54 protein-coding genes (2 of these 54 only partly in view) are annotated in these 56,924 nt (G+C 73.6%); 32 read left to right on the top strand and 22 right to left on the bottom strand.

What is annotated here, in order from left to right; translation table 11 throughout:
* From QRT05_RS13340 to QRT05_RS13310, 7 genes are all read left to right on the top strand, one after another.
* A protein-coding gene (locus QRT05_RS13340) for a response regulator (protein WP_289447753.1) crosses the window boundary here: on the top strand, positions 1–6 show its 3' portion. 1,071 nt of this gene lie to the left of the window's left edge; only the last 6 of its 1,077 coding nucleotides appear in the window; the start codon falls outside the window, past its left edge; it ends in the stop codon at positions 4–6.
* On the top strand, positions 3–977 hold the full coding sequence (locus QRT05_RS13335; RefSeq protein ID WP_289447751.1) for an ATP-grasp domain-containing protein: 975 nt from the start codon (positions 3–5) through the stop codon (positions 975–977). The genes QRT05_RS13340 and QRT05_RS13335 overlap by 4 nt, the downstream gene beginning before the upstream one ends.
* 7 nt (positions 978–984) lie before the next feature.
* Positions 985–1,704 (top strand): PHP domain-containing protein, encoded by a 720-nt coding sequence (locus QRT05_RS13330; RefSeq protein WP_289447750.1) that lies wholly within the window; start codon positions 985–987, stop codon positions 1,702–1,704.
* The gene (locus tag QRT05_RS13325; protein ID WP_289447747.1) at positions 1,701–3,194 is read left to right on the top strand and encodes a glycosyltransferase; all 1,494 of its coding nucleotides are present in this window, start codon (positions 1,701–1,703) and stop codon (positions 3,192–3,194) included. The genes QRT05_RS13330 and QRT05_RS13325 overlap by 4 nt, the downstream gene beginning before the upstream one ends.
* A complete protein-coding gene (locus tag QRT05_RS13320; RefSeq protein ID WP_289447746.1) occupies positions 3,191–3,469 on the top strand; it encodes a hypothetical protein in 279 nt (92 codons plus the stop codon). The genes QRT05_RS13325 and QRT05_RS13320 overlap by 4 nt, the downstream gene beginning before the upstream one ends.
* Positions 3,466–5,259: a sensor histidine kinase gene (locus QRT05_RS13315; protein ID WP_289447745.1), complete on the top strand. Its 1,794-nt coding sequence runs from the start codon at positions 3,466–3,468 to the stop codon at positions 5,257–5,259. Before QRT05_RS13320 ends, QRT05_RS13315 begins: the two co-directional genes overlap by 4 nt.
* A gap of 117 nt (positions 5,260–5,376) precedes the next feature.
* Positions 5,377–6,777 (top strand): FAD-binding oxidoreductase, encoded by a 1,401-nt coding sequence (locus QRT05_RS13310; RefSeq protein ID WP_289447744.1) that lies wholly within the window; start codon positions 5,377–5,379, stop codon positions 6,775–6,777.
* Between the two features lie 4 nt (positions 6,778–6,781).
* On the opposite strand, the gene QRT05_RS13305 is transcribed toward QRT05_RS13310, so the two are convergent.
* From QRT05_RS13305 to QRT05_RS13290, 4 genes are read right to left on the bottom strand one after another with little or no spacing between them, the layout of a single operon-like run.
* On the bottom strand, positions 6,782–7,036 hold the full coding sequence (locus QRT05_RS13305) for a hypothetical protein (RefSeq protein ID WP_289447743.1): 255 nt from the start codon (positions 7,034–7,036) through the stop codon (positions 6,782–6,784).
* 19 nt (positions 7,037–7,055) lie between these two features.
* Positions 7,056–7,763 (bottom strand): signal peptidase I, encoded by a 708-nt coding sequence (locus QRT05_RS13300; RefSeq protein WP_289447742.1) that lies wholly within the window; start codon positions 7,761–7,763, stop codon positions 7,056–7,058.
* 3 nt (positions 7,764–7,766) lie between these two features.
* Positions 7,767–8,477, bottom strand: coding sequence for a TasA family protein (locus QRT05_RS13295; RefSeq protein WP_289447868.1), 711 nt, complete (start codon positions 8,475–8,477; stop codon positions 7,767–7,769).
* Positions 8,477–10,645 (bottom strand): putative bifunctional diguanylate cyclase/phosphodiesterase, encoded by a 2,169-nt coding sequence (locus QRT05_RS13290; RefSeq protein WP_289447741.1) that lies wholly within the window; start codon positions 10,643–10,645, stop codon positions 8,477–8,479. Before QRT05_RS13290 ends, QRT05_RS13295 begins: the two co-directional genes overlap by 1 nt.
* 179 nt (positions 10,646–10,824) lie before the next feature.
* Here QRT05_RS13290 and msrB point away from each other — a divergent pair, with 179 nt between their 5' ends.
* The 3 genes from msrB (at position 10,825) to QRT05_RS13275 (ending at position 12,685) form a co-directional block, all read left to right on the top strand.
* Positions 10,825–11,226 (top strand): peptide-methionine (R)-S-oxide reductase MsrB, encoded by a 402-nt coding sequence (gene msrB, locus QRT05_RS13285; protein WP_289447740.1) that lies wholly within the window; start codon positions 10,825–10,827, stop codon positions 11,224–11,226.
* A 110-nt stretch (positions 11,227–11,336) separates the two neighbouring features.
* Positions 11,337–12,116: an NERD domain-containing protein gene (locus QRT05_RS13280; protein ID WP_289447739.1), complete on the top strand. Its 780-nt coding sequence runs from the start codon at positions 11,337–11,339 to the stop codon at positions 12,114–12,116.
* A gap of 86 nt (positions 12,117–12,202) precedes the next feature.
* Positions 12,203–12,685: a MarR family winged helix-turn-helix transcriptional regulator gene (locus tag QRT05_RS13275; protein WP_289447738.1), complete on the top strand. Its 483-nt coding sequence runs from the start codon at positions 12,203–12,205 to the stop codon at positions 12,683–12,685.
* A 275-nt stretch (positions 12,686–12,960) separates the two neighbouring features.
* On the opposite strand, the gene QRT05_RS13270 is transcribed toward QRT05_RS13275, so the two are convergent.
* The 3 genes from QRT05_RS13270 to QRT05_RS13260 all read right to left on the bottom strand — a co-directional run bounded on the left by QRT05_RS13270 (position 12,961) and on the right by QRT05_RS13260 (position 16,880).
* Positions 12,961–14,631, bottom strand: coding sequence for an MDR family MFS transporter (locus QRT05_RS13270; protein ID WP_289447867.1), 1,671 nt, complete (start codon positions 14,629–14,631; stop codon positions 12,961–12,963).
* 103 nt (positions 14,632–14,734) lie between these two features.
* Positions 14,735–15,232, bottom strand: a complete 498-nt coding sequence (locus QRT05_RS13265; protein WP_289447737.1) for a MarR family winged helix-turn-helix transcriptional regulator — start codon at positions 15,230–15,232, stop codon at positions 14,735–14,737.
* A gap of 112 nt (positions 15,233–15,344) precedes the next feature.
* Complete coding sequence (locus tag QRT05_RS13260) at positions 15,345–16,880, bottom strand: sugar porter family MFS transporter (protein ID WP_289447736.1); 1,536 nt, start codon at positions 16,878–16,880, stop codon at positions 15,345–15,347.
* A gap of 159 nt (positions 16,881–17,039) precedes the next feature.
* On the opposite strand from QRT05_RS13260, the gene QRT05_RS13255 reads away from it, so the two are divergent.
* The 3 genes from QRT05_RS13255 (at position 17,040) to QRT05_RS13245 (ending at position 19,642) form a co-directional block, all read left to right on the top strand.
* Positions 17,040–17,639 carry a hypothetical protein gene (locus QRT05_RS13255; protein ID WP_289447866.1) on the top strand — a complete coding sequence of 200 codons (600 nt, stop codon included), beginning with the start codon at positions 17,040–17,042 and terminating at the stop codon, positions 17,637–17,639.
* Between the two features lie 371 nt (positions 17,640–18,010).
* On the top strand, positions 18,011–18,631 hold the full coding sequence (locus QRT05_RS13250) for a DUF47 domain-containing protein (protein ID WP_289447735.1): 621 nt from the start codon (positions 18,011–18,013) through the stop codon (positions 18,629–18,631).
* Positions 18,632–18,637: 6 nt separating this feature from the next.
* Positions 18,638–19,642 (top strand): inorganic phosphate transporter, encoded by a 1,005-nt coding sequence (locus QRT05_RS13245; protein ID WP_289447734.1) that lies wholly within the window; start codon positions 18,638–18,640, stop codon positions 19,640–19,642.
* 38 nt (positions 19,643–19,680) lie between these two features.
* Here the strand turns inward: QRT05_RS13245 and QRT05_RS13240 are convergent, their stop codons facing one another.
* Genes QRT05_RS13240 through mshD form a run of 3 tightly spaced genes read right to left on the bottom strand, consistent with a single transcriptional unit; the run spans position 19,681 to position 23,860 of the window.
* Positions 19,681–20,658, bottom strand: coding sequence for an NUDIX hydrolase (locus tag QRT05_RS13240; RefSeq protein WP_289447733.1), 978 nt, complete (start codon positions 20,656–20,658; stop codon positions 19,681–19,683).
* Entirely contained in the window at positions 20,655–22,892 is a 2,238-nt protein-coding gene (locus tag QRT05_RS13235) for an RNA degradosome polyphosphate kinase (RefSeq protein ID WP_289447732.1), read from the bottom strand. The genes QRT05_RS13240 and QRT05_RS13235 overlap by 4 nt, the downstream gene beginning before the upstream one ends.
* Positions 22,889–23,860: a mycothiol synthase gene (gene mshD / locus QRT05_RS13230; RefSeq protein ID WP_289447731.1), complete on the bottom strand. Its 972-nt coding sequence runs from the start codon at positions 23,858–23,860 to the stop codon at positions 22,889–22,891. The genes QRT05_RS13235 and mshD overlap by 4 nt, the downstream gene beginning before the upstream one ends.
* Before the next feature lie 83 nt (positions 23,861–23,943).
* On the opposite strand from mshD, the gene QRT05_RS13225 reads away from it, so the two are divergent.
* A complete protein-coding gene (locus QRT05_RS13225) occupies positions 23,944–25,266 on the top strand; it encodes an NAD(P)-binding domain-containing protein (RefSeq protein WP_289447730.1) in 1,323 nt (440 codons plus the stop codon).
* Positions 25,267–25,272: 6 nt separating this feature from the next.
* Here QRT05_RS13225 and serC read toward each other — a convergent pair whose 3' ends face one another.
* The 4 genes from serC to QRT05_RS13205 form a co-directional block, all read right to left on the bottom strand.
* Positions 25,273–26,388 carry a phosphoserine transaminase gene (gene serC / locus QRT05_RS13220; RefSeq protein ID WP_289447729.1) on the bottom strand — a complete coding sequence of 372 codons (1,116 nt, stop codon included), beginning with the start codon at positions 26,386–26,388 and terminating at the stop codon, positions 25,273–25,275.
* A gap of 296 nt (positions 26,389–26,684) precedes the next feature.
* A complete protein-coding gene (gene acs / locus QRT05_RS13215) occupies positions 26,685–28,673 on the bottom strand; it encodes an acetate--CoA ligase (protein ID WP_289447728.1) in 1,989 nt (662 codons plus the stop codon).
* 114 nt (positions 28,674–28,787) lie between these two features.
* On the bottom strand, positions 28,788–29,717 hold the full coding sequence (locus tag QRT05_RS13210) for a hypothetical protein (protein WP_289447727.1): 930 nt from the start codon (positions 29,715–29,717) through the stop codon (positions 28,788–28,790).
* A 50-nt stretch (positions 29,718–29,767) separates the two neighbouring features.
* Complete coding sequence (locus tag QRT05_RS13205; RefSeq protein WP_289447726.1) at positions 29,768–30,592, bottom strand: formate/nitrite transporter family protein; 825 nt, start codon at positions 30,590–30,592, stop codon at positions 29,768–29,770.
* Between the two features lie 90 nt (positions 30,593–30,682).
* Here QRT05_RS13205 and QRT05_RS13200 point away from each other — a divergent pair, with 90 nt between their 5' ends.
* Complete coding sequence (locus QRT05_RS13200; RefSeq protein WP_289447725.1) at positions 30,683–31,801, top strand: NADH:flavin oxidoreductase/NADH oxidase; 1,119 nt, start codon at positions 30,683–30,685, stop codon at positions 31,799–31,801.
* A gap of 52 nt (positions 31,802–31,853) precedes the next feature.
* Here the strand turns inward: QRT05_RS13200 and QRT05_RS13195 are convergent, their stop codons facing one another.
* Positions 31,854–33,248 (bottom strand): NAD-dependent malic enzyme, encoded by a 1,395-nt coding sequence (locus QRT05_RS13195; protein WP_289447724.1) that lies wholly within the window; start codon positions 33,246–33,248, stop codon positions 31,854–31,856.
* Between the two features lie 36 nt (positions 33,249–33,284).
* Here QRT05_RS13195 and QRT05_RS13190 point away from each other — a divergent pair, with 36 nt between their 5' ends.
* Complete coding sequence (locus tag QRT05_RS13190; RefSeq protein WP_289447723.1) at positions 33,285–34,130, top strand: Fic family protein; 846 nt, start codon at positions 33,285–33,287, stop codon at positions 34,128–34,130.
* A 291-nt stretch (positions 34,131–34,421) separates the two neighbouring features.
* Here QRT05_RS13190 and QRT05_RS13185 read toward each other — a convergent pair whose 3' ends face one another.
* The gene (locus tag QRT05_RS13185) at positions 34,422–35,228 is read right to left on the bottom strand and encodes an HAD family hydrolase (RefSeq protein WP_289447722.1); all 807 of its coding nucleotides are present in this window, start codon (positions 35,226–35,228) and stop codon (positions 34,422–34,424) included.
* A gap of 223 nt (positions 35,229–35,451) precedes the next feature.
* Between QRT05_RS13185 and QRT05_RS13180 the strand changes: the two genes are divergently transcribed.
* The 9 genes from QRT05_RS13180 (at position 35,452) to QRT05_RS13140 (ending at position 41,973) form a co-directional block, all read left to right on the top strand.
* Positions 35,452–36,165 (top strand): pilus assembly protein FlpE, encoded by a 714-nt coding sequence (locus QRT05_RS13180; RefSeq protein WP_289447721.1) that lies wholly within the window; start codon positions 35,452–35,454, stop codon positions 36,163–36,165.
* Complete coding sequence (locus QRT05_RS13175) at positions 36,162–37,340, top strand: TadA family conjugal transfer-associated ATPase (protein WP_289447720.1); 1,179 nt, start codon at positions 36,162–36,164, stop codon at positions 37,338–37,340. The genes QRT05_RS13180 and QRT05_RS13175 overlap by 4 nt, the downstream gene beginning before the upstream one ends.
* Positions 37,337–38,053, top strand: coding sequence for a type II secretion system F family protein (locus QRT05_RS13170; RefSeq protein WP_289447719.1), 717 nt, complete (start codon positions 37,337–37,339; stop codon positions 38,051–38,053). Before QRT05_RS13175 ends, QRT05_RS13170 begins: the two co-directional genes overlap by 4 nt.
* Positions 38,050–38,592 carry a type II secretion system F family protein gene (locus QRT05_RS13165; RefSeq protein ID WP_289447718.1) on the top strand — a complete coding sequence of 181 codons (543 nt, stop codon included), beginning with the start codon at positions 38,050–38,052 and terminating at the stop codon, positions 38,590–38,592. Before QRT05_RS13170 ends, QRT05_RS13165 begins: the two co-directional genes overlap by 4 nt.
* A gap of 201 nt (positions 38,593–38,793) precedes the next feature.
* Complete coding sequence (locus tag QRT05_RS13160) at positions 38,794–39,195, top strand: DUF4244 domain-containing protein (RefSeq protein ID WP_289447717.1); 402 nt, start codon at positions 38,794–38,796, stop codon at positions 39,193–39,195.
* The gene (locus QRT05_RS13155) at positions 39,192–39,593 is read left to right on the top strand and encodes a TadE family type IV pilus minor pilin (RefSeq protein ID WP_289447716.1); all 402 of its coding nucleotides are present in this window, start codon (positions 39,192–39,194) and stop codon (positions 39,591–39,593) included. Before QRT05_RS13160 ends, QRT05_RS13155 begins: the two co-directional genes overlap by 4 nt.
* Positions 39,590–40,048 carry an Rv3654c family TadE-like protein gene (locus tag QRT05_RS13150; RefSeq protein ID WP_289447715.1) on the top strand — a complete coding sequence of 153 codons (459 nt, stop codon included), beginning with the start codon at positions 39,590–39,592 and terminating at the stop codon, positions 40,046–40,048. The genes QRT05_RS13155 and QRT05_RS13150 overlap by 4 nt, the downstream gene beginning before the upstream one ends.
* Positions 40,049–40,241: 193 nt before the next feature.
* Positions 40,242–41,510 carry a D-arabinono-1,4-lactone oxidase gene (locus QRT05_RS13145; RefSeq protein ID WP_289447714.1) on the top strand — a complete coding sequence of 423 codons (1,269 nt, stop codon included), beginning with the start codon at positions 40,242–40,244 and terminating at the stop codon, positions 41,508–41,510.
* 79 nt (positions 41,511–41,589) lie between these two features.
* The gene (locus QRT05_RS13140; RefSeq protein WP_289447713.1) at positions 41,590–41,973 is read left to right on the top strand and encodes a YchJ family protein; all 384 of its coding nucleotides are present in this window, start codon (positions 41,590–41,592) and stop codon (positions 41,971–41,973) included.
* A 3-nt stretch (positions 41,974–41,976) separates the two neighbouring features.
* Here QRT05_RS13140 and QRT05_RS13135 read toward each other — a convergent pair whose 3' ends face one another.
* Together QRT05_RS13135 and QRT05_RS13130 are read right to left on the bottom strand one after the other, a co-directional pair.
* Positions 41,977–44,493: a DEAD/DEAH box helicase gene (locus tag QRT05_RS13135; RefSeq protein WP_289447712.1), complete on the bottom strand. Its 2,517-nt coding sequence runs from the start codon at positions 44,491–44,493 to the stop codon at positions 41,977–41,979.
* 57 nt (positions 44,494–44,550) lie between these two features.
* Positions 44,551–44,943: an arsenate reductase ArsC gene (locus QRT05_RS13130; RefSeq protein ID WP_289447711.1), complete on the bottom strand. Its 393-nt coding sequence runs from the start codon at positions 44,941–44,943 to the stop codon at positions 44,551–44,553.
* Between the two features lie 46 nt (positions 44,944–44,989).
* Here QRT05_RS13130 and QRT05_RS13125 point away from each other — a divergent pair, with 46 nt between their 5' ends.
* From QRT05_RS13125 to QRT05_RS13105, 5 genes are all read left to right on the top strand, one after another.
* Entirely contained in the window at positions 44,990–45,748 is a 759-nt protein-coding gene (locus QRT05_RS13125; protein WP_289447710.1) for a LamB/YcsF family protein, read from the top strand.
* Entirely contained in the window at positions 45,745–46,368 is a 624-nt protein-coding gene (locus QRT05_RS13120) for a 5-oxoprolinase subunit B family protein (RefSeq protein ID WP_326522653.1), read from the top strand. The genes QRT05_RS13125 and QRT05_RS13120 overlap by 4 nt, the downstream gene beginning before the upstream one ends.
* Positions 46,369–46,390: 22 nt before the next feature.
* Entirely contained in the window at positions 46,391–47,257 is an 867-nt protein-coding gene (locus QRT05_RS13115) for a 5-oxoprolinase subunit C family protein (protein WP_289447709.1), read from the top strand.
* A gap of 158 nt (positions 47,258–47,415) precedes the next feature.
* Positions 47,416–49,245 (top strand): ribonucleoside triphosphate reductase, encoded by a 1,830-nt coding sequence (locus QRT05_RS13110; RefSeq protein ID WP_289447708.1) that lies wholly within the window; start codon positions 47,416–47,418, stop codon positions 49,243–49,245.
* Complete coding sequence (locus QRT05_RS13105) at positions 49,242–49,940, top strand: anaerobic ribonucleoside-triphosphate reductase activating protein (RefSeq protein WP_289447707.1); 699 nt, start codon at positions 49,242–49,244, stop codon at positions 49,938–49,940. The genes QRT05_RS13110 and QRT05_RS13105 overlap by 4 nt, the downstream gene beginning before the upstream one ends.
* Here QRT05_RS13105 and QRT05_RS13100 read toward each other — a convergent pair.
* Both QRT05_RS13100 and QRT05_RS13095 read right to left on the bottom strand, forming a co-directional pair.
* Positions 49,924–51,186 (bottom strand): hypothetical protein, encoded by a 1,263-nt coding sequence (locus QRT05_RS13100; protein WP_289447706.1) that lies wholly within the window; start codon positions 51,184–51,186, stop codon positions 49,924–49,926. The genes QRT05_RS13105 and QRT05_RS13100 overlap by 17 nt on opposite strands.
* Entirely contained in the window at positions 51,183–51,710 is a 528-nt protein-coding gene (locus tag QRT05_RS13095) for an RNA polymerase sigma factor (protein WP_289447705.1), read from the bottom strand. Before QRT05_RS13095 ends, QRT05_RS13100 begins: the two co-directional genes overlap by 4 nt.
* Before the next feature lie 253 nt (positions 51,711–51,963).
* Here QRT05_RS13095 and QRT05_RS13090 point away from each other — a divergent pair, with 253 nt between their 5' ends.
* Positions 51,964–54,261: a sodium-translocating pyrophosphatase gene (locus tag QRT05_RS13090; RefSeq protein WP_289447704.1), complete on the top strand. Its 2,298-nt coding sequence runs from the start codon at positions 51,964–51,966 to the stop codon at positions 54,259–54,261.
* Between the two features lie 157 nt (positions 54,262–54,418).
* On the opposite strand, the gene QRT05_RS13085 is transcribed toward QRT05_RS13090, so the two are convergent.
* Complete coding sequence (locus QRT05_RS13085; protein WP_289447703.1) at positions 54,419–55,441, bottom strand: LLM class flavin-dependent oxidoreductase; 1,023 nt, start codon at positions 55,439–55,441, stop codon at positions 54,419–54,421.
* A 147-nt stretch (positions 55,442–55,588) separates the two neighbouring features.
* Positions 55,589–55,756, bottom strand: a complete 168-nt coding sequence (locus QRT05_RS13080; protein WP_289447702.1) for a hypothetical protein — start codon at positions 55,754–55,756, stop codon at positions 55,589–55,591.
* Positions 55,757–55,857: 101 nt separating this feature from the next.
* Between QRT05_RS13080 and QRT05_RS13075 the strand changes: the two genes are divergently transcribed.
* Positions 55,858–56,924: the 5' portion of a DUF7059 domain-containing protein gene (locus QRT05_RS13075; RefSeq protein WP_289447701.1), read on the top strand. It continues 451 nt past the right edge of the window; the window shows 1,067 of its 1,518 coding nt (coding positions 1–1,067); it begins with the start codon at positions 55,858–55,860; the stop codon falls past the right edge of the window.

Here is a 56,924-nt window from a genome sequence, read left to right as displayed (position 1 = left end):
CGATGAGAGTGCTCGTGACCGGTGCCGGCGGCCCGGCCGGCGTGGCGGTCATCCGCTCGCTGCTGCGCCGGGGTGACGTCGAGGTCGTCGCGGCGGACATGGACCGCTGGGCGAGCGGGCTGTACCTGGTGGACGCGGCGCACCGGCGGCTGGTCCCGGCCGGGCTGGCCGACGACTTTGTCGACGTCGTCATGGCGATGTGCCGGGACGACCGCATCGACGTGCTGTTCCCCACGGTCGACGTGGAGCTCCCCCGGCTCGCGGCGGAGCGGGACCGGATGCACGCGGCGGGCACGCTGCTCGCGTCGCCCTCGTTGCGCACGCTCGAGACGTGCCTGGACAAGCTCGCCCTGGCCCGCGCGTGCGAGCGGACATGCCGGGTGCCGCGCACCGAGCTGGTGGGCACGCCGCAGGCCGTCTCGGGGTGGCAGTTCCCGGTCATCGTCAAGCCGCGCCGGGGCGCGGGCTCGCGCGGAGTCCGGGTGGTGAGCTCGCAGGTCGAGCTCGACGCCGTGCACGCGGAGGAGGACCTGCTGGTGCAGGAGCTGCTGCCCGGCGACGAGTACTCGGTGGACGTGCTGGCCGGGCTGGACGGGCGGATCATCGCCGCGGTGCCTCGTGCGCGACTGCGGGTGGACTCCGGCGTCGCCGTGGCGGGGGTGACCGTGCACGACGCGGGGCTCATCGAGACCGCGACGGCCGTCGCGAAGGCGATCGGCCTGACGACGGTGGCGAACGTGCAGCTCAAGCGCGACAAGGACGGCGTCCCCGCGCTGCTCGAGGTGAACCCGCGGTTCCCGGGGGCGATGCCGTTGACCATCGCGGCCGGCGTGGACATGCCGTCGATCACGCTGGACGCGGTGCTCTCCCGCAAGGTGCCCACCACCATGGACTTCGTCGAGATCGCGAACGTGCGCTACCTGGAGGACGTGTTCCTCCCGGTCGACCAGGTCCTGCCCGCCCCCGACCCCCGGTAGGCGCGCCATGGGCATCCCCTCGCTCGACGGCGACCACCACGTGCACTCGACGTTCTCCGACGACGCGGTGAGCCCGCCCGTCGACAACCTCGCTGCGGCCGTCCGCGCGGGCCTGACCACCGTGCGCATGGTCGACCACGTGCGCACGACCACCACGTACGTGCCCGACTTCCTGTCCGTGGTGCGGGGCCTGGGCAGGCGCGAGGGGCTCGCCGTCCTGACGGGGGTCGAGGCCAAGATCCTCGACGCGTCGGGGGCGGTCGACGCGCCACCCGAGGTGCTTGCCGCGGTCGGCGGACCGCACGGCGTGGACCGCGTGCTCCTGGCAGACCACCAGTTCCCGGGCACCGACGGGCCCTGGTCTCCGCGCGCGACGAGCGAGCGGATCGCCGCCGGGCTCGCCCCCGCCGACGCGCTCGAGATGCTCGTGACGGCGACCGTGCGCGCCATGCGTGCGGTGGGCCGCGCGCAGCTCGCGCACCCCTTCTCGCTCCTGCCGAAGATCGGCCTCACGGAGGACGACATCAGCGACGACCTGCTCGACGAGCTCGCCGCGGTCGCTGTCGAGACGGGGACGCTGGTCGAGGTCAACGAGAAGTGGCAGTGCCCCGGCCCGCGCGTGCGGGACCGGTGGGCCGCGGCCGGGGTCGCGCTCGTCGCGGCATCGGACGCCCATGTCGCCTCCGACGTGGGCCGCTACCCCTGGCTCGCCACGGTGAAGCGATGACCTGGCACGACGTCCTGGTCGTCGTGCTCATCATGGCCGTGGCGGCGGGCATCATCCCCGTGCTTGCCGGCCTGGTGCAGTACGTCCTGGTCCCGGTGCACGCGGTCCGCAACCACCTCGGCAAGGCCGGCCCCTACCTCCCTCGCGTGGTCGTGGTGGTGCCGGCGTGGAACGAGGGCGCGGTGCTGGGTGCGTCGCTCGAGCGACTCATGCGGCTGCAGTACCCGCCGGACCGGTTGCGGGTGTACGTGGTGGACGACGCGAGCACCGACGACACCCCCGAGGTGGTGCTCGGGAAGGCCGAGCAGTACCCGGGTCGGATCGTCCACCTGCGCCGGGCGCAGGGCGGGCAGGGCAAGGCGCACACCCTCAACCACGGGATCGAGCAGGCGCTGGCCGACGACTGGATGCAGGCGCTGCTCATCATGGACGCCGACGTCATCTACCGTCCCGACTCGCTGCGCCGGATGACCCGCCACCTCGCCGACCCCGAGGTGGGTGCCGTGACCGCCTTCATCCGCGAGGGCTCGGGCAAGCCCGGGACCGTCTCCCGCTTCATCGGGTACGAGTACGTCACGGCCCAGGCCGCCGCGCGACGGGCGCAGAACGTCCTGGGCGCCATGGCCTGCCTGGCCGGGGGAGCGCAGCTGCACTCGAGGGCGAACCTCGAGGCGGTGGGCGGGCGCATCGACACGTCCACGCTGGCCGAGGACACCTTCACGACGTTCCTCACCCAGCTCGACGAGCGTCGGGTGGTGTTCGAGCCCGCCGCTGTGGTGCTCGCCGAGGAGCCGGACTCCGTGGACGCGCTGTGGAAGCAGCGCCTGCGCTGGGCACGCGGGAACGTGCAGATCACCCGCCGGTTCTCCGACGTGTGGTTCCGCCGCCCGTTCTCGGCACGAGGTGCCGGCCACCGGCTGTCGGGCCTGACGTTCGGGGCGATCTGGTTCTCCATCTACCTGCTGCCGGTGGCGATGACCGCGGCCGCCCTCGGCCTGGTGCTTCTGTACTTCGTCGACCGCGAGGTGGCGAGGCACACCTTCGAGGCGTTCTGGTGGGTCGCCGTCATCACCTACGTGTTCATCACCGTGTGCACGCTGCTGCTCGACCGCGAGACCGCGCGACGGTCCTGGCTCCAGGGCCTGCTGTTCCCCGGCATCGGCTCGCTCGTGGTGATGCTCGCGGCGTGGGTCCCGGGCCTCTGGGAGGAGCGCGTCCCGGACCTGCTGGGGATCGAGGTCTCGAGCCTGAGCATCGAGGTGATGACCCTCATCTTCTACTCGTGGTCGCTGATCGCGATGCTCGGCGCCTGGGTGATCCGTGCCGTCGAGCGGCTCCCGGCGGGACGCTGGCCCTCCCGCGTGCTGCTCTACGTGCTCGGCTTCGGTCCGATGCTGTGCGCGATCACGATCGACGCGTACGTGAAGCAGTGGCGGGGCGCGAGCGCGCAGTGGGACAAGACGGTGAAGACAGGGCGGGTGGTGGGATGAGCACCATGGGTGGTGGGATGAACGCCGCGGGTGGCGGGATGAACGCCGCGGGTGGTGGGATGAACGCCGCGGGTAGCGGGACGAACGTCGCAGGCGGCTCGGGCCGCAGGGCGGATCGGCGGCGGGGCGTCGACGACCGCGACCCCTGCTCGCCGGAGGCGATGCGCGACGAGATCCGCGCGAACGCCCGGACGGAGCGCGCCCTCATCGGCATCGGCCTCATCTCCTTGGCAGCGAGCGCCGCGGTGCTCGTCCTGCGCGGGACGGTGGCGTGACCCAGGCGCCCGCTCCCGTCCTCGTCGAGAGCGACGAGGACCTGCGCTCGCGCGGTTCGCGGTGGCTCCGCGCGCTCGGCCGGTACATAGGCCCGGACGCGGGCGTCTTCGAACGCCAGCTGCCGTTCTTCCTGGTCTTCGGCGTCGCGATGGTCGTGATCCTGTTCGTCCCCGGTGTCGTCACCGATCGTGGCCGGGTGGTGCTGGCCGCGGGGGTGGCGGTCGCGGTGCTGGTCAGCGCGTGGGCGGTCCCGTGGCACCGCGCCCACGAGTCTGCGCAGATGATCCTCCCGCTCATGCAGCTGCTCGCGATCGCGCTCCTGCGGATGGGCACCGGCGGCAACCTGTCGATGTTCGGCTCGATGGTGTTCATCCCGATCGTGCTGCTCGCGGGTCGCCCGAGTCGCCTGGGCGCCCTGCTCGGCGTGCTCAGCGTGGGCGTCATCGTCGTCGTGCCCGTCCTGCTGGACCCGCAGGCGCCGGTGACGGGAGCCGCGATGGGCAGGTCGCTCTTCGTCATGGTCGTCGCCGGGACCATCACGATCATCGTGCACGAGGCGACGGCGCGGCTGCGTGCCCGCAACGCGGCCCTGGCCGAGCTGCAGAGCACCCAGCTGCGGCTCAACGCCCAGCTCACGCTCGACGCCGAGGCGCTGGCGCGGCTGGCGCACGCCAACGACGAGGCGCGCGAGCAGATCCTCTCCGTGATGGACGCCGTGACCGAGCAGGCCATCGTCGCGACCGACGCCGAGGGCGTGATCGAGCTGTTCAACCGTGGCGCCGAACGGCTCTTCCAGTACCCGGGCACGGACGTCGTGGGCCGGATGAACCTGGTCAAGCTGCAGGTGCGCGAGGAGCTGGAGGAGCGCTACCGCGAAGCCTTCGACGCCGACGGCCCGTCGGCGGCCGGCGCCGAGGACGAGGACCTCTTCGCGGCGGTCGCGGCACCGGCCATCGGTGGGGTGCAGGTGCGGGACTGGACGTTCCGGCGGCGGGACGGGTCGACCGGGACCATGCAGCTGTCAGCGGCTCGCCGCACGGACGTGCACGGCTCGACCGTCGGCTACGTGATCGTGGCCACCGACGTCACGGCCGAGCGCGAGGCGTCCCGGCTCAAGGACGAGTTCGTCGCCCTGGTCAGCCACGAGCTGCGGACCCCGCTGTCCTCCGTCCTCGGCTACCTGGAGCTCATCCTGGACGGCCCCGACCCGTTGACCGAGGAGCAGCGCGAGTTCCTGCTCGTCGTCGAGCGCAACGCCCGACGTCAGCTGCGCCTGGTCAGCGACCTGCTGCTCTCGGCGCAGCTCGACGCCGGGACCTTCTCCATCGACCACCGCGACGTGGACCTCGGAGACGTCGCACGGGCGACGCTCGCAGAGGCCGGTCCCGCGGCCGAGGCGGCGGGCGTGGTGCTCGGCCTGCACGTCCCCGACCCGGTGCACGTGCCGGGCGACGCCACGCGGCTCGAGCAAGTACTCGCGAACCTCGTGTCGAACGCCGTGAAGTTCACGCCGCGGGGCGGGTGGGTCGACGTGCGCGTCGAGCGTGCACCCGAGGGCGGTGCGCGCGTGGCCGTGAGCGACACGGGCATCGGGATCGCGCCCGACGAGCTGGACGGTCTGGCGACGCGCTTCTTCCGGGCGAGCTCCGCCACGCAGCGGGCGATCCCCGGGGTTGGCCTGGGGCTGTCGATCGCCAAGGCGGTGGTGGAGGCGCACGGCGGCGAGCTGACGGTGACCAGCCGCGTGGGCGAGGGCACGACGTTCACGTTCACGCTCCCCGGCGCGTAGTTCGAACCGGACGTATCAGGCGTCGGCCACCGGGCCCCTTTGTGCTCGGTGCGTCGAACACGACGCCGTGAGACGTCCGGCCGGGCACCCCCGCGCCGTGGACACGAAGGACGAACGATGAGCACAGACCTCTCGGCCGCGACCGCCGCCGACCTCCGCCCCGCCCCCGATGCCGCCGTGCGCGCGCTGACCCAAGCCGTCGCGCGCGTGCACCTGCCGGACACGCCTCGCTACCGCGAGCTGACGGTGACGAGCAACGTCGTCAAGGCCGTCCGCCCGCTGGTGGTCGTCGAGGTCGTCGACGCCGACGACGTCAGCCGCGTGCTGCGCATCGCCGCCGCGTGCGGTGTGCCGGTCGCCGTGGCCGGCACCGGGCACGGCGCCACGGAGTCGATGGCGGGCGCGATCCTGATCCACACGGCCGCGCTAGACGAGCTGACCGTGCACCCCGAAGGGCGCTGGGCGCGCGTCGGCGCCGGCGTGCGGTGGGCGGCGGTGCTGGCCGCGTGCGCACCGCACGGCCTCGCCGGCCTGTGCGGCTCGTCGACGGACGTGGGCGTCGTCGGGTTCCTCACCGGCGGCGGCGTGGGGCCCATGGTCCGCTCGCACGGGCTCTCCTCCGACAGCGTGCGCGCGTTCGACGTCGTGACGGGCGACGGCGTGCTGCGCCGCGCCACGGCCACCGAGAACCCGGACCTGTTCTGGGGCCTGCGGGGCGGGAAGGGTTCGCTCGGCGTCGTCACCGCGGTGGAGATCGACCTCGCGGACCAGGCCGAGGTCTACGCCGGGTCCATCTGGTTCGACGGTGCGGACGCCACCGCGGTGGTGCGTACCTGGAGCGTCTGGTCCGACCTGCTGCCGACCGAGGGCACCACGTCGCTCGCCGTGATGCGGCTGCCCGACATGGACGAGTTCCCCGAGCCCCTGAGAGGGCGCACGACCATCGCGCTGCGGTTCACGTGGACCGGTGACCCCGCGGTCGGCGAGGAGATGATCCGCGCCATGCGCGCCGTCGCGACCCCGCTGATCGACTCGGTGGCGGTCATGCCGTACGCGGCGCTGGGCGCGGTCCACGCCGACCCCGAGGACCCCATGCCGCTGCACGAGACGTCCCTGCTGCTCGACGACTTCGGCCCGGACACGGCCGACGTGCTCGTCGAGCTGGTGGGGCCCGCCGCGCAGACCGCGCAGGCCATGGTCGAGGTCCGTCAGCTGGGCGGCCGGCTGCGCACGGGGCCGGACTGCGCGTTCGCGCACCGCGAGGCCGCCTACCAGGTCTTCGTCCTCGGCCTGATGATCCCGGAGATCGCCCAGGTGGTGGCGGCCGACGCCCGGCGGATCACCGACGCGCTCGCCCCCTGGGCGCGCACCGGCGGCCTGCCGAACTTCACCGACACCGCGGGTGTCGCGTGGGCCCAGCGGGTCTACCCGCCGCAGGTCGCGGCCCGCCTGCGGGAGCTGTCACGCGCGTACGACCCGGCGGGCGTGCTGCTGGCCGCGCGGGGTGTGCGGGGCTGACGGGTCAGTCGTCCGCGCTCGAGAGAGCCGGGTTCGAGCGTGCCCTGATCGAGGGAGCCTCGAGCGACGGCACCTCGGGCGCGGACGGCGTGGCGCCGGCCGGCGCGAAGTCCGGCGCGGTGCGCACCACGGCACCGGTCTGGGTCGAGCGCGTGAACTCGGCCGAGGTCCAGCCCACGTGCGGCGCGGCGGCCGCGCAACCGGCGACCGCGAGGGCGACCGCCAGCCGCACCCAGGTGGCCCGGTCGGCGCCGATCATGCGGCGGCCTTCCTGGGTCTCACCCGTGCAGAACGGCATCCACGTGCCTCCCCTGGGAGTCGTCGTGCGCCCGGGCGGTCGACCCGGTGCGTCGGCGCCCCTCGGCCACCGCGACGAGCTCGAGCGTAGCCAGTGCCAGCAGCGGCGGGACCAGCATCGTGGCGCGACCCGCCGGGGAGCCGGCCCACTGCAGCACCCATCCCCACCCGGGATGGACGGTCAGCACGATGCCGCGCACCCGCGTGATGGGGGTGGCGTCCGGGTCGTTCTCCTCGTTGGCGTCGCCCTTCGTGATGATGTGCGGCGACTTGGGCGGCGGAGGGCGGCCCGGTACCTGCTGCGAGCCGGCGATGCTCTCGAGGGACACGATCCGGTGCGTCACCAGCACGTCCGAGGACAGCGGCCAGAACGAGACGACGAGGCCCGGCTTGAGCTGCGCCGGGTTGCTGACGTTCTGCATCACGACCGCGTCACCGGCGTCGAAGTACGGCGCCATGGAGCCCGACGTGACGATGAGCAGCCGCTGGTCGTGGACCTGGTACCAGAGCGGGACGGCCAGCGAGGTCGCGTACGCCCCCGCGCCGACCACCACGATCGCCCAGAGCGCGGCCGAGAGCAGCCGCCGCCGCAGCGGTCGACGCCGTCGGGGCGCCGGGGTGGGGGGAGCGAGCCGCGACTGCCGCCGTTCGACCGTCGCGGCGACCGGGTGGAGGTCCGGTCGGGGCATCCGCTACTGCTTGCTGGTGTCGAGCTGGCCGGGGTTGAACGGGAGCTGCATCGCGTCGAACGTCAGCGTGACCTTCGCGGCGGTGTTCTGGTACTCGTTCGTCGCAGCCTCGTCGAAGGAGACCCGCGCGCAGAGCACGTCGTCCGTCGCGGCGTCGAGCTCGAGGTTGCCCGGCGCGCCCGCCACGCTGCCGCCGCGGATGCGCTTGCTGGTGATGCCCCACCCGGTGCCGGAGCTGCCGAGCGGCGTGGCGGTGCTCACGGCCGCGAGCGTGCACGCGCCGGGGTTGGCGACCTTGTACAGGTCCAGCCGCAGCTGCGTGCGGAGGTCGCCGCCGGTGGTCTCGCCCGTCCCGAGGTCGGGGTCGTCGGCGGGGTCGGTGGCGACCTGCGTGGCGTCGACCGACACGGAGTACTCGAACGCGAGGCTGCCGACGTTGTCGAGCGTGATGGGAGCGACGATCTGGGCGCCCGGCACCATGTTGTCGACGGGCATCGTGAAGTCGAGCGAGCTCGCGGCGTCCAGGTCCAGGGAGCCGGTCGTGATGGTGGCACCCGACTTCTCCTGGTCGGAGAAGAGCGCGGACGTGGTGAGCGTGCTGATGCCGACCGCGGCCAGGCCGACCACGACGACCGTCGTCCACAGGCGACGCCGGCGAGGCCGGTCGTGCTGTGCGGGAGCGGGGTTGATCATCTCCTGCAGCAGGTCGTCCATCACGAGCGGTCGCTCCTTCGGTCAGTGTGAGGGCGGTCGGCCCCTCCTTCGTGCATCGGCAGTGTGGCGCGCATCTTGAGCGATGTGACGGAAGTGCCGTCGACTTCACCCCTCGTGCCGCGTCGCGGCGCGCGCGTGGACGAGCGGTCGGGGTCGGGCAGCATCGCCAGTGCGACGACGTCCGCGGCGGGGACCGCCCGCGAGTAGAGGTAGCCCTGCGCCTGGTCCACGCCGAGCCGGCGCAGGGTCGCCGCGGTGATCTCGTCCTCGACTCCCTCGGCCACCACCCGCAGCCCGAACGAGTGGGCGAGGTCCACCATGGCCTGCACCACCACGTGCGCGCTCTCGCGGCCGCCGTCGTCCAGATCCGTGACGAACAGACGGTCGATCTTGAGCTCGTGGACCGGAAGGTCGCGCAGCTGGGCGATCGACGTGTTGCCGATGCCGAAGTCGTCGATCGCGACGCGCACCCCCACCGCGGCGAGGCGCTCCAGCACGGGCGTCACCCGCGACGGGTCGGCGACCAGCGCCGTCTCGGTGATCTCGACGTCGAGCAGGTCGGCCGGCACGTCCAGGTCGCTCAGGAGCTCCTCGATGACGTCCACCACCAGGCCGGACGTCACGTCGTGCGCCGACAGGTTCACGGCCACCGGCGTGCTGCGACCCTCGTCGAGCCAGTCCGCGAGCTGCTCGACCGCGGCCGTGAGCGCGTACCGGGTGAGGCGGTGGATGATGCCGGACTGCTCGGCCAGCGGGATGAACACGCTGGGCAGCAGCATCCCGCGCGTGGGGTGCTGCCAGCGCATGAGCGCCTCGAGCCCCAGGATGCGGCCCGTGTCGAGGTCGACCTTGGGCTGGTAGTGCAGCTCGAGCTCTCGCGGTGCTCCCGGCTCGGGGTCGAGGGCGCGGTGCAGGTCGCCGAGCAGCACCAGCCGCGCGGGCGAGGAGTGGTCCTCGTCGGGGGAGTACGTGGCGACGCCGGTGCGCCGGTGCTTCGCCGAGTACATCGCGACGTCCGCCGTACGCATGAGGGAGGAGGCGTCGTCGGCGTGGTCCGGCAGGCAGGACACCCCCACCGACGTCTCCACGTGCAGGGACATCTCGCCGAGCTGGAACGGCGGGGTGAACAGGCCCCGCACGCGCCGGGCGAGCCGCTCCGCGTCCTCGACGGACCGGACGTCGGTGAGCAGGATCGCGAACTCGTCGCCGCCCAGGCGCGCCACGACGTCCTCGTCGCGCAGCGCCTTGCGCAGGCGGTCGGCGACCTGCTCGAGCAGCTCGTCGCCGTGGTCGTGGCCGAGGGAGTCGTTGATGTCCTTGAACCGGTCGATGTCCAGCAGCACCATGCCCAGCCGCGCCCCGTCGCGCTGGGCCTCCGCGACGGTCTTGGTCATGCGTTCGGTGAGCAGCCGGCGGTTGGGCAGGCCGGTCAGGGAGTCCAGGAGCGCGAGCCGGGCGTTCTCGAGCGCGGTGGTCTGCAGCCGCTTCGACGTGGTGAACACCGTGCGGAACAGCAGGAGCCACAGGGCGACCAGACCGCCGGTGACCACGAGGGTCACGGTGCCGACCGCCGAGCGCAGGGCCGCGGAGGCGGGAGCGTGGTCGAGCATCACCTCGGCGGTGCCGATCACGGTCTGCGCGTCCACGCCGCTGTCGGCGTCGCTCGGCTCGGCGCGCGCGTCGGCGGGGAACACCGGCACGTACACGTCGAGCACCTGCCGCTGCTCGCTCGGGGCGTCGGGCGTCGAGCCGCTGCGGACGTCGACGATCACCGCGGCGTCGGGCTCGCCATCAGCAAGCACGCGACCGTTGCGCGACGGGTCGGGGAACCCCGTCTCGGCGTCGGCCTGGCTGTACATGAGCACGCCGACCGTGCTCCACAGGCGCAGGTCCACCAGGCGCTCGCCGAATCCCGACGTCGCCCGCTTGACCGCCGCGGTCTGCTCGGGGGTGAGCTGGCTGCCCGAGAAGGTCTCGACCGACAGGGGAGCGGCCGCGTAGGCCACCACCGACTCCGCGGTCGCCACGCCGTCGTTGACCGACTGCTGCCGCATCACGGTCGAGGTGACCCACACGAGCGCGAAGCCGAGGATGGCCATCGCCAGGATGCTGACGAACGCGAAGTAGCGCGTCAGAGACCAGCGGCGTCGCGACCGGCTCGATCTCACGCTGAACCTCTTGACCTCGGGCGTGCCGGTCGGCACGCGTGAGGGCGAGATTACCCACCGATCGAGCGGGAACGTCCGCGCGGGCCGCGGTGTTGGGCTGGTCGGGGGATGCCGGCCGGCGACGGCGGCATCCTGCGGAAGCAACCGCGGGCCCCGCCCGCAGGACGAAGGAGGCCGACGTGGCGTACGACGTGACCAAGACCGAGCAGGAGTGGGCGCTCGAGCTGAACCCGCAGGAGTTCAGCGTGCTGCGCATGGCCGGGACCGAGCGCGCCTGGACGGGCGAGCTGCTCGACGAGAAGCGCGACGGCGTCTACCGGTGTCGGGCGTGCAGCGCCGAGCTGTTCCGCTCCGACGCGAAGTTCGACTCGCACTGCGGGTGGCCCAGCTTCTACACGCCGCTCGCCGGTGACGCGGTCGAGCTCGTCGAGGACCGTTCGCACGGCATGGTCCGCACCGAGGTGCGGTGCGCGCGGTGCGGCTCTCACCTGGGGCACGTGTTCGACGACGCCCCGCAGACGCCCACGGGCGACCGGTTCTGCATGAACTCCGTGAGCCTGACGTTCGAGCCGACGGCGTGACCCGATCGGGTGTCCGCCATCCGATCGACGTCTAGCCCGTATTTCGACAGGTACCGGACATCTGGCGGACAGCGCTGAAGTCGGTGCCGGGTGCTGCCGATAATGCGGACGTGGAACAGCTCCTGACGGTCCGACGGTGGAGGCGCTACGGCGCCGACCGTCTGTTCGTGACGCAGGAGACCGGTGCGCGGGTCGGTTCGGTGGACCTGCAGTCCGGCGAGGTCGTCGTGGACGACCCGGGCCTCGAGGACCGCCTGGTGCAGGCCGCGCAGGAGTACCTGCGGGCCGACGTCGCCGAGCTGGTGCTGCCCGTCCAGGACACCGCGGGAACGCTGAACCCGTCGGAGCAGGCGGCGCTGGAGGCCTGGCTCGGCAACGACCGGGACGCGATGCACCCCGGCGGGGGTCGGGCTGAGCGCGGCTCGCCGCTGCGCGCCCGCCTCGAGCGGCTCGCCGCCGAGGGGTGGCAGGTGGTGCACGACGTGCCGCTCGGACGCCAGGGCACGCTCGTCGCGCACCTGCTGCTCGGCCCGGGCGGCATCTTCACGGTCGCCGAGCACAAGGTGCCCGGCCGGCACGTCCGCCTGGACGGCCGGCTGATCGAGGTGGACGGGCAGTCGGTGCCCTTCCTGCGCGACGCGCGCCTCGAGGCGCAGCGCACCAATGCGCTCCTGGTGGCGGCGGGCTGCGCGGCCATCACGGTGCGCAGCATCGTCGTGATCCAGGGCGAGCTCGAGGTGACGGGCCGGCAGGATCCGCTCGGGCCCACGCTCGTGGTCCCGCGGCACGTCGTCCCCGCCGTCTTCCGGGCCATGCCCGCGACGCTCGAGCCCGCCCGCGTCGCCGCCCTCGCCAACGTCGCGCGCCAGCGCACCACCTGGGCCCGCTGAATCCACCCGCTCGGCCTGGGTGCTGGGACCCCCCTCGGGCACGGCGATGGTCCTCCGGAGCAATCCGCGTCCGCCAAGATGAGCACGTGGTCGACGAGAACTTCCGGGAGCTCGAGCGTGAGCTCGGCCTCTTCCTGCGCCGCGCGCACTCCGCGTCGGCCGCCGTGGCGCGCCACGTGCATCCGGACCTGGAACCGGCGGCCTACGAGCTGCTGGCCCTGATCCAGTCGACGCCCGTGGTCCGGGCGAGCGACCTCGCCGCACGCATCGGTGTGGGTCGCGGCACGATGTCGCGGCAGCTGAGCAGGCTCGCGGCGCTCGGCTTCGTCGCGCGTCGCCCTGACCCGGAGGACTTCCGCGGCCAGCTGCTCAGCCTCACCGACGAGGGCCGCTCGCGGCTCGAGGGCGCGCAGGCCGCGCGTCGCACGTACCTGCGCAGCGCGCTCGGTGACTGGTCGCCGAGCGAGGTCGACGACCTCACGCGGCAGCTGGGCCGCCTCAACGGCGCCCTCACACGCGCGCGCGAACGCGCCGGGGCTGCACCCGACGAGTTCCCGCCCGCGGGCTGAACCAGCGCACGACGAAGCCCCCGACCGCGATGGTCGGGGGCTTCGTCGTGCCGGGGCCACGACAGCTCGCGTCGGCGTCTCGTTGGGCAGCGTTGTGCCCGCTCACCGCGAACTTCGCTGCCCACCGAGCAGGTCGCGTACGAAGCAGGTCGCGTAGGAAGCAGGTCGCGTACGAAGCGGGTGCGCAGGCGACGCGAGTGCGCGGGTGACGCGGGTAGGCACTCGACGCGAGTTCGCGGGCGCCCGGCGGCCGGGATGCGGATGCCCGGTCGGGACTAGACGCGCGCCCGGGCGTCCTCGTCGATGGTGCTCTCGCCGGCGGTGCTCTCGTCGATGCTGCCCCCGCCGACGGTCACCTCGTCGACGGTCGTCACCACGGGCTCGCCCACGAGCGGCTGGCCGAGGACGGGCTGCTCGTCGAGCGCGTGCCCGTCCACCTCGAGCCGCTGCTGGATGCCCGAGCGGTTGCCCAGCGGCACCTCCTTGAGCAGCAGCACCGCGATCAGCGAGACGAAGGCGATGGGCGTCGCGATGAGGAACAGGTCCGCGATCGAGTCGCCGAACGCCCGCTCGACCACCTCGCGCACCGGGGCGGGCAGCGTGCTCAGGTCGGGCAGCGCGCCGGTCCCGCCCACCTGCGACGGGTCGATCCCCAGCTTGGTCAGGCCGTTCGCGATCAGGTCCGTGGACCGGGAGGCCAGCACCGCACCCAGCGCCGAGACGCCGATGGCGCCGCCGAGCGTGCGGAAGAACGCGACCGACGACGTGCCCGAGCCGATCTCCCGCACGTCCAGCGTGTTCTGCACCGCGAGCACCAGGTTCTGCATGAGCATGCCCACGCCCGCACCGAGCAGCGCCATGTAGAGCGCGACGAGCACGAAGTTCGTGTCGTAGTGGATGGTGCCCATCAGCCCCAGCCCGGCGGTGAGCATGATCGCGCCGGCGATCATGAACCGCTTGTAGCGGCCGGTGCGTGCGATCACGCGGCCGCTCAGGGTCGAGGAGACCATGAGGCCGACGATCATCGGGATGGTCAGCAGACCCGACTGCGTGGGTGTCTTGCCGCGCGCCAGCTGCATGTACTGGCCGATGAACACCGACGTGCCGAACATCGCGATGCCGACGGCGACGCTGCCCACCACGGCGAGCACCAGCGTGCGGTTCTTGAACAGGTGCAGCGGGATGATCGGCTCGGCGGCCTTGGACTCCGCGACGCCGGCCAGGGCCAGCACGACGACGGAGCCACCGACCATCGCGGCGGTCTGCCACGAGCCCCACGCGAACTTGTCGCCCGCGAACGTGATCCACAGCAGCAGACCGGCGATGCCGACCGAGATGAGGACGGCGCCGAGGTAGTCGATCTTGACCACGCGACGCGCCACCGTGGGCAGGTGCAGGGTGCGCTGCAGCACGACGATCGCGGCCACGGCGAACGGCAGGCCCACGAAGAAGTTCCAGCGCCAGCCGAGTGCGGAGTCGGTGAGCACGCCGCCCAGCAGCGGGCCGCCGACCATGGCGATACCCATGACCGCACCCATGTAGCCCATGTACCGGCCGCGCTCACGCGGGCTGATGATGTCGGCGATCAGCACCGTGCCGAGCGCGGTCAGGCCGCCCGCGCCGATGCCCTGCAGGGCGCGCATGCCGATGAGCATCTCGGTGTTGTGCGAGAACCCGGCCAGGGCCGAGGACACCACGGAGATGACCAGCGCGAGCTGGATGAGCAGCTTGCGGTTGACGAGGTCGGCGAGCTTGCCCCAGATGGGCGTCGAGATGGTGGTGGTCAGTAGGGTCGCGGTCACCACCCAGGTGAACGCCGACTGGTCGCCCTCCAGGTCGGTGATGATGCGCGGCAGGGAGGACGAGACGACGCTCGTCGCGAGGATGGAGACGAACATCCCGAGGAGGATGCCGGACAGCGCTTCCAGCACCTGGCGGTGCGTCATGGCTCCGGGGACGGGGGCGGCTTTCACTTCTGTGCTCACAGCGGTTCTCTCTCGTGCGGGTGGGGCGGCCCGGCGACGGCGGCAGGTCGAGGGTGCGTGGGGGCTAGTGGTCTGACGCGGCGTCGATCGTGGCGGTGAGGCGGCCCAGCATCGCGACGGCGTCGGCCATCTGAGGCTCGGTCCAGTCGCCGAAGACGTCGCGCGTCCGGGCGTCGAGCTCGGCCTTGATCTCCCGGGTGCGCGCGCGCCCGGCGTCGGACAGCGCGACGGTCCGGACCCGCCGGTCGTCGTGGTCGACGGCCCGCTCGACGTAGCCCTCGGTGACCATGAGGCTCACCTGGCGGCTCGCCACGGACAGGTCGACGCGCAGCAGGTGGGCGATCTCGCCCAGCGTGAGGGGTCCGCGCTGGTCGATGAGCCGGATGATCGCGAGGGTCGCCCGCGAGCAGTCGAGGCTGCGTGCCAGATGCACGCCCGACTCGCGCAGGGAGCGTGCGAACACCTCCGTGGCGCGCATGAGGGCGAGGTGCGGAGCCTCGGGCGAGGGTGACGGCTCGACGTCCGCGCGCTCGGCCGGTGTGGTGACGACCGCGATGCTCATGACTCTCCTTGATTGCTTGCTGCAACCATATACACACATGCTTGCAGCAGGCAACCGTTAGACGCGAGAAAGGGCGCGCGACGACCCGTCGCGCGCCCTTCGTCGTGTGCGGCTATGCGGTCGACGGCGCGTCGCGGCGGTTCCGGACCACCTTGACGTCCTCCATGTCCTCGAGCTGGACGCCCTTCGTCTCGGGGATCTTCCACAGGACGAAGAAGAAGGAGAGGGCCGCGAAGATCGCGTACATCAGGTACGGACCGGTGGCGCCGAAGGCGTCGAGCATCGGCGGGAACGTCATGGTGATGGCGAAGTTGGCGATCCACTGCGCAGCCGCGGCAACCCCCAGGGCCGCGGCGCGGATGCGGGGCGGGAACATCTCGCCGAGCAGCACCCACACCAGGGGGCCCCACGTGGCGCCGAAGAACACGACGAACAGGTTGGCGGCGATCAGTGCGGTGACGCCCCAGGTGTCGGGCAGCTGGGTCAGCATCTCGCCGGCGTTGTCCGGGTCCGGCACGTCGAACGACTGCGTGAAGGCGACCGCCATGATGCCGAGGCAGACCGTCATGCCGAGCGACCCGATGAGGAGCAGGGGGCGGCGGCCCACCTTGTCGATCAGCGCGATCGCGATGAACGTCACGACGACGTTGGTGACCGAGGTGATGGTGGAGTAGGTGAAGGAGTCGCTCGCATCGAACCCGACCGCCTGCCACAGCGTGTTGGAGTAGTAGAAGATCACGTTGATGCCGACGAACTGCTGGAATACCGACAGCAGGATGCCGACCCAGACGATCCCCTGCAGGCCCAGCACGGGGCCTCGGAGACTCGACTTCTTGGTGGCGTCCGCGTCGGTCTTGATGGCCCGCTCGATCTCGGTGACGCGCTCCTCGGCGTCCTCGTCGGGGCCGAGGACCGAGGCGAGGATGGTCTTCGCCTCCTCGCGGCGGCCGCGGTTGATGAGGTACCGCGGCGACTCGGGGATCCGCAGAGCGAGGTAGCCGTACACGGTCGCCGGGATGACGGCCACGAGGAACATCCAGCGCCACGCCTCGAGGCCCAGCCAGAGCTCGGCGGACGCGGGGTTGTCCTCGACGCCCGTCGCCACAGCCAGCAGCTGGTCCGACAGGAGCGCGGCGAAGATGCCGAGGACGATGGCGAGCTGCTGCAGCGAGCCGAGCCTGCCGCGGACGGCAGCGGGAGCGATCTCCGCGATGTACGCCGGGGCGATCACCGACGCGATGCCGATGCCGATGCCGGCCATGAACCGCCACAGGACCAGGTCCCACACGCCGAAAGCGATCGCCGAGAGGATCGAGGAGACGAAGAACAGCACCGCGCCCAGGAACATCACGCGGGTGCGGCCCCAGCGGTCCGCGAGCCGCCCGCCCAGCCAGGCGCCGAGCGCGCACCCGAGCAGGGCGACGGCCACCACGAACGCCTTGATGAACGAGCCGGCATTCATGTCGAGGATCTTGAAGTCCTCGGTGAAGCCCTCGACCGCGCCGTTGATGACGGAGCTGTCGAAGCCGAAGAGGAACCCGCCGACGGCGGCGGCGACCGCGAGCGCGACGGCGCGCCGGTGGTGCGGGTTCTGGTGGGGCGCGGCCGCTGCGGTCCCACCCCGCGGGGGCGCTGGCGTGTCGGACATGGCCGAGGACTCCTTTGGCTCCATGCCCCTGCTGCGCCGGGGCCCTGCCTCCACTCTGGCCCGCCACCTGCGAGGCTGCACGTCGAGCCGGGTGGGGCAGGATGGTCCTGGGAGGTGGCGATGACCGACTCAGAATCCCGACGCCCCCGGCGCCCCGCCATGCTGGACCCGGTGCAGGCCGAGGAGCTGCCCGGCGGCATCGACCCGGCACTGCGTTCGCAGGTCGCGCACACGACGGCGGCCGCGCTCGTGCACCACGGCCGGGCCAACGAGGACCCGGGTGTGCTCGAACGTCTGGTGGCGCTCGTGGAGACGGAGGGTCTCGACGTCGTCGCGGCGCTGTGGTCCGACTCCCCGGCGCCCACGCTGCCCGGCGCGCTCTGGCGTCTCTACGTGCTGCGCGAGTGGGTGCGGCGCGACCCCGACACCGTGGCCGACCGGTACCGCCTCGGTGTGGGTGCGGCGCCCGTGCACGAGGTGGTGGCGGGGGTGGCGGACGCGGCCGGACCGTCGGACGTGCGGGCGGTCGCCGACGCCGTGCTCTCCGGCGTCTACGCCGGCGATCTGGACGTGGCGCTCGAGCGCGCGGCCTCGTTCTGCCGGGTGCTGGCGGCCGGGGCGGCGTTCGACGCCGACCACCTCGACCTCGTCGACCCGCGCGGTGCCGTCCGGATGACGCACGGCGCGGCGTCGTTGGTGCGGACCGCCGAGGAGCTCGAGCACGCGGCGGCCCTGTGGCGGTCCGGCCGGCTCGAGTGAACCGGCGCTCCCGACGTACAGGCGTACGATGAATCTCGACGCCGGGTCGCGGTAGCCCCGGGCTCCATCTCAAGCCACCTCGAGTGGCCTCGCGCCGAGAGGCGCTCCCGGCCCGGCGTCGCTCCACTCGGCCCCCGCGCGGTCGCCGGCGAGCGTGATGCTGGCCACGGTGGCAACCCCCGCGCGGGCGCCCGTGAGCGTGCGACGAGGCACGCCGCGCGACCGGGGGCGCGCATCCGGGCGAATGCGGTCCCGGGAGGCTCGTCGGGGTGTCACCATGTGTGCACCCCCCGGTCGTCTGCCGTTAGGTAAACGAGGGGTCGTGTCCTAGCCTGATTTCCGTCTGCCGTCCCCCCTCCCCGGAGCCTCCCGTGCGCCTGCGCCTGACACCGCGCGACAACACGTTCTTCGACCTCTTCGCCGCATCTGCCAGCCACCTGGTCACGGGAGCAAACCTCCTGGGCCAGATGCTGGGCGCCGACCCCGCCGCCCGCAAGGAGATCGGCAAGGCGATCGCCGAGGCGGAGCACGCAGCCGACGACGCGACCCACACGATCATGCGTCGCCTGAACCAGACGTTCGTGACGCCGTTCGACCGCGACGACATCTACAACCTGGCGTCGAGCCTCGACGACTGCATGGACTACATGGACGAGGCGGCCGACCTCATCGTCCTGTACAAGGTCGACGCGCTGCCCGCGCGCGTGTCGGACCAGGTCCAGGTGCTGCAGCGCGCGGCCGAGCTGACGGCGGACGCCATGCCGCGGCTGCGGTCCATGGACTCCCTGTCCGAGTACTGGGTCGAGGTCAACCGCCTCGAGAACCAGGCTGACAAGATCCACCGCAAGCTGCTCGCGCAGATGTTCGACGAGATCACCGACCCCATCCAGCTGATGAAGCTCAAGGAGATCGTCGAGAAGCTCGAGGACGCGGCTGACGCCTTCGAGAAGGTGGCGAACACGGTCGAGACCATCGCGCTCAAGGAGTCCTGAGGCACGGTGGAGGCAGCACTCGTCGTCGTCGTCGTCGCGCTCGCGCTCGGCTTCGACTACACCAACGGTTTCCACGACGCGGCGAACGCGATCGCGACCTCGGTCTCGACCCGCGCGCTGACGCCGCGGGTGGCCCTGACCATGGCCGCCATCATGAACTTCGTCGGTGCCATGCTCGGCACCGCGGTCGCGGAGACCATCGCGACCTCGATCGTCGACCTGCAGGACGCGGCCGGGCACGAGGCGCTCGTGGTGATCGTCTGCGCGCTGATCGGCGCGATCACCTGGAACCTCATCACCTGGTGGTTCGGCCTGCCGTCGTCCTCGACGCACTCGCTCATCGGCGGCCTCGTCGGTGCCGGGCTCGCGGCCAGCCTGGGCGTGTACTGGAGCTCGGTGTACGAGAAGGTCGTGCTGCCGATGGTCATCTCGCCCCTCGTCGGCTTCCTGCTCGCGTTCCTCATCATGCTGGGCGTGCTGTGGCTGCTGCGGAACAAGGCGCCGGCCAAGACGCAGCGCCGGTTCCGGCTCGCGCAGACGGTGTCCGCCTCCGCGATGGCCTTGGGCCACGGCCTGCAGGACGCGCAGAAGACGATGGGCATCATCTGGCTCGCCCTGATCACCGTGGGCTGGGCCGACAAGGACGCGGGCATCCCGCTGTGGGTCAAGATCGCCGCCGCGACCGCGATCTCCCTGGGCACCTACGCGGGCGGCTGGCGCATCATGCGCACGCTCGGCCGCAAGATCATCGAGGTGGACCCCGCGCGCGGGTTCGTCGCCGAGTCCGTGTCCGCGACCGTGCTCTACTTCAACGCGTACGTGCTGCACGCCCCGGTCTCCACCACCCACACCGTGACATCGGCGATCATGGGCGTGGGCGCCACCAAGCGGGCCTCCGCGGTGCGCTGGGGCGTCGCCAAGAACATCGGCGTCGCCTGGGTGCTCACCATCCCGGCGGCGGCAGCGGTCGCCGCGATCTTCTACCTGGTGCTCAACCCGATCCTCAACTGAGGCCGGCCAGCGGCTCGACGAAGAGGCCCGCCCCGACCTCAGGCCGCCGCGCCGTGGTGCCGCTCGACGGCGACCACGCGCGGGCCCTTGGCGGTCTGCGCGACGTGCGCGACGAGCGCCTCGCCGGGCTCGAGGAACGGGTCGCCGACGGGCAGGTCGTCGACCACCGAGCGCGGGGCGTGCTGGGCCAGGACGTCGACGACCGTGGGCAGCACCGGTCGGTGCGTGCACAGCACCGAGTCGCCGGGCCAGTCGAGCAGCTCGACCACCTGGCGTGCCACCCGTGCCGGGGACGCGGAGTGCTCGAGCTCGGTCAGCAGCGGCGAGATCTCGACGGGCACCTGCGCGGCCGTGCCGTACGGCTGCACGGTCGCGGCGCAGCGCGCCCACTCGCTCGTGACCACGCGCGTGGCGCCGAAGGCGGACAGGACCGGGACCAGCGCCTCGGCCTGCGCCCGGCCCGCGCGCGTCAGGGGACGATCCAGCTCGGTGCCGCCCCAGGCGGATCGCTTGGTGGCGGCGGAGTGCCGCACGACCACGAGCGCGCGCGTGTCGAGGCGGCCCTTGCGGTGGGCCTCGACGAGGTGCACCAGCGGGGCGTTGTCCTCGGGGCGCGTCAGCCGCGCCGCGGCCGAGTCGACGTCGAACCAGCGCACCTGGTCGATCTCGTCCATCGAGGCGCGCGGCACCGGCGGACGTGCGCGCAGCGAGGCGCCCTCGTGCCGGCCCGCCACCTGTGCCGCCCAGTAGTGCACGCGCTTGGTGCGGCCGTCGGAGATCCGGTACTCCAGGCCCGGCAGGGGGCGACCGAGGACGACGTCGTGCGAGGTCTCCTCGGCGACCTCACGCCACGCCGCCTGCACGATGCTCTCGCCGGGGTCGAGCTTGCCCTTGGGCCAGGACCAGTCCCGGTAGCGCGGCCGGTGCACCAGGGCCACCTGCAGCCTGCCCGTGCGGACGCGCCACACCAGGGCGCCGGCGGCCTCGACGACCGCCGGGTGACGCGCGGGGCTCACCGGCTCGAGCCCAGGCGCCGCCGCTGCCGCTGGATGAGCACGGCCTGCAGGTCGACGAGCGGGCCGTCGGGGCCACGCGAGTGGCGCGTCCACTCGTCGTCCGGACCGAGGTGCCACGAGGAGGTCGTGTCGCTGACCGACTCGTCGACGAGGTCCACCAGCTCGGCCACCTGGTCGTGGTCGGCGATCCGGACCAGGGCCTCGACGCGACGGTCGAGGTTGCGGTGCATGAGGTCGGCGCTGCCGATGAACACCTCGGGGCCCTCGAACGTGTCCTCCTCGGACGGCGTCGCGTGCGCGAAGGCGAAGATGCGCGAGTGCTCGAGGAACCGGCCCAGGATGGAGCGCACCCGGATGTTCTCGCTCAGCCCCGGGACGCCGGGTCGCAGCGCGCAGATGCCGCGCACGACGATGTCGATGGGCACCCCGGCCTGCGACGCCCGGTACAGCGCGTCGATGGTGGCCTCGTCGACCATCGAGTTGACCTTGATCTTGATCCACGCGGGATAGCCGTCGCGGGCCGCCTGCGCCTCGCGCTCGATGCGCTCGATGAGTCCCGCGCGCACGCTGCGGGGCGCGACCAGCAGGCGGTGGAACCGGCTCTTGGGTGCGTACCCCGAGAGCTGGTTGAAGAGCCGCGTGAGGTCCTGGCCCACGTCGGGGTCCGCCGTGAGCAGGCCGACGTCCGTGTAGAGGCGCGCGGTCTTGGGGTGGTAGTTGCCGGTGCCGACGTGGCTGTAGCGACGCAGCCCGTCGGCCTCCTGGCGCACCACGAGGCTGAGCTTGCAGTGCGTCTTGAGGCCCACGATGCCGTAGACGACGTGGACCCCCGCCTGCTCGAGCTTGCGTGCCCAGGAGATGTTGTTCTGCTCGTCGAACCGGGCCTTGATCTCCACCAGCGCCAGGACCTGCTTGCCGGCCTGGGCGGCGTCGATGAGGGCGTCGACGATCGGGGAGTCGCCCGACGTGCGGTACAGGGTCTGCTTGATCGCGAGCACCTGCGGGTCGGCGGCCGCCTGCTCGAGGAACGTCTGCACCGAGGTGGAGAACGAGTCGTAGGGGTGGTGCAGCAGGATGTCGCGCTCGCGGATCTTGGCGAACACGTCGGTGGGCGTCGCGCTCTCGACCTCCGCGAGCTGGCGGTGCGTGGTGGGCACGAACTTGGGGAAGAGCAGCTCGGCCCGGTCCAGGTCCGCGATGAGGTTGAGGCCGGTCTGGTCCAGGGGAGCGGGCAGCTCGTAGACCTCCTCGTCGGCCATGCCCAGCTCGCGGACGAGCAGCTTGCGGATGCGGGGGCTGATGCCCTCGGCGATCTCGAGCCGCACGGGCGGGCCGAACCGGCGGCGCAGCAGCTCCTTCTCCATGGCCTTGAGGAGGTTCTCGGCGTCGTCCTCCTCGACCTCCACGTCCTCGTTGCGCGTCACCCGGAACGTGTGGTGCTCCTGCACCTGCATGCCGGGGAACAGCTGCTCGAGGTGCTCCGAGATGACGTCCTCGAGCGGCACGAAGCTGGTGGGGCCCTTCTCCACGCTGGCGGTCTGCTCGTCGGGGGCGCTGGGCCGGCCGCTCGCGTCCACCGCGATGAAGCGGGGCAGCAGCGGCGGGATCTTCACGCGCGCGAAGTGCTCCTTGCCGGTCGCGGGGTTGACCACCACGACGGCGAGGTTGAGCGAGAGCCCCGAGATGTACGGGAAGGGGTGGGCCGGGTCCACCGCGAGCGGCGTCAGGACAGGGAAGATCTGCCGGCGGAAGAACTTGCGCAGGCGGTCCTGCTCGCTCTCGCCCAGGTCCTGCCAGCGCACCAGCGTGATGCCCTCGCGAGCGAGCGCCGGCTGCACCTGCTCGGCGAACACTCGCGCGTGCCGGTCCATCAGCGCGTGCGCCGACTCGCTGATGGCCTCGAGCACGTGGCGCGGGGACATGCCGGACGCGGCGGTCACCGCGATGCCCGTGGCGATCCGGCGCTTGAGCCCGGCCACCCGGACCATGAAGAACTCGTCGAGGTTGGACGCGAAGATCGCCAGGAACCGCACGCGCTCGAGCAGCGGGAGGTCGGGGTCCTCGGCGAGCTCGAGCACGCGCTGGTTGAACGCCAGCCAGGACACCTCGCGGTCCGCGAAGCGATCGTCGGGCAACGGCTCGACGGGCGCGGCGGAGGACGCCTCGGGGGCGGCCTCGAGGTGCTCGGCGAGGTGGGCGGCGAGCTGGGCGTCGAGCGGCGGTGCGTCCGTCATGGGGCCATCGTGGCACCGGTCGGTGAACGACGGGTATCGGTGCCGAACATCACGTCGGACGAGGCCCGCTCGAAGCCGGCCCGACGGTAGGTGCGGATGGCGACCTCGTTCTCGGCGCCGGTGTACAGGATGGCCGCCCCGAGCCCGCGCCCGGCCAGGTGGTTGAGGCCCGCCGCAGTCAGCGCCCCGCCGAGCCCCAGACCCTGCGCGTCGGGATCCACGCCGACGACGTAGATCTCCCCGACGGGATCGGGCCCGTGGTCGCCCGCCGCGTGCACCTTGGTCCACACCGAGCCCAGGAGCTTGCCGTCGCGCTCGGCGAGCAGGAAGCCCGCGGCGTCGAACCACGGCTCGGCCTCGCGTGCGCGCAGGTCGGCGGACGTCATGCGCCCCTGCTCGGGGTGGTGGGCGAACGCGCGCGAGTTGACCCGGCGCCACGCCTCCTCGTCCTGCCCCGGGACGAACTCGCGCAGCGTGACGCCCGCCGGGAGGGCGACGGGCCGGCCGCCGGTCAGTGGCTCCAGACGCATCTGCCACAGCTCGCGGACCACGGGCATGTCGACGTCGGCCGCGAACGCGCGGGCCGCGGGCAGGTCGCCGTGGGCCCACACGTGCAGCACGCGCTCGGGCGTGGCGTCGTCGGCAGGTGGGACCGCAGCGAGCAGGGCGCGACCGTAGCCCTGCCGCCGGTGCGCCGGATCGACGACGAGCTCGCCGTGCACGGTGGCGGCGACGCTCAGATCGAGCTGCGCGTAGCCGGCCAGCACCCCGCGCTCGTCGCGCGCCAGGAGGTGCACCACGCGCGCCTCGTCCGACTCGAGCCAGAGCAGGGGCTGCTCGGACAGCGGAGGGACGCCGTCGACGGCCGCCGCGCGGGCCGCCAGCGCGCGGACCTCGTCGGCGGCGATCGGCGGGAGCGGACCCGCGTGGGTCTGCACGTGCTCGGACGTGACGCTCGTGTCGGACATCCGACCATCCCACCACGACAGGGCGATCGGGGGCGGGGGAACCGCTCCTGCCGATCCGCCGAGGCGGGTACGTTGGGTGGGACATGGACTCGACGGCCGACGAACCGCGCGTTCCTTCGGCGAGCCCGCCTGCCGACCTCGAGCCCGAGCCCGCCGTCGACCCCGACAAGACGCTCGAGCTCACCTTCGACATCGGCGAGGACGGAGCGGTGCGGGTGGTCCCGCCGGTCGCCGCTCCTGCGCGCCGTCGTCGGGCGCGTCGCGCGCAGCAGCCGGCCGACGAGCGGGTCGACGTGGACGTGGTGGTCATCGGGGCCGGCCAGGCCGGGCTCTCGGCCGCCTACCACCTGCGCAGCAGCGGCTTCACCGCGGTGGGCGAGCGTGACTGGGAGCGGGCCGCGCGCACGTTCGTCGTCCTCGACGAGGCACCGTCGCCCGGGGGCGCCTGGCAGCTGCGCTGGCCCGGGCTGACCATGGCGGACGCGCACGGCGTGCACGAGCTCCCCGGGATGCCCTTCCTGGTGCCGGACCTGAGCGAGCCCGCGGCCAGGACCGTGCCCTACTACTTCGCGCAGTACGAGGACGCGTTCGACCTGCACGTCCAACGGCCCGTCCGGGTCACGAGCGTGCGCGACGACGAGGGCCGTCTGCTCGTCGAGTCGCGCAGCGTGGAGCGGCCCGAGGAGAGCGTCGTCTTCCGGGCGCGCGGCCTGGTCAACGCGTCGGGCACCTGGACCAAGCCGTTCTGGCCCGCCTACCCGGGGCAGGGGAGCTTCCGCGGGCGGCAGCTGCACACGCACGACTACCGCACACCCGAGGAGCTCGCCGACGGGCACGTCGTGGTCATCGGTGGGGGCACGTCCGCCGTGCAGCTGCTTCTCGCGATAGCGCCCTTGACCAGCACCACCTGGGTGACGCGGCGGCTGCCGACCTGGCGCGAGGAGGAGTTCGCCCCCGAGGTGGGCCGGGCCGCGGTCGCCCTCGTGGAGGAACGCACCCGCGCGGGGCTGCCGCCCCAGAGCGTCGTGAGCGTGACCGGTCTGCCGCTCACGCCCGCCTACCGCGCGGGGATCGAGGCCGGCGTGCTGGTGCCGCGTCCGATGTTCAGCCGCATCACGACGACCGGCGTCGAATGGGACCGCGAGCCCACCGAGCCGGGCTGGGCCACCGGGCCTGCGGCCGTGGAGGCGACGACGCTGCTGTGGTGCACGGGCTTCCGCGCCGCGCTCGACCATCTGGCGCCGTTGCACCTGCGTGGGCCGGGCGGCGGGATCGTCATGGACGGCACCACGGTCGTGGGCGACCCCCGGATCCAGCTGGTGGGCTACGGCCCCAGCGCGTCGACGATCGGCGCCAACCGCGCGGGCCGAGAGGCGGTCAGCAGGCTGCGTGCCCTGCTGCCGTGACGCGCGTCAGAGGTGCTCGACCACGTACTCGATGCAGCCGATCAGCCTGCTCACGTCGTCCGGCTCCACCGCGGGGAACATCGCGACGCGCAGCTGGTTGCGCTTGAGCGCGCGGTAGGGGAACACGTCCAGGACGCCGTTGGCGGCAAGGACGCTCACCACGCGGGCCGCGTCGATGGACTCGTCGAGGTCGACGGTGCCGACCACCTGCGAGCGGAACGCCGGGTCGGCGACGAAGGGCGTGGCCCAGGGCGTGCGCTCGGCCCAGTCGTAGAGCCGGCTCGAGGAGTCCCGGGTGCGTGCCACGGCCCAGTCCAGGCCGCCCTGAGCGTTGAGCCACCGCACCTGGGCGTCCATGAGGATCAGCGTCGCGATCGCCGGGGTGTTGTACGTCTGGTTCTTGGCGGAGTTGTCGATGGCGCCGACAAGGTCGAAGAATTCCGGGATCCACCGGCCGCTCGCGGCCACCTGGTGCGCGCGCTCGACGGCAGCGGGCGACAGCACGGCGGTCCACAGCCCGCCCTCGGAGGCGAAGCCCTTCTGCGGCGAGAAGTAGTACACGTCGGCCTGGCTGGCATCGAGCGCGAGGCCTGCCGCGCCCGACGTCCCGTCGACGACCACGAGCGCGCCGTCGTCGGCCCCCTCGACCCGCTGCACGGGCAGCATCACGCCGGTCGACGTCTCGTTGTGCGGCCACGCGTACACGTCCGCCCCCGGGCTCGCGACCGGCAGCACGCCCTGGCCGGCGGGCACCTCCTGGACCGTCGGCTCGGCCAGGAACGGGGCCGCCCGCGTCTCGGCGGCGAACTTGCGGCTGAACTCCCCCAGCACCAGGTGGTGCGCCTGGTCGCGGACCAGTCCGAACGTCGCGACGTCCCAGAAGGCGGTCGCACCGCCGTTGCCCAGCACCACCTGGTACCCGTCGGGCAGGCGGAACAGCTCGGCCATCCCCGCGCGCACCGATCCGACGAGGTCCTTGACCGGCGCCTGGCGGTGGGAGCTGCCCAGCAGCGCGCGCTGGTCGACGAGCGCGTCGAGCTGCTCGAGCCGGACCTTGGACGGCCCGGAGCCGAAGCGGCCGTCGGAGGGCAGCAGGTCTGCGGGGATGATCAGGTCGGCCACAGGGTGCCTCTCGCTCGGGGGGTCCCAGTGTCGCAGGACGGACGAGGCCCGGCGGTCGCACGGATCAGCCCGTGAGACCGCCGGGCCTCGGCCCGTCGTCTGCTGCGCTCCGCCTCAGTCCTCCTGCCCGTGGTCGGACTGCGGCTGCGCTCCGCGGCGGGCGGGACCTCGCTGCGCTCGGGCGCACCCGCCGCTGCGCTCCGCCTCAGTCCTTCCGCTCGTGGTCGGACTGCGGCTGCGCTCCGCGGCGGGCGGGACCTCGCTGCGCTCGGGCCCACCCGCCGCTGCGCTCCGCCTCAGTCCTCCTGCTTGGCGCCGGGGGCGGACAGTCCCTGCGCGATCAGGTCCATCACCGACGCGTCGGCCAGCGTCGTGGCGTCGCCCACCTGGCGGTGCTCGGCGACGTCGCGCAGCAGGCGGCGCATGATCTTGCCGGACCGGGTCTTGGGCAGCTCGGCGACCACGAGGATCTGGCGTGGCTTGGCAATCGGCCCGATCTCCTTGGCGACGTGGTTGCGCAAGGTGGTCTGCACCTCGTCGGCCGACTGCTCCCCGCCGCCCGCGTCACCGCGCAGGATCACGAACGCGACGACGGCCTGGCCGGTGGTCTCGTCGGTGGCGCCGACCACGGCGGCCTCGGCGACCCACGGGTGGGACACGAGCGCCGACTCGATCTCGGTGGTGGACAGGCGGTGGCCAGAGACGTTCATGACGTCGTCCACGCGGCCCAGCAGCCAGATGTCGCCGTCGTCGTCCTTCTTGGCGCCGTCGCCCGCGAAGTACAGGTCCTTGAACCGCGACCAGTAGGTGTCCGCGTAACGCTCCTGGTCGCCCCAGATGCCGCGCAGCATGGACGGCCACGGCTCGGTGACCACGAGGTAGCCGCCGGAGCCGTCCGGCACCGGGTGCGCGTCGTCGTCGACCACGGTCGCCGCGATGCCGGGCAGCGGCACCTGGGCCGAGCCGGGCTTGGTGGTGGTGACGCCCGGCAGCGGGCTGATCATGATCGCGCCCGTCTCGGTCTGCCACCACGTGTCGACGATCGGGGTGCGGTCGCCGCCGATGACCCGGCGGTACCAGACCCAGGCCTCGGGATTGATGGGCTCGCCCACCGAGCCGAGGACGCGCAGCGAGGACAGGTCGAACTTCGAGGGGATCTCCTCGCCCCACTTCATGCAGGTGCGGATGGCCGTCGGCGCGGTGTAGAGGATGGAGACCTTGTACTTCTCGATGATCTCCCACCAGCGCCCGCGGTGCGGCGTGTCCGGCGTCCCCTCGTAGATGACCTGGGTCGCCCCGTTCACGAGCGGTCCGTACACGACGTACGTGTGGCCGGTGATCCACCCGATGTCGGCCGTGCACCAGTAGACGTCGGTCTCGGCCTTGAGGTCGAAGACCGCCTTGTGGGTGTACGCCGCCTGTGTCAGGTAGCCGCCCGTGGTGTGGAAGATGCCCTTCGGCTTCCCCGTCGTGCCCGAGGTGTAGAGGATGAACAGCGGGTGCTCCGCATCGACGGCCACCGGCGTGTGCTCGTCGGAGGCGGTGTCGACCGTGTCCGACCACCAGACGTCGCGGCCCTCGGTCCACGCCACGTCCTGGCCGGTGCGGCGCACCACGAGGACGTGCTCGACCGGCGACTCGCCCTTGGCCAGGGCCTCGTCGACGGCCGGCTTGAGCGCGGACGCCGCGCCGCGCCGGAAGCCGCCGTCGGCCGTGACGACGAGCTTGGCCTCGGCGTCGACGATGCGCGAGTACAGCGCCTCGGCGGAGAACCCGCCGAAGACGACCGAGTGCGGGGCTCCGATGCGGGCGCACGCCAGCATCGTGAACACGGCCTCGGGGATCAGCGGCAGGTAGATCGCGACCCGGTCGCCCGTCTCGACGCCGAGTGCCGCGAGCGCGTTGGCCGCCTTCGAGACCTCGCGCTGCAGGTCGGCGTAGGTGATCGTGCGGGTGTCACCGCCCTCGCCCTCGAAGTGCAGGGCGACGCGATCGCCGCGGCCCGCCTCCACGTGCCTGTCGACCGCGTTGTAGGCGGCGTTGAGCCGGCCGTCGGCGAACCAGCGCGCCACGGGAGCACCCGACCAGTCGAGCACCTCGTGGAACGGCGTGGTCCAGTCGAGCAGGTCGCGCGCCTGCTCGGCCCAGAAGGCCGGCCGGTCCGCGTCGGCCCACGCGTACGCGTCGCGGTGGACGTTGGCCTGGGCGGCGAACTCGGACGAAGGGGGGAAGCGGCGGTCCTCGGAGAGCAGGTTCTCCAGTCCACCGGGGGTCGTGTCGGTCACGCAGACCTCCTGTGCAGCGGCATCGGTGCGGAGGGGCAGAGCAGACCAGCAGCGCCCCGGAGGGCACTCTAGTTGTCCGGCCCTGATGCCTCGACCCGCGGCCGACGGCGTGGACTAGGACGACGCGGTGCGGTGGCGCTCGCGGAACTCGCCGAGCCGCAGCCCCCGCCGCTTGACCGCCACGGCGACCAGACCGGCGAGCAGCAGCAGGAACCCGGCGGTGAGCAGCGTCCCGCTCGTCCCGGCCACGAGCACCTGCGTGATGGTCAGGTGCCACCCCGAGGAGTCGATGTATCGGAGGGTCAGGTCGCGCGCGACGCCCGGCGCGATGAGGGCGACGCCGCCCAGCCCGGACAGCACGATGCCCGCGGTGATCGGCACGGCTGGCGTCCAGATGGCCAGGAGCGCGACCCAGCCGAGCAGCAGCAGCCCGACTCCCACCAGGACGATGCCGACGGTGTCGACCGTGTCGGTCCACCCGTCGGCCTGCGCCTCGAGAATCCGGGCCTGGCCGAGCAGGAGCGTCCCCGCGGCGGCCGGACCCAGCACAAGGCCGACCAGGGAGCCGAGGACGTGCGTGCCGAACGACGTGGAGCGCGGCGCGTTCGGGTCGGGGAACAACTCGTCGTCGTCGGCCGCAGGCGGTGTGGTCTGCGTGGACTCGCGCGACGGGTCGGCCGCGACGACGGGCTGCGGCGCGGTGCTCGGGGCGTGGGTGGTCGGCGGGACGACGGCCGTCGCCGGCCCGGAGTCGGACGCCGACCCGGTGGGCGTCGGGGTCCCGGCGGGGGCCGTCGTGGTCGCTCGTGCCGGCGCGGGGGCCGGGGAGGCGGGGGCCGTGGGCGGGGGAGGCGTGGGCGCCGGGCGGACCACCGCGTGGCGTCCGGTGTCGGTGGGTGCCTCGTTCACGGCCGGAGATGCCGCCGCGCGCGGCTCGTCGGCGACCGGTGCACCGAGCACGCTGGTCGTCGCCTCGTCGGCCGGGGCCTGCGCCGGCACGGTCGCCGTGTCGTCGGTCGGGCGGTCGGGGTCGGAGGTGCTCATCCGTGCTCCTGAGGTGGGGGGAAGCGGCACCCGCGTGCCGCTGCTCCCCGTCACCGTATTGCGGTGACCTCCGGCTCGCTCTGCGGCGCGGCCGTGTCGGCCGTGGCTCGTCGGCTGCCGTACGCGTACGCCGCGCCGACCAGCAGGGCGCCGCCCACCGTGTTGCCCAGCCCGACGGCCGCGATGTTGCGCGCGAACTCACCGATCGTCGCGCCGGGCGCTCCGGACAGCAGGCCGAGCGAGAACGTGGTCATGTTGGCGACGACGTGCTCGAAGCCCGAGGTGATGAACACCATGACGCACGCGAAGATCGCGGCGATGCGCGCGCCCTCGCTGCGCAGCCGGGCCGCGCACCAGATGGCCAGGCACACGAGCAGGTTGCACAGGATGCCGCGCACGAACAGCTGGCCCGTGGACTCGGCGGCCTTGTGCTCGATCATCGTGTCGATCATCGCGCCGCCGGCCGTGCCCCCTCCGAGCACCCCCGACGCATGCACCAGCGTGGCGAACCCGAACGCGCCCACGAGGTTGCCGCCCAGCGTGGCGAGCAACGTGACCACGGCCCGACTCCAGCGCACGGCGCTGCGCATGACGCCCTGGGTCAGGATCATCATCGCCGAGGTGGCCAGCTCGGCACCGGCGATGACGACGATCGTCAGCGCGACGCCGAACACCAGCCCCTGCACCAGCGGCGCGAACGGGGACCCCACGGCCGCGAGCGGTCCACCGGCGGTCGCCAGGATGAGCACGCCGATGCCGATGTAGGCACCCGCGAGCGCCGTGCGGATGAGGAAGACCCACGGCGTGCGCAGGAGCTCGGCCTTGTGGCGCGCGGCGTCGGCGTGCAGGTCGACGGTCTCGGTGATGGAGAGCACGGCTCAGGGTGCCGCGACGATCCGCCCACGCTCTGGGACGAAGGACCGACGGCCGAGCACCCGCGCCGTGGTGGACGTAGCGTGCCCGCCATGACCTCTCTGTTCGACCCCCTCTCCCTGCGCGGCACGACGTTCGTCAACCGTGCGTGGCTCGCGCCGATGTGCCAGTACTCCGCGGTGGACGGCGTGCCGAACGACTGGCACCTGGTGCACCTGGGCGCACGCGCGTCGGGCGGGTTCGGCCTGCTGCTCACCGAGGCGACCGCGGTCGCACCCGAAGGGCGGATCTCGCCGCAGGACACCGGCATCTGGAACGACGAGCAGGTGGTCGCCTGGCGGCGCATCACGGACTTCGTGCACGCGCGCGGCACGCACGTCGGCATCCAGCTCGCGCACGCCGGCCGCAAGGCCTCGACGTACGCGCCGTTCGTCCCGGGCGACGGGACCGTCCCCGTCGCCGAGGGCGGCTGGGAGGCCTTGGCACCGTCCCCGGTCGCGTTCCCGGGCCTCGCCGCGCCGGCGGAGCTGAGCGCCGCGGCGGTCGCGCGGATCCCGCGCCAGTTCGCCGCGGCCACCCGTCGGGCGCTCGCTGCCGGCTTCGACGTGGTCGAGATCCACGCCGCGCACGGCTACCTGCTGCACCAGTTCCTGTCGCCGCTGTCGAACACGCGTGACGACGAGTACGGCGGCACGGCCGAGAACCGTGCGCGCCTGCTGGTGGAGACCGCGGACGCCGTGCGCGCGGAGTGGCCCGACCACCTGCCCCTGGCGGTGCGCGTCTCGGCCACCGACTGGGTGCCGGACGGGCTGGGCGTCGAGGACGTGGCGCTGGTCGCCAAGGAGCTCGCCGGGCACGGCGTGGACCTCGTCGACGTGTCCACGGGCGGCAACGCGCTCGCGGACATCCCCGTCGGCCCCGCCTACCAGGTGCCGGCGGCGCGGGAGGTGCGGGCGATCTCGGGGCTGCCGGTCGCGGCCGTGGGCGTGCTCGAGGACCCCGCGCTCGCCGATCGGGTCGTGGCGGCGGGCGATGCCGACGCCGTGCTGATCGGCCGCGGCGCGCTGCGTGACCCGTCGTGGGCGCTGCGCGCGGCGCACGAGCTGGGCGTCGCGACGCGCGTCCTGCCCGGCAGCGGACCGGTCGTGGACCGGGCACGCGTGGAGGCCACGGGGTGGCAGCCGCAGTACGTGCGAGGCGCCTGGCGCTGAGCGCGTCAGCTGAGCCGGCGTCAGGCTGAGCCGGCGTCAGGCTGAGCCGGCGTCAGGCGGTGCGGGGTGCTCGCGCCGCGCCGGCGACGGCCGCCGCCACGCGCGTGGTGACCTCGGGGTTGAAGACGCTCGGCACGATGTAGGTCGGGTTGAGCTCGTCGGGCGTGACCACGGACGCGAGCGCGTGCGCCGCGGCCAGCAGCATCGTGTCCGTGATCCGGTGCGACTGCGCGTCGAGCAGGCCGCGGAAGACCCCCGGGAACGCGAGCACGTTGTTGATCTGGTTCGCGAAGTCCGAACGGCCCGTCCCCACGACCGCGGCGTGCTGCGCGGCCTCGTCCGGGTCCACCTCGGGACGCGGGTTGGCGAGCGCGAACACGATCGCGTCGGGGGCCATCGTCGCGACGTCCTCGCCCGAGATGACGTCGGGCGCGGAGACCCCGATGAACACGTCCGCGCCCGCGAGCGCGTCGCGCACCGTGCCCGTCAGCCCGCGCGGGTTGGTCACGCCCGCCGTCCAGGCCAGCCGCTCGGTGAGCCCCGGCCGGCCGGCGTGGACGATGCCGTCGATGTCCGCGACCACGACGTCGGTGACGCCCGCCGCGAGCAGCAGCCTGAGCACGGCAGTCCCCGCCGCACCCGCGCCGGAGAGCACCACCTTCACGGATCGGATGTCCTTGCCCACGACCGTGAGCGCGTTGGTCAGCGCGGCGACCACCACGATGGCCGTGCCGTGCTGGTCGTCGTGGAACACGGGGATGTCGAGCCGTTCGCGCAGGCGGCGCTCCACCTCGAAGCAGCGTGGGGCCGAGATGTCCTCGAGGTTGATGCCGGCGAAGACGGGCGCGATCGCGCACACCGTCTCGACGATCTGGTCGACGTCCGTGGTGTCCAGCGCGATCGGAAAGGCGTCGATGTCGGCGAAGCGCTTGAACAGCACCGCCTTGCCCTCCATCACGGGCAGCGCCGCCAGGGGGCCGATGTCGCCCAGGCCCAGGACCGCGGTCCCGTCGGTCACCACCGCGATGGTGTTGCGCTTGATGGTCAGGCGGCGCGCGTCGTCGGGGTGCGCGGCGATCGCCTCGCACACGCGCGCCACGCCCGGCGTGTAGGCCATCGACAGGTCGTCGCGGTTGCGCAGCGGCACCTTGGACGTGATCTCGAGCTTGCCACCGAGGTGCATGAGGAAGGTGCGGTCGCTCACCCGGTCGACGGCCACGCCCGCGAGCTGCTTCAGGGCCTCGACGATCTCGGCCGCGTGGTGCTCGCCGCGCGTGGCGCAGGTGACGTCGACGGTCATGTGCTCGTGGCCCGATGCGGTGACGTCCAGCGCCGTCACGATGCCGCCGGCCTCCTCGATCGCAGTCGTCAGCTCGCTCACCGCCGTGGGGCGAGCCCTGACCTGGAGCCGCGCGGTGATGGACGACGAGACGCTCGGTGCCGGCATACGTGCCAGTCTGCCCCGGCGCCTAGGGTGGCGCCCGTGGATCCGCTCGCGCCGCTCGTCGACCTGGACGGAGTCGCCGACGCGCTGGCACGGGCACGGAGCGCGTGCGAGGAGCTGCGCTGGCACGAGGCGTACCGGCGGCGCTGGCGGGAGGTGCGGGCCGAGGCCGGGATCCGGTCGGCGCGCGCCAGTGCGGCGCTCGACGGCGGCCGCGTCCCCGTGGAGGCGCTGCGCTCGGTGGCGACCGGGGGACCGGTGCCGTCCGGGGCGCCGTTCGCGCTCGCCGGTGGTGCGCTCCGCGCGGCCGCGCTGGTCGAGAGCCTGATGCCGGACCTCGGCGCGCCGCGTGCCCCCGCGCTCCCGCCGCTGGCGCAGCTGCTGGCGCGCGTCCATGCGGCCGCGGCGACGGGCCTCGTGGCGGACCGTGACCTGGGCCGCCTGCGGGTGGACGACGACCCCGCGGACCTCACCGGCCTGGGCGTCGCCCCGCGCGGCGACGAGCTGGCCGCCCGCCTGTCGCTGCTGGGCTCGGTGCTGTCCGCCTCGTCCGCTCCTGCGCTCGTCGTCGGGGCCGTGGTGCACGGCGAGCTGCTCACGGTGCGTCCGTTCGTCGCGGGGAACGGCGTGGTGGCGCGGGCCGTGGCCCGGCTGGTGCTGACGTCGCGCGGCCTCGACCCGACGGGGTCCGTGGTGTGCGAGGCCGCCTGGGCGGCGGCGCCCAACGCGTACCTGGGTGCCGCCGCGGGGTTCGCCACCGGGTCCGCCGCGGGTGTCGGCGCGTGGGTGTCGGCGTGCGCGGACGGCGTCGTGACCGGGGCGGGCGCAGCCCACGACGTCGCCGACGCGGTGCTCAGCGGGTCGCTGTCCTCGCGCTCGGGGTAGCCCGGGCGTCGCTGGCAGGACCCGGGCACGCAACGACGGCGCCCCGGAGGAGCGCCGTCGTACCACTGCGGCCGGGAGTTAGCAGTGCGCGCTCTGTGTGGTCCGCAACGGGTCTAGCCCGGTCGGACTGCCCATAGGTGGGCTCTCCTGCGCGTGGGTTCTCGCGGTCATGCAGTTGTGACTCTTGTGGTACTCCGCACGCGAGCGGATGGGAAGGGCTCGTCGCGTCCCTGCAGGTCGCGGTCCTGCGAGGGTCATATGGTGGGACCGCGATCCCGTCATGCGGATGGCTCAGGCGTGCGCCCTGCGTCTGCCGAGCTGCCACCCCACGGCGATGCCGGCCGCCACGAGGACGGCCACGCCGAGCACGACGATGGAGGCGGGCCTGCGGGCGAACGCGAACAGCGGGACGGGTCGCGTGAAGGCCAGCACCCCCCAGCCCTCCTCCGCGGCAAGGCGGCGCAGCGTGCGGTCGGGGTTCACGGCGAAGGCGTGGCCGACGGCGCCCAGCATGGGGGCGTCGGTGATCGAGTCGGAGTACGCGAAGCTGCGCGTGAGGTCGTAGCCCTCCCGCTCGGCGATCTCGCGGATACCCACCGCCTTGTTCTCGCCGTAGGCGTAGAAGTCGATCGCACCCGTGTAGCGACCCGCGTCCACCGCCATCCGCGAGGCGATCACGTGGTCGGCGCCGAGCACCGCGGCGATGGGCTCGACGATCTCCGCGCTGGAGGCGGAGACGATCACCACGTCGCGTCCCGCGGCGTGGTGCTCCTCGATCAGGGCCACCGCCTCCGCGTACACCGTGGGGTCGATGGCCTCGTGCAGGGTCGCGGCGACGACCGCGGAGACCTGCGAGACCTCCCAGCCGGCGACGTTGCGCGAGAGCTGGACCCGCAGACGCTCGGTCTGGTCCTCGTCGGCCGCGCCCAGCAGGTAGGCGAGCTGCGCGTACGCCGTGCGCAGCACCTTGCGGCGCGTGAGCATGCCCTGCGCCAGGAACCCGCGCGAGAACGCCGTGGCCGACGACGTCGCGATGATCGTCTTGTCCAGGTCGAAGAACGCCGCCTCGCGCAGGTCGGTGCTCGGGTGGGCGTCCATGCGGTCCCGTCTGCTCTCGGTGCTCGACGATGGCTGTGCTTGGCGATGGCGTGGCTCGATGACGGCCGTGCTCGACGGCATGCGGCGTGCTCGACCGGCTGTCGCCGCGAGCGTAGCCCGACGGGCCCACATCGAGGTGACCACAGCCCCACTTCTGACGCGCCGGCCGACGTCCGGGCTCGCCGCCGGCCTCGGTGGCGTGGCGCCCGGCGAGGCTCGGCCCATGGAGGTTCATGAGTGGCCCGCGCGCGCCACCCGGCCGAGCGCACTGACGGTCGGCGTGGTGGGCGCCCGCGGTGGGGTCGGTGCGACGGTGCTGGCCGCCGCGCTCGCGCAGCGCCTGGCGCAGCGCACCGCGACGGCGCTGGTCGGCCTGGACCGCTCGTGCGCCGGCGTCGACCTCCTGCTCGGTCTCGAGGGCGTCCCGGGCGCGCGCTGGCCCGACCTGGCGAGCGCCCGCGGCGAGGTGGACGGTGCGGACGTGGTCGCGCTGCTGCCGCGGTGGGGGACGTGCGCCGTGCTCGGCCCGGACGGCGCTCGTCCCGGGATTCCCGACGACGACGCCGTGCGCGACGTGCTGCGCGCGCTCGGCGTCGTGCTGGGCGCGCTTGTGCTCGACCTCGACCGTGCCGCGGTCCTGAGGGGAGCCGTGCCGGCCTGCGATCTCGTGGTGCTCGTGGCACCGCGGGACCTGGCCGGCGTCGCAGGGGCGCTCGCGGTGGCCGGGCGCCTGAACGGCGTGCCGGTCGCGCTGGTGGTCCGCGGCCCTGCCCCCGGAGGCATGGGCGCCGCCGAGGTGGGCCACGCCCTGGCGATGCCCGTCACCGCGTCCTGGCCACGCGACCGCCGGCTGGCAGGGACGATCGAGCACGGTGGCCTGCGGATCGCGGGACGGACCGCTCGGACGGTCCGCGCGCTGGAACGGTCCCTGCCGTGAGCGACGAGGAGCTCCTCGAGGCCGTCCGGGCGAGGCTGGGAGCAGCGGGCGCCGCCTCCGAGGCGGCGATCGCCCGCGCGCTCGAGGAGGCGGCGCGTGAGCGCGGACGTGTGCTGGGCTCCGCCGCCGCGGGCGCGATGGTCCGCTCGGTGCGGGACGCGATGCTGGGCGCCGGTCCGCTGCAGGCGCTCCTGGACGACCGAGCCGTCACCGACGTGCTGGTCAACGGGCCGCGGGAGGTATGGGTGGAGCGCGGCGGTCGGCTGTCACGCACCGACGTCGACCTCGGGACGCCGGCGGACGTCCGCGCGCTGGCCGTGCGCCTGGCGGCCGCCGGCGGGGCGCGCCTCGACGACGCCGAGCCGGCCGTCGACGCGCGACTCCCCGACGGCACGCGGCTGCACGCGGTGCTGCCCCCGATCGCCGACGGCGGCACCCTGATCAGCCTGCGAGCGGTGCGCGCGGCCGCGTTCACGCTCGAGGCGCTCGTCGAGTGCGGCACGCTCGCCCCGCCGCTCGCGAGCGTGGTCCGCACCCTGGTGCTGCGCCGCGCGAACGTCCTGGTGTGCGGCGCGACCGGCGCGGGCAAGACGACGCTGCTGGCCGCGATGCTCGCCGTCGTGCCCTCCGACGAGCGCATCGTCCTCATCGAGGAGGCGGGTGAGCTCCGGAGCGGGCACCCCCACCTGGTGCGGATGGTCGCGCGCCGGGCGAACGTGGACGGGGCCGGCCGGGTCGAGCTGGGCGACCTGGTGCGGCACGCGATGCGGATGCGGCCCGACCGGATCGTGCTCGGCGAGTGCCGAGGCGCCGAGGTGGGCGACGTGATGACGGCCTTGAACACCGGCCACGACGGCGGCTGCGCCACGTTGCACGCCAACGCCGCCGCCGACGTCCCCGCCCGGCTGGAGGCACTGGGTGCCCTGGCCGGCCTGAGCCGTGCGGCCGTGCACGCCCAGGCCGCGAGCGCCTTCGATGCGGTGCTGCACATGCGGCGCGCCCGAGGCCTGCGCTACCTGGCCGAGGTGGGGGTGGTCCGACGGACGACGGGCGGGCTCGAGGTCGCCACGGCCCTCAGCGCTGACGCGGGCGGCGCCACGGTGCGCGGCACGGCATGGCCGGAGCTCGCGCGGCGGTGGGGCCTTGCCGTCGAGCGGACGGTGGGGGTGGCGTGATCCTGCTCGCGGTGCTGGTCGGCGTGCTCGCATGGGCGGGGATGCCGCCGCGTCGCCCGCCCGTCGCGCCGGCCCGCCGCGACACGGGGCCGCGGCCGTCGGCGACGCTGTCGTCGGTGCTGCTGGTCACGGCCGCACAGCTGCGTGCCGGCGCGACGCCGGAGCGGGCGTGGAGTCGTGCGCTGGGCGTGCGGACTACGGGCCCGGACGGGATGCCGTCGCTGGCCGACCTCGCCGGGGCCGAGCGGGGGCGTGCTCCCGACCCGGTGGTCGACCGCGCCGCGGCAGTGCTCGTGGCGGCTGGGGCAGCACGCGAGCTGGGTGCGCCGTTGGCCGACGTGCTCGAGCAGGTCGCCGAGTCGGTGGCCGCCGACGAGGAGGCGGCCGCGGAGCTGCGTGCGGCGCTGGCCGGTCCACGGGCGACGGCCCGCGTGCTCGGCTGGCTGCCCGTGCTCGGGCTCGTCGTGGCGACGCTGCTGGGTGCGCGGCCGTGGGTGGCGGTGCTCGGCGGTGGGCTCGGGACGGCGGCGGCCCTGCTGGGGGTGGCGCTCCTGCTGGTCGGTCGGCTGTGGACGCGGGTGCTGCTCGCGCGCGCGGGGTGGGGCGGGGCCGTCGGGCGGGGCCGCGAGCTCGGGCGTCGCGCGCCATCCGGGCGCTGGGGTTGGGCGCCGTCCGGGCGCGGGCGTCGGGGAGCGTCCGGGCGTGGTGGATGAACGCCGGCCTGGTGTGCCTCGCCGGCGCGCTTGTCGCGGTGGCGCCGCACGTCATGCGCCGCCCGCCCCGGAGAGCCACCGCGCTGCGGCGCCCCCGTGGCAGCCAGCTCCCGGAGGTGGACGCGGTGCTGCTGCTCGACGTGGTCGATGCCGCCCTGCGTGCGGGTGCGCCCATCCCCCGCACGCTGCAGGTCGTCGGCGGCCTGCTCGGTGGGACCTCCGGCGCCGCGATGACCCGCGCGGCGGGCGCCCTGGTGCTGGGCGCGTCGTGGCCCGCCGCGTGGGCGGGGAGCCCCATCGCGCTGCGTGATCTGGCGGACTGCCTCGAGCCGGCCTGGACCACCGGCGTGGCGCCCGGTCCTGCGTTGCGCGTCCGGGCGGCTCGCGTGCGGACGGAGCGGCGGACCCATGTGCGTGCCTCGGCAGCGACGCTGGCCGTTCGCCTCGTGCTGCCGCTGGGGCTCTGCTTCCTGCCCGCCTTCATCCTGCTGGGCCTCGTGCCGTTGATCCTGAGCCTGGCTGCGGGACTTCTGGGGTGAGCCACGGCTGGACAGATCGGGCGCCGCCCCACGTGGGACGTGCCGCGCCGCTGCCGGTGCCTTCGACTCCGTCGACGTGACCCCAGACCGGGGTCGACCGCGCTCCGTCCCCGGAGGCGGGCGCCGCGCGCTTCCCAGGCCCGCCCGCGGACGAGCCTGGCAGGGCGTCGAGCGGCGATGCGACCAACCCGAGGAGGAACGATGACCACGCTGAGGCAGCCACCCGAGCGGGACGCCGAGAACACCGACCACGACGAGCACCAGGTTCTCCGTGTGCTCCGCGGCTCGGCCGGACGTGAGCCCGGGGAGGCGCCCGACCCGGCACCCCCAGGCGGCGACGCGGACGAGGAGACGGACGAGCTGGCGGCCAGGCGGCGCCTGCGCGTCGTCGGGCCACGGGCCGATCGCCGCCCGATCGCGAGGGCTCGGCACCTGCGCGACGTGATTGCGCAGGGCCTGGACGACGCCGGCATGGCGACCGCCGAGTACGCCATCGCGACGTTGGCGGCGGTCGGCTTCGCCGGGCTCCTCGTTGTCATCCTCAAAGGCAACGAGGTGCGCGGGCTGCTCACGGGGATCATCAAGCGGGCCTTGTCGCTGTGAGTCGTGCCCCGCAGCCAGCACGTGCCGTCGAGGCCGGCCGCGACGGCCTGCGTGAGCGCGGGTCGGTCACTGCCGAGCTCGCCGTCGGCCTGCCCGCCGTGGTGCTGCTCCTGGTGGTCGTCCTGACGGTCGCGGCCGCCGGGATGGCACAGCTGCGGTGCGCGGACGGCGCGCGCGCCGGGGCGAGGGCTGCCGCGCTCGGCTCGCAGGACGCGGCCGCAGATGCTCGGCGCGTGGCCGGCGACGGCGCGCAGGTGCTCGTGGTCCGGGCGGGCGGGTGGGCGACAGTGACGGTGACAGCCGAGGTGGGCGCCCTGCCCTGGGGCGGTGGCCCGCTGCGCGCGCGGGCGACCGCCTCGGCCCGGATCGAGCCGTCGGCGGCCGGAGCCACGCCGTGACCCGAGATGCGTCGCAGGATGTGGTCGAGACCCCGACGCCTGGCCCACAGTCCACGAGTCGAGCGACGACGCGCTTCGCGCACGAGCGGGGCTCGACGACGCGCGTCGCGCGCGAGCGCGGGTCGGGGACGGTCCTGCTCCTCGCCGTGGTCGGTGCCCTCGTGCTCGTCGCCGGGGTGATCGGGCTGCTCGCAGCCGCTCAGGGCGCGCGGGGTCGCGCGCAGGCGGCCGCCGACCTCGCGGCCCTCGCCGCGGCCGGATCCTGGCAGGAGGGCTGGGCAGACCCGTGCGCGGTGGCCGAGCAAGCCGTGCGACGCAACGGCGCACGGCTGGGGAGCTGCGACGCGCTCGGTGACGGCGTGGTGGTCGTCGTCGCACGCGTCGACTCGCCCGCCGGCGCCGCGACGGCCCGCGCCCGCGCCGGGCCGGTGCCAGCGCGAGAGTCGGCGCCGTAGTGGCCGACGGTGCCCTGAGGGCGGCCTGTACCCGAGACGCCGTCAGTGGCCCGGCGGCGGCCCGTGCCCGAGGCGCAGCGGGCGCCCCTGCTGGCGGCCGATGCCCTGGGGTCGGCGGGCGCGCCCTGGACGCGGCCGGTGCCCGTCGGGGTGGCCGATGGCGTGGCGGGCACCGAGGCCGCAGGATCGAGCGGTGAGCAGCGTCGAGACCTGGGCCGGCACCTACACGTTCACCGCCCCGCGCCTGCTGGAAGCGCGGTCGGTCGCGGAGGTCCAGGCGGCGGTCGCCGCCGGCGGCCGCGTGCGGGCGCTCGGCACCCGGCACTCGTTCAACGACCTGGCCGACACCACCGGCACGCTCGTCACGGTGACGCAGATCCCCGCCGAGCCCGTGCTCGACGAGGCGGCGCGCACCGTCACGGTCGGCGCGGGGACCCGCTACGGCGTGCTGGCGACGTGGCTCGAGGAGCGCGGCTGGGCGCTGCACAACCTCGGCTCGTTGCCGCACATCTCGATCGGCGGGGCGATCGCCACCGGCACCCACGGCTCGGGTTGGGCCAACGGCTCGTTGTCGACCGCCGTGACCGCCCTCACCTACGTCGACGCGCGGGCGGAGCTCGTGACGATCGGTCGGGGCGACGACGGCTTCGACGGGCTCGTCGTCGGCCTGGGCGCGTACGGGGTCGTCGTGCGGGTGGCGCTCGAGGTGCAGCCCACCTACGCGGTGCGGCAGGACGTCTTCCACGGGCTGCCGTGGGAGGCGCTGCTCGACGACGTCGGCTCGGTGCTGGGTGCCGGCTACTCGGTGAGCGTCTTCACCACGTGGGCCGAGCCGACGCTGGACCAGGTGTGGCGCAAGACGCGGCTGGCGGGACCGGACGACGAGGGCGGCGTGCCCGAGACCTGGTTCGGGGTGCCGCGCGACCGGAGCTCGGAGGGCCGGCTCGTGGCCGGGAGCGAGGAGAACCTGACGCCGCAGGGCGGCATCCCCGGGCCCTGGTCGCAACGCCTGCCGCACTTCCGGCTCGACTCGACGCCGAGCAACGGCGACGAGATCCAGACCGAGTACTTCGTCGACCGGCGCGACGCAGCAGACGCCATCCGCGCGGTCCGGGCGCTGGCGGACCGCATCGCCCCGGTGCTGCTCATCACCGAGTTGCGCACCGTCGCCGCCGACGACCTGTGGCTCAGCCCCGCCTACCAGCGCGACGTGCTCGCCATCCACTTCACCTGGCAGAACAGACCCGACGACGTGCGGGCGCTCCTGCCGGCGATCGAGGCAGCGCTCGCACCGTTCGGGGCGCGCCCGCACTGGGGCAAGTTCCACGGCATGGGCGCCGAGGACGTGCGACGCGTGACCCCGAGGCTGGACGACGCGCGGGCGCTCTTCGAACGACTGGATCCCGGAGGCGTGTTCACCGGCGCCCACCTCATGCGACTGGGCCTGCGCGAACCCCGTTAGCCGGCGCCACCCCGACGGTGTCGGATGGCAGACGAGCCCCCGATGGCCCGCCGCCCGCCGCGGCGGCTACCGTCGGCGGGTGCTCGACGACCAGCCGTGCCCGTGCGGCGGCGCCACGTTCGGCGCCTGCTGCGGACCGATCCTGCGGGGTGAGAGATCGGCCGCGACCGCCGAGGCGCTGATGCGCTCGCGGTTCACGGCGTTCGCGGTGGGCGACGTCGCGCACCTGCTGCGCACCTGGCACCCGACCACCCGACCGCCGGTGCTCGAGCTCGACGACGACACCACGTGGCGCCGGCTCGCGGTGGTCGGCACCGAGCGGGGCGGGCCGTGGGACGACGAGGGCGTGGTCGAGTTCGTCGCGCAGCACGTCACCGCGGGCGTGCGGGGTCGGCTGCACGAGCGCAGCCGGTTCGTGCGCGAGGGCGACTGGTTCTACCTCGACGGGACGCATCCCGGCTGAGGGTCACCCGACGGCGTGCGCCAGGACCGCGTCCAGCAGCCGGATCGCCGCAGCCTTCTCCAGCGGGTGGTTGGCGTTGCCGCACTTGGGCGACTGCACGCACGCCGGGCAGCCGGTGGCGCACCGGCAGGCCGCGATCGCGTCCCGCGTGGCCCGCAGCCATGTGGCCCCCAGCTGGAAGCCGCGCTCCGCGAAGCCGGCACCGCCGGGGTAGGCGTCGTGGACGAACACCGTCGCCTCGCCGGTGTCGGGGTGCAGCGCGGTGGACAGCCCGCCGAGGTCCCACCGGTCGCAGGTGGCCAGGAGCGGGAGCAGCCCGATCGAGGCGTGCTCGGCGGCGTGCAGCGCGCCCGGGACCGCGTCGAGCTCCACGCCGGCGGCCTCGAGCACCGACGCCGGCGCGGTCCACCACACCGCGGTGGTGCGCAGCGTCCGCGCGGGGAGGTCCAGCTCGCTGCTGCCCAGCACCTGCATGTCGGCAATGCGCTTGCGCTGGTAGCCGAGCACCTGCGTGGTCACGTCCACCGACCCGAAGCCCCACGTCACCGGGCCCCACGCGACCTCGTGGTCGACGGCGGCGATCTCGGTCGAGGTCACCCAGCGGGCCCACGTGCCGTAGTCGACGTCGCGGCGCGTCACCAGCGCCACGCCGTCGTCGAGGTGCAGGGCGTCGACGACGAACATCAGCCCCTGGTGCACGTAGACGGCACCCTCGTGGACCGTCGAGTCGGCCGACGCGGCGTCGACCGTCCCCAGCAGTCGGCCCGTGACGGACTCCACCACGCGCACCGGGTCTCCGCCCGCGCCGCGCAGGTCGGTCAGGCGGGTTGCCGGCTCTGCGTGCGTCCAGTACCAGCCCGACGAGCGACGCCGCAGCGCCCCGCGCGCGACGAGCTCGTCGAGCAGCTCGGCCGTGCGCGGCCCGAACAGGTCGAGCTCGTCGAACCGCAGCGGCTGCTCGGCGGCCGCCGCGCACAGGTGCGGCGCGAGCACGTAGGGGTTGGCCGGGTCGAACGTCGTGGCCTCGACGGGCACCTCGAAGATCGCCTCGGGGTGGTGCACCAGGAACGTGTCGAGCGGGTCCTCACGGGCGACGAGCGCCACGAGCCCGTCGGCTCCCGCGCGGCCCGCTCGGCCCGCCTGCTGCCACAGCGACACGCGCGTGCCGGGCCAGCCCGCGATGAGCACGACGTCCAGGCCGGAGATGTCCACGCCCAGCTCGAGCGCGTTGGTGGTCGCCAGCGCCCGCAGGTCGCCCGTGCGGATGGCGCGCTCCAGCTCGCGGCGCTCCTCGGGCAGGTAGCCGCCGCGGTAGGCGGAGACGGCCCGTCGCAGGGACGGGTCGATCTCGGCGAGGTGGTCGCGTGAGGCGGATGCGACGGACTCGGCGCCCCGGCGCGAGCGTGTGAAGGCGAGCGAGCGAGCGCCCGCCACGACCAGGTCGGTGAGCAGGTCGGCGATCTCGGCGGTGGCCGTGCGTCGCGGCCGGTCGCCCGGTTCGGCCACCGTCCGCTCCCCGGTGCCGAGCGGTCCGGCGCCCTCCACCAGGTCGGCGCCGCCGGGCCACACGTCGTCGGGCGAGGGCGGCGCGGGGTCGTCGACCGCGCGGGTGGCCTGGGCGGGGACCGGCAGCGCGGTCGCCCACGGGTCGTCGGTCACGAGCTCGGGGGCCGAGCCGGGGAGCTCGGGTGGCTGCCACAGCACGAACGTCTTGCGCCCGGAGGGCGAGGCGTCGTCGGTCACGGCCGTCACCTCGTCGGGGGTGACACCGAGCAGCCGCGCCGCGCTCGCGGCGGGGTCCGCCGTGGTCGCGGAGGCGAGCACGAACACAGGGGACGAGCCGTAGGCCGCCGCGAGCCGCCGCAGCCGCCGCAGCACCAGGCCCACGTGGGCGCCGAACACGCCGCGGAACGCGTGGCACTCGTCGAGCACGACGTAGCGCAGGGAGCCGAGCAGCCGCGCCCACCGGCGGTGCTGCGGCAGCAGGGCGAAGTGCAGGAAGTCCGGGTTGGTGAGCACCACGTCCGCGTGCTCCTGCACCCAGCGGCGCTCGTCGAGAGACGTGTCGCCGTCGCACGTCGCGACCCGGACGTCGCGCGTGCGACCTGCGACGAGGAGGCGGTCCAGGGCGGCGAGCTGGTCGGCGGCCAGCGCCTTCGTCGGGCACAGGTACAGCGTGCTGCCCCGCCTGGTGACCGACTCGATGCGACCCGGGTCGAGGAGCGCGCCGGCCGCGGACGCACGGATGCTCGAGAGCGCGGGGAGCCAGTACGCGAGCGACTTGCCGGAGCCCGTCGAGGTGGCCAGCACGGTGTGGTGGCCGGACCACGCGGAGTCGGCGGCGGCGACCTGGTGCCGCCACGGGCGCTCGACGCCGAGCGCGCGGTAGCCCTGGACCAGGTCGACGTCAGCCCAGGATGGCCAGTCGGCGTGCTCGCCGGCGCGGGCTGGGAGGTGGCGCACGTGCGTGATCCGGTCGGTGCGACGACCGCCGGCCGCCAGCACGTCCAGCAGATCCACCGCGCCATCCTCGCACCCGGCGCGGACACCTCGGTCCGGAGAGCGTGCCGCGGGCGGTCAGTCCAGCGAGGCGAGGAGCTCGGTCACGCGGCGCCGGATCTCGTCACGGATCGGACGCACGGCCTCGACCCCCTTGCCGGCGGGGTCCTCGAGCTCCCAGTCCTCGTAGCGTCTGCCCGGCAGGTACGGGCACGCGTCTCCGCAGCCCATGGTGACCACCACGCTGGAGACCTCGACGGCGTCGGTGGTCAGCACCCGCGGCTGGGCCGACGAGATGTCGATGCCGAGCTCGGCCATCGCCTCGACCGCGGCCGGGTTGACGCGGTCGGCCGGGAGCGAGCCCGCCGACCGGACCTCGACCGCGCCGCCGGAGAGGGCGGTCACGAAGCCGGCCGCCATCTGCGACCTGCCGGCGTTGTGGACGCAAACGAACAGCACGCTGTGGCTCATGCCCTGATGATCCCGCACGAGGGCTCGAGGATGGGACGCTGGTCGGATGGCGACCGGCATCGACCTCAACTGCGACCTCGGCGAGGACTTCGATGCGTGGGCGCCGGGCGTCGAGGGCATCGACGCCCAGCTGCTCGGCGTCGTGACCAGCGCCAACGTGGCGTGCGGCTTCCACGCGGGCGACGAGCGGGTGATGGAGCACGTGTGCCGCACGGCCGCCGCCCGCGGGGTGCGGGTCGGAGCGCACGTCTCCTACGCCGACCGGGAGCACTTCGGGCGTCGCTACCTGGACGTCCCGCCCGACGAGCTGCGTGCGCAGGTCGCCCAGCAGATCGCCGTCCTCGGCGCCGTCGCGGAGCGCAGCGGGACGCGCATCGCCTACGTCAAGCCGCACGGTGCGCTGTACAACGCCGTGGTGCACCACGAGGCACAGGCGGCCGCCGTGGTGGACGCCGTCGGCTCGCTCCCCGTCGTCGGCCTGCCGGGCTCCGCGGTCCTGGCGCTCGCCGGGGCCCGAGGGCTGCGCACCGTGACCGAGGCGTTCGCCGACCGGGGCTACCGTCCCGACGGCACCCTGGTGCCGCGCGGTGAGCCCGGCGACCTGGTGACCGACGAGGACGAGGTGGCCGCCCGCGTGCTGAGCATCGCCACCGCCGGGGTGGTCCGCGGCGCCGACGGGCGCGACGTGGCCGTACGCGCGGAGTCGGTGTGCGTGCACTCCGACACCCCCGGCGCCGTGGTGCTGGCGCGCCGGGTCCGTGGCGCGCTCGAAGCCGCCGGCGTGCAGGTGCGGGCGTTCGCGTGAGGGTGCTGCCGTTCGGGGACGACGCGGTGCTCGTCGAGCTCGACGACCTCGCGCAGGTGCGCGCGCTCGACGACGCCGTGCGCGCCGCGCGCAGCCGAGGAGGCTGGGACGCCGTCGTCGACCAGGTGCCCGCGGCCCGCACGCTGCTGCTGCGGGGGAGCGGCCCCGTCGAGCACGCCGCCCTGGCGGCGGCGGTGCACGGCCTGGAGCTCGGGTCCGCGCACCACGCGGTCGGCCCCGAGCTCGAGCTCCCGGTGACCTACGACGGCCCGGACCTCGCCGACGTCGCCCAGGCCACCGGCCGCTCGGTCGAGGAGGTGGTCCGACGCCACACCGCCCGGCTGTACACCGTGGCCTTCGGGGGTTTCATGCCCGGCTTCGCGTACCTGGTCGGGCTCGACCCGGTGCTGCAGGTGCCACGCCTCGCGAGCCCGCGCGAGCGCGTCCCGGCGGGGTCGGTGGCGATCGCCGACGAGTTCAGTGCCGTGTACCCGGCCGCGACCCCGGGAGGATGGCGACTGCTGGGGCGCTGCGCCACGACGCTGTGGGACCTGGAGCGCGAGCAGCCGGCGCTCCTGGTGCCGGGCACGCGCGTGCGCTTCGTGGCGACGCCACGGTGAGGCCCGCGACGATGAGGGCGCGATGACGGCGCTCGAGGTGCTGGCGCCCGGCGTGCTCGCGCTGGTCGAGGACCTGGGGCGGCCCGGCTACGCGCACATGGGCGTCGGCCGCTCGGGCGCGGCCGACCCCGGCGCGCTGCGGCTCGCCAACCGGCTGGTGGCGAACCCGGCCAGCCACGCCGGGATCGAGGTGCTGCTGGGGGGCCTGCGGCTTCGGGCCCTCGGGCCGGTCACGGTGGCACTCGCGGGGGCGCGGGGGACGGCCCTCGTCGACGGTCGGCCCGTGGGGCGCGACGCGGTGCTCGAGGTGCCCGACGGCGGCGAGCTGGTCCTCGGGACCGCGACGCGGGGCCTGCGCACGTATCTCGCGGTCCGCGGCGGGATCGACGTGCCGCCGGTGCTGGGATCACGCTCGACGGACCGGCTCGCGGGCGTGGGTCCGGCGCCGCTCGCCGCGGGGGACGTGCTGCCCGTCGGCGCGCCGCCCACCGACCTGCCGGCGATCGATCTCGCGCCCGTGCCGACGTGGCCCGACGAGGTGGTGGTCCCGGTGCGGCCCGGTCCGCACGCCGACTGGTTCGTCGACGGGCTGGCGACGCTCACCTCGCGCGCCGGGTACCGCGCCACGCCCGCGAGCGACCGCGTCGCCGTCCGGCTGGACGGGCCGGTCGTCGCGCGCACCCCGCGGGCGGCGGGGGCCGAGCTCAAGCCCGTGGGGCTGGTGCCGGGGGCCGTGCAGATCCCGCCCGACGGTCGTCCGGTGGTGTTCGGGGCCGACCACCCGGTCACGGGCGGCTACCCCGTGCTGGCCGTCGTGCGCTCGTCGGCGCTCGGCGCGATGGCGCAGCTGCGCCCGGGCGAGGCCGTCCGCTTCGTGCTCGCGGGCTGATCGGAGCGACACGCCGGAGGGTTGTGGCGCGTCGCCGCAGCGACACGCCGTGCGTCGCGCCGATGTCCCACGGGGGCGGGACCTAGGTCCCCGTGGCGGGAGGGGGTCGGGCATAGAAATGCCCACATCTTGCGGTCCGCACCCAGGGCGACCACCACATGTGGGCCCGGCGCCGCAGAGGGGCGAAGGAGCAGCACATGACCGAGCGGGTGGTCGTCGAGGTGGGTGCGTCGGTGGACGAGTACCTCGACCGCAGCGACTGGCGGGTCAACGCCAACGCGAACCAGGGCTACTCGCTGGGCGGACTGATCCTCAACACGTCGGGCAAGGTGATCGCCAACTACTGGCTCAGCCACGTCTACCCCCAGGCCGTGGGGCAGGCGCACCGCGAGGGCGACCTGCACATCCACGACCTCGACATGCTCTCCGGCTACTGCGCCGGGTGGTCCCTGCGGACGCTGTTGCAGGAGGGCCTCGGGGGGATCCCCGGCAAGGTCGACGCGCGCCCTGCCAAGCACTTCAGCGCCGCGATCGGCCAGATCGTGAACTTCCTGGGCACCATGCAGAACGAGTGGGCCGGGGCGCAGGCGTTCAGCAGCTTCGACACGTACATGGCTCCCTACGTGCGCACGGACGGGCTCACCTACGAGCAGGTGCGGCAGGGCATCCAGGAGCTCGTCTACAACCTCAACGTCCCGAGCCGCTGGGGGACGCAGACGCCGTTCACCAACCTGACCTTCGACTGGACGTGCCCGGAGGACCTGGCAGGCGAGGTACCGATGGTGGGGGAGCAGCCGTGCGACTTCACGTACGGCGACCTGCAGCGCGAGATGGACCTGATCAACCGCGCGTACATGGACGTCATGACGGAGGGCGACGCGAGCGGCCGGGTGTTCACGTTCCCGATCCCCACCTACAACATCACCAAGGACTTCGACTGGGACAGCCCCAATGCCGACCGGCTCTTCGCGATGACCGCGCGCTACGGCCTGCCGTACTTCCAGAACTTCATCAACTCCGAGATGAACCCGGGCGACGTCCGCTCGATGTGCTGCCGCCTGCAGCTGGACCTCCGGGAGCTGCTCAAGCGCGGCAACGGCCTGTTCGGGTCCGCCGAGCAGACCGGCTCCATCGGCGTGGTGACCATCAACTGCGCCCGCCTCGGCTACCTGTTCGGCGGCGACGAGGAGGGGCTGCTGGCCAGGCTCGACGAGCTGCTCGACCTGGCGCGCGCCAGCCTGGAGCTCAAGCGGGAGGTGGTGCAGCGACTCCTCGACGACGGCCTGTTCCCCTACACGCGCCGGTACCTGCCGAGCCTGGACAACCACTTCTCGACGATCGGCGTGAACGGGATCAACGAGATGATCCGCAACTTCACGGGCGACGCGGCCGACATCACGCACGACGCCGGTCACGCCATGGCCGTCCGGCTGCTCGATCACGTGCGCGCGCGGATGGTCGAGTTCCAGGAGGAGACGGGCCACCTGTACAACCTGGAGGCGACGCCCGCCGAGGGAACCACCTACCGGTTCGCCAAGGAGGACCGGGCGCGCTGGCCCGAGATCCTGCAGGCGGGCACCGAGCAGAACCCGTACTACACCAACTCCTCGCAGCTCCCCGTGGGGTTCACGGAGGACCCGTTCGAGGCGCTGCTGCGGCAGGACGACCTCCAGACGAGGTACACGGGCGGGACCGTGCTGCACCTGTACATGGCCGAGCGGCTGTCGACCGCCGACGCCTGCCGGTCGCTCGTGCGGCGCTCGCTCGAGACGTTCCGGCTGCCGTACCTGACGGTCACGCCGACGTTCTCGATCTGCCCCTCGCACGGCTACCTCGCCGGGGAGGTGCAGACCTGCCCGACGTGCGGCGGGGTGTGCGAGGTGTGGACGCGCGTCATGGGGTACCACCGGCCCGTGAGCTCGTTCAATGTGGGCAAGAAGGGCGAGCACACGGAGCGGACGCCGTTCCGTGAGCCGGCCCGGGTGTGAGGACGACGAACGGACGGCCGAACGGGCGCGGCGGGCACGGCGACGGAAGGGCAGGTGCCGACGCGCTCGAGATCGCCGGCCTGACGCCGCTGTCCAGCTGCGACTGGCCGGGCAAGCTGGTGGCCACCGTGTTCCTGCAGGGGTGTCCGTGGCGCTGCACGTATTGCCACAACTCGGCGATCCTCGACCCTCGCACGCCGGGCGTCGTGCCGTGGCAGGACGTCCGCACGCTGCTGGCGAAGCGGCACGGCCTGCTCGACGGGCTCGTGTTCTCGGGTGGCGAGCCCACCATGCAGCCGGGCCTCGTCGCGGCGGCGCAGGAGGTCCGGGCGGGCGGGTTCGGCGTGGGCCTGCACACCGGCGGCGCCTTCCCGGCGGCACTGGCGCGTGTGCTCCCGCACGTGGACTGGGTGGGGCTGGACGTCAAGGCTCCCGCACGGCTCTACGACGCGATCACACGCCGGGGTGGGGCGGTACCGGCCTTCGAGTCGCTGCGCCGCGTGCTGGACGCCGGCGTCGACGTGCAGGTCCGCACGACGATCGACCCGACGGTGCTCGACGCCGCCGCCGTCACGGAGCTCGCGGCGGAGCTCGCCGGGCTCGGGGTCCGGGACCACGTGTGGCAGGAGGTGCGCCGCGAGGGAACGACGAGCGCGTACCGCGCGAGCCTGGACGCGCTCACGACCCGAACGTGACCGCCTGGGGGTTCGCGACGACCACGACCTGCGGGCCGGCAGCCACCGCCTCGCCATCGGAGGTCGCGTCGTCGGACGTCGTCTCGACGACGAACGGCCATGCCGTGTACGTCCCGCGCAGCGGCTCGTCCTCGCACGGGAGCACCCTCGTCGGGCCGTGCAGGACCTCCGTGGACCGGGGCCCGACGTCGATGGTCCGCAGCGGCCCCCGGGCGGGCACGACGAACCCTGCGACGTCACCGTCGGGACCCACGAGGGCAAGACTCCCCGCCGGCGAGCCGTGCGCCGTGACTGCCGCTCCGCCGTGGGTGCCGACCGTGACGGACCACGACGCGGGCCTCTCGCCCCACCCGGTCGCCGGCAGGTCCGCAGCCAGCGTGAGGCCGCCCGCATCGGGCAGCGTGTGGATCGTCAGGTCGACCGGCTCGCCGCACGCGAAGTACTGCTCCGCGGGCGTCCCGGCCGTGGGGTCGGCGGACTGGGCGGCGCCGGGTGACGGTGTCCCGTCGGGCCCCACGACGAGCGGCACGTCGACGCTCGCGCGCGCGTGCACCTCGGTGCCGTCGACGGTGTAGCCCACGGACTGGGTCACCCACAGGTCGTAGTCGCCGGGCGCGAGGGCAGGATCACCCGTGCCTTCGGGGTACTGCGCGCAGGAGACCAGCGGGAATGTGACGTCGGATGCGAGCGGGAACGGCTGCGCGGCGAAGTCGACGTTGGCGTAGAAGTCGTCGATCTGGTCGGACCCCGGCAGCGCCGGACCCTCGTAGACGCCCACGACGACCCCGGCATCGTCGGTCACCATCAGCTCCGTGCCGTACACCCAGCCCCGCGCCGCGGGGTCGGCCGGTCCCGTCGCGGTGGCGCGGACCTGGACCTCCTTGCCGGTGCCGGAGCGCACAGTGGCCGCCAGCGTCACGTCGCCGGCCGAGTCGAGCCCGTCCCGGACCGGCTTGCCGCACCGGTCGAACTGCGCTGGCCAGTCGGCCTCGGCCCCGGCCGTCGAGACGGGCGGCGCAACGCTCGGGAGCCCTCCGCCGCGCAACTGGACGGCGCCGAACGCCACCGCTCCCGCCGCGCACGCCACCACGGCGCCGGCGCCGGCACGCCGGGCAGTCCGACGGCGGCGGACCCGGCGAGCGATCCGCTGCACCGTCGTGCCGTCATCGCCCAACGCGCCGTGCGCGGCGGCAGTCCCGGCCGCGGCAGCGAGGTCGGACAGCAGGTCGTCGAGGTCGTCGTTCACGGTGTCCTCCGGGGCGAGTCGGTGAGCGGACGTGGGGGCGCGAGCGCGTCGCGCAGCTTGGTGCGGCCGTCGGCCAGGTAGCGCTTGACCGAGCCCGTGCTGAGCGAGAGCTCGCCCGCGATCTCGTCGAGCGCGAGGTCCTCGACGTGGTGCAGCACCACGCACGTGCGCTCGCGGGGGCTCAGGGCGCGCAGGGCGTCGGCGAGCAGCAGCCGGTTGCCGACGACGAGGTCGGGGCCGTCGGCGGTACTGACCTCCGGCGTCGCGGCGAGGTGACGGATCGTGGCCCAGTGGCGCCGGCGGCGGAAGCCATCGAGGTAGAGCGTGTGGATCGCAGTGCGCACGTACGCCTCGGCGGAGCGGATCTCCTCGACCGGCCGGCCGCGCGAGAAGACCTTGACCAGGGCGTCCTGCACCAGGTCCTCCGCCTCGCGCAGATCGCCCGTCAGCAGGTACGCGTGGCCCACCAGCGCCGGTCCGCGCTCGCGCACGAGCCGGTCGAGCGCGCTCTCCCAGCCGGCCATCGAGCCCCCGTCGTCGCGGGCCTCCCGGTGGCGGCCCTTCACCCATCGTGACGGACGGGAAGCACGTCAGGTTGGGGTCCGGGGCGCAATCCTTCGACCCGGCGATGGAGGGCGTTCATGAAGCCGTCGTGAGACGCGCGCACGCCCCTCCGGTGCGGGGCGTGGAGCGTGATTAGACTGCCCGGGTCCGGCGGCAACGGGGCCGCGGGGCGAGGTGTGATCAGGGGGTCGCGCCGAATTCCGAGGAGGATGCATGATCGAGCTCGGTTCCACGAGCATCACGATCGTCGCCGTGATCGCCGCCGTCGCGGTTGCCGCGCTCGTCGTCGCAGCGGTGCTACGCCGCCAGGTGCTCGCGGCCGGTGAGGGCACGTCGTCGATGCAGGAGATCGCCAAGGCGGTCCAAGAGGGCGCGTCGGCCTATCTCAACCGTCAGTTCCGCACCCTGGCCCTGTTCGCGGTGGTCGTGTGCGCGCTGCTGTTCCTGCTCCCGGGAGACGGCGGCATCAAGGTCGGACGATCCATCTTCTTCCTGGTCGGTGCCGTGTTCTCGGCGTCGATCGGGTTCCTGGGCATGTGGCTGGCGACGCGCGCGAACCTCCGCGTCGCGGCCGCCGCGTCCCAGAAGGACGGCCGCGCCGAGGGTGCGCGGATCGCCTTCCGTACCGGCGGCGTCGTCGGCATGTCCGTGGTCGGCCTGGGTCTGCTGGGCGCGGCGAGCGTCGTGCTGATCTACCGCGAGGACGCACCGTCGGTGCTCGAGGGCTTCGGCTTCGGCGCCGCGCTGCTCGCCATGTTCATGCGCGTCGGCGGCGGCATCTTCACCAAGGCGGCCGACGTGGGCGCCGACCTCGTGGGCAAGGTCGAGCAGGGCATCCCCGAGGACGACCCGCGCAACGCCGCCACGATCGCGGACAACGTGGGCGACAACGTGGGCGACTGCGCCGGGATGGCGGCGGACCTGTTCGAGTCCTACGCCGTCACCCTGGTGGCCGCTCTGATCCTGGGCAAGGCCGCCTTCGGTGAGAAGGGGCTCGTCTTCCCGCTCATCGTGACCGCGGTCGGCGCACTCGTCGCCGTGCTCGGGGTGGCCATCACGCGCGTGCGCGGCTCCGAGTCGGGGCTGACCGCCATCAACCGCGGCTTCTACATCTCGGCGGTGATCGGCGTGGTGCTGGCTGCGATCGCCGCGTTCATCTACCTGCCGTCGTCCTTCTCGGGCTTCGTCAACGGCAGCCTCGGCGAGCACGACGGCGACCCGCGCGTCATCGCGTCCCTCGCGGTCGCCATCGGCGTGGTGCTGGCCGGCATCATCCTGTGGGTCACGGGCTACTTCACGGGCACGACGAGCAAGCCGACGCTGCACGTCGCGGCGACCACCCGCACGGGCGCGGCCACCGTCGTCCTGTCGGGCATCGGGGTGGGCTTCGAGTCCGCGGTCTACACCGCGGGCATCATCGCGGCTGCCATCTGCGGCGTGTTCCTCATCGCGGGAGGCTCCATCACGCTCTCGCTGTTCCTCATCGCGCTCGCGGGCTGCGGCCTGCTGACCACGGTCGGCGTCATCGTCGCGATGGACACCTTCGGGCCCGTCTCCGACAACGCGCAGGGCATCGCGGAGATGTCCGGCGACGTGAGCGAGGAGGGCGCCCAGATCCTCACCGACCTCGACGCCGTGGGCAACACCACCAAGGCCGTGACCAAGGGCATCGCGATCGCCACGGCGGTGCTCGCGGCCACCGCGCTGTTCGGCTCGTACGCCGACGCCGTGTCCGCCAAGCTGCGCGAGGTGAACCCCCGCGCGGTCGGCGACCTCACCGAGTCGATGCTGAACTACTCGATCATCAGCCCTGTCACGCTGGTCGGCGTGATCCTGGGTGGTGCCACGGTGTTCCTGTTCTCCGGGCTGGCCATCGACGCCGTGACCCGGGCCGCGGGCGCCATCGTCTTCGAGGTGCGTCGTCAGTTCCGCGACCACCCCGGGATCATGACGTACGAGGAGCGCCCCGAGTACGGGCGCGTCGTCGACATCTGCACGCGTGACTCCCTGCGCGAGCTCGCCACGCCCGGCCTTCTCGCCGCGTTCGCGCCGATCGCCGTCGGCTTCGGCCTGGGGATCGGCCCGCTCGCCGGGTTCCTCGCGGGTGCCATCGGGGCCGGCGTCCTCATGGCCGTCTTCCTGGCCAACGCCGGTGGCGCCTGGGACAACGCGAAGAAGATCGTCGAGGACGGCCACTACGGCGGCAAGGGCTCGGAGGCTCACGCCGCGGCCGTCATCGGCGACACGGTGGGCGACCCCTTCAAGGACACCGCGGGGCCAGCGATCAATCCGCTGCTCAAGGTCATGAACCTGGTGGCACTGCTCATCGCGCCGGCCGTCGTGGTCGTCACCGTGGGCGACGACGCGAACACCACCCTGCGCCTGGGCATCGCGGTCGTCGCGGCGCTCATCGCCTTCGGTGCGGTCATCGCGTCGCGGCTGCGAGCGGCGCGCGTGGACCGCGAGGCCGAGCAGGACCAGGTACCGGCGCGGGACGCGCTCGTCCCCTGACGCACCGCACGACGACGGCCCCTGGGATCGGAAGCCGGGGGCCGTCGTCATGCAGGACGCGGCCTGCACGCAGGGGAGGGCAGGCCGCGTCGGCTCTCCTCCATGATGCTCCCCGCGGGGCGACCGGACCAGCGCGGATCCCCAGCGAGCGCGGCTCCTAGCGGGCGGGCGTCCAGCCCAGCGCGGGAGCGACCGACGTCGCGACGTTCTCCAGGATGCGGCGGCTCATCGCGGCGGTGGCGTTCGCCGGCAGGACGACGTCCAGGCCGGTGGCCTCCCGCAGTGCCACGTCGGCGGACAGGCTCGCGACGACCTCGTCGGGCGACCCGTGGTGCGTGGGGCTGAAGACGCCGAAACCGCCCTGCTTGGGGCGGCCGCGGTCGTCGAACCGGCCCGCATACCAGGCGATGTAGTCCGCGAACAGCTCGTCGTCCGCGGGCGTCACGGAAGGCAGCACGATCCGGCCTGCGACGACCCTCGGCGCGCGGCCGGGCACGTCGAACGCCTCGCGATACGCCCGGATCTGGTCGCGCTGGCCCTCCTCGAACGAGCGGCCGTCGTCGTCGGTGTTGAGCGTGGAGACCAGCAGGTCCATGCCCTGCTCGCCCGTACGGACCGCGGTCTGGACCGAGCCCGGGCCATACCAGACGCGGTCGGCCAGCCCGGGGCTGTGCGGCGTGACGGTCAGCGGCGTCCCGGGCGGGGCGATGGGGAAGCCGCCCTCCGGCGCGACCGCCACCGGCTCGTCGGCGAGCGCGGCACGCAGCCGGGCGATGCGGTCCTGGGACTCGTCGTCGAACGACCGCTCGCTCGCGCCGTGCACGGTGTCGAGCAGCGTCGCGGCGGGCTTGATGCCGCCGGCGACGCCCAGCTCGAGGCGCCCGCCCGAGAGCAGGTCGACCGTGGCGGCGTCCTGCGCGACGCTGATCGGGTCCGCATACCGCATCGGGAGCACGGCCGTGCCGAAGCGGATCCGGCTCGTGGCCTGGCCGATGGCCCCGAACAGCGGGAACGGGGAGGACAGGAACTTCTCGAGCTGCCGCACCCGCACCCAGCCGATGTCGTAGCCCAGCTCCTCCGCGAGCTGAAACAGCTCGACCGCTTCGCGCAGCGAGTCGGCGGCGCCGGACGGGTCGTCGTAGGGCACGAACGTGAGGAAGCTGAGCTCGAGTCGGGTCACGAGGGGCAGCGTAGGACGCCCGGCGGTGCGTCGCCGTCAGGTGGCTCCGGCGTCCAGATGCCAGACGGGTCTGGTCCGGGCAGTTGTCGCCGGCCGCAGCGGAATGTCGCCGGCCGCACCCGAAATGTGGTTGGCCAGCCGCGCGCGCTACGCCGGCTCGGCTCCCGTGGGGTCGGTCGGGTAGATCTTGCGCTGCGTGTCCTCCTGCGTCGGCCCCTGCGGGGGCTGGTCGGCATCGCTGGGCCGCGACGACGGCGCGGCATCGACCGCCTCGTGGGAGTCGCCGTCGAACTGGCTGGTCGTCTCGTCGGACATCGTGGTTCCCCTCGTCGCGCATCGGGCAGACCCTCACTCTGCGTCCGCTCGTCGGCGGGCGCATCCGCACCTGACCGTCCGCACGCGACGACAATGGCCGCATGACCCCGCCGAACCCTGACCCCACGCTCGTCGAGACCCTCCGCTCGGACCTGACGGCCACGGGCTACGGCGTTGCGGGCGTCGAAGAGCTGCTGGGGCCGGTGGCGGCGGACGCCCTGCACCGCGAGGAGCCGGTCCCCGCGCTGCGCGCGACCGCGGCGAGCGTCGATCCTCTCGCCGCGCTGGTGCGCCTCTTCCTGCTGGGACTCACCGTGCCCGGCGCCGCCGTCCGGGGGGCGCTGCCCCGGCTCGGCGTCGAGGGCGCCGTGCGCCTAGGTCTGCTCGAGGAGTCCGGCGACGAGGTGCGCGCGCTCGTGGACCTGCGGCCTTACACCGCCGCGGACGGGCACGGCGAGGTGGACTGGTGGATCGCCTCCGACCTCGGGGAGTTGGCCACCGGCCGAGCGTTGCGCACCGACCACGTGCTCGGCGTCGGTGGGGCGTCCACCACGCTCGCGCAGGTCACCGTCCGTTCCGAGGTCGACCACGTGCTCGATCTCGGCACCGGGTGCGGGATCCAGGCGCTGCACGCGAGCCGGCACGCCCGGCACGTGGTCGCCACGGACATCTCCGAGCGCGCGCTGGCTTTCACGCGGTTCAACGCGGCGCTGGCCGGCATCGAGCTGGACCTGCGGCTCGGCTCGATGCTCGACCCGGTGGCGGGCAGCGAGCTCGACCTGGTGGTGAGCAACCCTCCGTTCGTCATCACGCCGCGCACGGCGGACGTCCCCGCGTACGAGTACCGCGACGGCGGCCGCGCCGGCGACGCGATCGTGCGCGACCTGGTCACCGGGGTCGGCTCCGTCCTGGCGCCCGGCGGCGTCGCCCAGATGCTCGGCAACTGGGAGGTCACGCGCGGCTCGTCGTGGGACGAGCGCGTGGGTCAGTGGCTCGACGAGTCCGGGCTGGACGGCTGGGTGGTCCAGCGCGAGCTCCAGGACCCCGCGCAGTACGCCGAGACGTGGATCCGCGACGGCGGCACCACGCCCGACCGCGACCTCGACGCGTGGCGCACCCGGTACGCCGCGTGGCTCGACGACTTCGCGTCGCGGGACGTCGAGGGCAT

The sequence above is a fragment of the Cellulomonas edaphi genome, from assembly GCF_030362815.1.
GTDB lineage: Bacteria > Actinomycetota > Actinomycetes > Actinomycetales > Cellulomonadaceae > Cellulomonas > Cellulomonas edaphi.
This window is presented reverse-complemented; position numbering and strand designations above follow the sequence as displayed.

Coding starts and splice junctions, on each gene's coding strand:
- QRT05_RS13270 (WP_289447867.1), bottom strand. CDS start 14,631: ATGACGCACCGCCAGGTGCTGGAAGCGCTGTCCGGCATCCTCCTCGGG.
- QRT05_RS13165 (WP_289447718.1), top strand. CDS start 38,050: ATGAACGCCGGCCTGGTGTGCCTCGCCGGCGCGCTTGTCGCGGTGGCG.
- QRT05_RS13110 (WP_289447708.1), top strand. CDS start 47,416: ATGTGGGCCCGGCGCCGCAGAGGGGCGAAGGAGCAGCACATGACCGAG.
- QRT05_RS13325 (WP_289447747.1), top strand. CDS start 1,701: ATGACCTGGCACGACGTCCTGGTCGTCGTGCTCATCATGGCCGTGGCG.
- QRT05_RS13130 (WP_289447711.1), bottom strand. CDS start 44,943: ATGAGCCACAGCGTGCTGTTCGTTTGCGTCCACAACGCCGGCAGGTCG.
- QRT05_RS13305 (WP_289447743.1), bottom strand. CDS start 7,036: ATGATCGGCGCCGACCGGGCCACCTGGGTGCGGCTGGCGGTCGCCCTC.
- QRT05_RS13330 (WP_289447750.1), top strand. CDS start 985: ATGGGCATCCCCTCGCTCGACGGCGACCACCACGTGCACTCGACGTTC.
- QRT05_RS13260 (WP_289447736.1), bottom strand. CDS start 16,880: ATGTCCGACACGCCAGCGCCCCCGCGGGGTGGGACCGCAGCGGCCGCG.
- QRT05_RS13115 (WP_289447709.1), top strand. CDS start 46,391: ATGACGGCGCTCGAGGTGCTGGCGCCCGGCGTGCTCGCGCTGGTCGAG.
- QRT05_RS13295 (WP_289447868.1), bottom strand. CDS start 8,477: ATGGACGACCTGCTGCAGGAGATGATCAACCCCGCTCCCGCACAGCAC.
- QRT05_RS13195 (WP_289447724.1), bottom strand. CDS start 33,248: ATGCCGGCACCGAGCGTCTCGTCGTCCATCACCGCGCGGCTCCAGGTC.
- QRT05_RS13090 (WP_289447704.1), top strand. CDS start 51,964: ATGATCGAGCTCGGTTCCACGAGCATCACGATCGTCGCCGTGATCGCC.
- QRT05_RS13095 (WP_289447705.1), bottom strand. CDS start 51,710: ATGGCCGGCTGGGAGAGCGCGCTCGACCGGCTCGTGCGCGAGCGCGGA.
- QRT05_RS13185 (WP_289447722.1), bottom strand. CDS start 35,228: ATGGACGCCCACCCGAGCACCGACCTGCGCGAGGCGGCGTTCTTCGAC.
- QRT05_RS13180 (WP_289447721.1), top strand. CDS start 35,452: ATGGAGGTTCATGAGTGGCCCGCGCGCGCCACCCGGCCGAGCGCACTG.
- QRT05_RS13310 (WP_289447744.1), top strand. CDS start 5,377: ATGAGCACAGACCTCTCGGCCGCGACCGCCGCCGACCTCCGCCCCGCC.
- QRT05_RS13255 (WP_289447866.1), top strand. CDS start 17,040: ATGCTGGACCCGGTGCAGGCCGAGGAGCTGCCCGGCGGCATCGACCCG.
- QRT05_RS13335 (WP_289447751.1), top strand. CDS start 3: ATGAGAGTGCTCGTGACCGGTGCCGGCGGCCCGGCCGGCGTGGCGGTC.
- QRT05_RS13125 (WP_289447710.1), top strand. CDS start 44,990: ATGGCGACCGGCATCGACCTCAACTGCGACCTCGGCGAGGACTTCGAT.
- QRT05_RS13200 (WP_289447725.1), top strand. CDS start 30,683: ATGACCTCTCTGTTCGACCCCCTCTCCCTGCGCGGCACGACGTTCGTC.
- QRT05_RS13160 (WP_289447717.1), top strand. CDS start 38,794: ATGACCACGCTGAGGCAGCCACCCGAGCGGGACGCCGAGAACACCGAC.
- QRT05_RS13300 (WP_289447742.1), bottom strand. CDS start 7,763: ATGCCCCGACCGGACCTCCACCCGGTCGCCGCGACGGTCGAACGGCGG.
- QRT05_RS13080 (WP_289447702.1), bottom strand. CDS start 55,756: ATGTCCGACGAGACGACCAGCCAGTTCGACGGCGACTCCCACGAGGCG.
- QRT05_RS13210 (WP_289447727.1), bottom strand. CDS start 29,717: ATGAGCACCTCCGACCCCGACCGCCCGACCGACGACACGGCGACCGTG.
- QRT05_RS13225 (WP_289447730.1), top strand. CDS start 23,944: ATGGACTCGACGGCCGACGAACCGCGCGTTCCTTCGGCGAGCCCGCCT.
- QRT05_RS13265 (WP_289447737.1), bottom strand. CDS start 15,232: ATGAGCATCGCGGTCGTCACCACACCGGCCGAGCGCGCGGACGTCGAG.
- QRT05_RS13235 (WP_289447732.1), bottom strand. CDS start 22,892: ATGACGGACGCACCGCCGCTCGACGCCCAGCTCGCCGCCCACCTCGCC.
- QRT05_RS13320 (WP_289447746.1), top strand. CDS start 3,191: ATGAGCACCATGGGTGGTGGGATGAACGCCGCGGGTGGCGGGATGAAC.
- mshD (WP_289447731.1), bottom strand. CDS start 23,860: ATGTCCGACACGAGCGTCACGTCCGAGCACGTGCAGACCCACGCGGGT.